The organism is Herbiconiux sp. VKM Ac-2851 (genome assembly GCF_013205105.1).
GTDB classification, from domain to species: domain Bacteria; phylum Actinomycetota; class Actinomycetes; order Actinomycetales; family Microbacteriaceae; genus Herbiconiux; species Herbiconiux flava.
Map to the genome: position 1 here is coordinate 958095 of NZ_JABMLJ010000002.1, position 54410 is coordinate 1012504.

57 protein-coding genes, 4 tRNA genes and 1 pseudogene (2 of these 62 cut by a window edge) are annotated in these 54410 nt (G+C 72.1%); 39 read left to right on the top strand and 23 right to left on the bottom strand.

All coding sequences use genetic code 11. From position 1 onward, the window contains the following. On the bottom strand, positions 1-143 hold the 5' end (the start) of the coding sequence (locus HQQ85_RS11125; RefSeq protein ID WP_173182546.1) for an ABC transporter ATP-binding protein. 1630 nt of this gene lie to the left of the window's left edge; only the first 143 of its 1773 coding nucleotides appear in the window; its start codon is at positions 141-143; its stop codon lies beyond the left edge, outside the window. Between the two features lie 199 nt (positions 144-342). On the opposite strand from HQQ85_RS11125, the gene HQQ85_RS11130 reads away from it, so the two are divergent. After that, positions 343-1902 carry a hypothetical protein gene (locus HQQ85_RS11130; protein WP_173182547.1) on the top strand — a complete coding sequence of 520 codons (1560 nt, stop codon included), beginning with the start codon at positions 343-345 and terminating at the stop codon, positions 1900-1902. Between the two features lie 9 nt (positions 1903-1911). Here HQQ85_RS11130 and HQQ85_RS11135 read toward each other — a convergent pair whose 3' ends face one another. Next, positions 1912-2457, bottom strand: a complete 546-nt coding sequence (locus tag HQQ85_RS11135) for an ECF transporter S component (RefSeq protein ID WP_173182548.1) — start codon at positions 2455-2457, stop codon at positions 1912-1914. 136 nt (positions 2458-2593) lie between these two features. Between HQQ85_RS11135 and HQQ85_RS11140 the strand changes: the two genes are divergently transcribed. The 5 genes and pseudogenes from HQQ85_RS11140 to HQQ85_RS11160 form a co-directional block, all read left to right on the top strand. Then, positions 2594-3148, top strand: coding sequence for an RNA polymerase sigma factor (locus tag HQQ85_RS11140; protein WP_371741852.1), 555 nt, complete (start codon positions 2594-2596; stop codon positions 3146-3148). After that, entirely contained in the window at positions 3145-3825 is a 681-nt protein-coding gene (locus tag HQQ85_RS11145) for an Asp23/Gls24 family envelope stress response protein (RefSeq protein WP_173182549.1), read from the top strand. Before HQQ85_RS11140 ends, HQQ85_RS11145 begins: the two co-directional genes overlap by 4 nt. After that, a complete protein-coding gene (locus HQQ85_RS11150; protein ID WP_173182550.1) occupies positions 3822-4238 on the top strand; it encodes a hypothetical protein in 417 nt (138 codons plus the stop codon). Before HQQ85_RS11145 ends, HQQ85_RS11150 begins: the two co-directional genes overlap by 4 nt. An 82-nt stretch (positions 4239-4320) precedes the next feature. Further along, the gene (locus HQQ85_RS11155; protein WP_173182551.1) at positions 4321-5388 is read left to right on the top strand and encodes an agmatine/peptidylarginine deiminase; all 1068 of its coding nucleotides are present in this window, start codon (positions 4321-4323) and stop codon (positions 5386-5388) included. A gap of 92 nt (positions 5389-5480) precedes the next feature. Continuing rightward, a pseudogene (locus HQQ85_RS11160) lies at positions 5481-7196 on the top strand (amidase); the annotation flags it as partial. 678 nt (positions 7197-7874) lie between these two features. Here HQQ85_RS11160 and HQQ85_RS11165 read toward each other — a convergent pair. From HQQ85_RS11165 to HQQ85_RS11185, 5 genes are all read right to left on the bottom strand, one after another. Further along, entirely contained in the window at positions 7875-8492 is a 618-nt protein-coding gene (locus tag HQQ85_RS11165) for a TetR/AcrR family transcriptional regulator (protein ID WP_173182553.1), read from the bottom strand. Positions 8493-8513: 21 nt separating this feature from the next. Next, entirely contained in the window at positions 8514-8816 is a 303-nt protein-coding gene (locus tag HQQ85_RS11170; protein WP_173182554.1) for a DUF202 domain-containing protein, read from the bottom strand. Further along, positions 8816-9238 carry a YidH family protein gene (locus HQQ85_RS11175; protein WP_371741853.1) on the bottom strand — a complete coding sequence of 141 codons (423 nt, stop codon included), beginning with the start codon at positions 9236-9238 and terminating at the stop codon, positions 8816-8818. The genes HQQ85_RS11170 and HQQ85_RS11175 overlap by 1 nt, the downstream gene beginning before the upstream one ends. Positions 9239-9324: 86 nt before the next feature. Continuing rightward, the gene (locus tag HQQ85_RS11180) at positions 9325-10242 is read right to left on the bottom strand and encodes a DMT family transporter (RefSeq protein ID WP_173182555.1); all 918 of its coding nucleotides are present in this window, start codon (positions 10240-10242) and stop codon (positions 9325-9327) included. 169 nt (positions 10243-10411) lie between these two features. Further along, positions 10412-11086: a fasciclin domain-containing protein gene (locus HQQ85_RS11185; RefSeq protein WP_173182556.1), complete on the bottom strand. Its 675-nt coding sequence runs from the start codon at positions 11084-11086 to the stop codon at positions 10412-10414. A 204-nt stretch (positions 11087-11290) separates the two neighbouring features. Between HQQ85_RS11185 and HQQ85_RS11190 the strand changes: the two genes are divergently transcribed. Continuing rightward, positions 11291-11983 carry a hypothetical protein gene (locus HQQ85_RS11190; protein WP_173182557.1) on the top strand — a complete coding sequence of 231 codons (693 nt, stop codon included), beginning with the start codon at positions 11291-11293 and terminating at the stop codon, positions 11981-11983. 13 nt (positions 11984-11996) lie between these two features. Here the strand turns inward: HQQ85_RS11190 and HQQ85_RS11195 are convergent, their stop codons facing one another. After that, a complete protein-coding gene (locus HQQ85_RS11195) occupies positions 11997-13247 on the bottom strand; it encodes an isochorismate synthase MenF (RefSeq protein WP_371741855.1) in 1251 nt (416 codons plus the stop codon). A gap of 141 nt (positions 13248-13388) precedes the next feature. On the opposite strand from HQQ85_RS11195, the gene HQQ85_RS11200 reads away from it, so the two are divergent. The 3 genes from HQQ85_RS11200 to HQQ85_RS11210 all read left to right on the top strand — a co-directional run bounded on the left by HQQ85_RS11200 (position 13389) and on the right by HQQ85_RS11210 (position 16618). Further along, the gene (locus tag HQQ85_RS11200; protein WP_371741856.1) at positions 13389-14102 is read left to right on the top strand and encodes a class I SAM-dependent methyltransferase; all 714 of its coding nucleotides are present in this window, start codon (positions 13389-13391) and stop codon (positions 14100-14102) included. A gap of 9 nt (positions 14103-14111) precedes the next feature. Further along, complete coding sequence (locus tag HQQ85_RS11205; RefSeq protein ID WP_371741857.1) at positions 14112-15167, top strand: polyprenyl synthetase family protein; 1056 nt, start codon at positions 14112-14114, stop codon at positions 15165-15167. A gap of 92 nt (positions 15168-15259) precedes the next feature. Continuing rightward, the gene (locus HQQ85_RS11210) at positions 15260-16618 is read left to right on the top strand and encodes an FAD-dependent oxidoreductase (RefSeq protein ID WP_173182559.1); all 1359 of its coding nucleotides are present in this window, start codon (positions 15260-15262) and stop codon (positions 16616-16618) included. Between the two features lie 77 nt (positions 16619-16695). Here the strand turns inward: HQQ85_RS11210 and HQQ85_RS11215 are convergent, their stop codons facing one another. After that, complete coding sequence (locus HQQ85_RS11215; RefSeq protein WP_173182560.1) at positions 16696-17802, bottom strand: DMT family transporter; 1107 nt, start codon at positions 17800-17802, stop codon at positions 16696-16698. Between HQQ85_RS11215 and HQQ85_RS11220 the strand changes: the two genes are divergently transcribed. Next, entirely contained in the window at positions 17801-19204 is a 1404-nt protein-coding gene (locus HQQ85_RS11220) for a PLP-dependent aminotransferase family protein (protein WP_173182561.1), read from the top strand. The genes HQQ85_RS11215 and HQQ85_RS11220 overlap by 2 nt on opposite strands. A 106-nt stretch (positions 19205-19310) precedes the next feature. Here HQQ85_RS11220 and HQQ85_RS11225 read toward each other — a convergent pair whose 3' ends face one another. Then, entirely contained in the window at positions 19311-20087 is a 777-nt protein-coding gene (locus tag HQQ85_RS11225; protein WP_371741858.1) for an NUDIX domain-containing protein, read from the bottom strand. Continuing rightward, complete coding sequence (locus tag HQQ85_RS11230) at positions 20084-20572, bottom strand: YajQ family cyclic di-GMP-binding protein (RefSeq protein ID WP_371741859.1); 489 nt, start codon at positions 20570-20572, stop codon at positions 20084-20086. The genes HQQ85_RS11225 and HQQ85_RS11230 overlap by 4 nt, the downstream gene beginning before the upstream one ends. Before the next feature lie 85 nt (positions 20573-20657). Here HQQ85_RS11230 and HQQ85_RS11235 point away from each other — a divergent pair, with 85 nt between their 5' ends. The 6 genes from HQQ85_RS11235 (at position 20658) to HQQ85_RS11260 (ending at position 25448) form a co-directional block, all read left to right on the top strand. Next, positions 20658-20906: a type II toxin-antitoxin system Phd/YefM family antitoxin gene (locus tag HQQ85_RS11235; RefSeq protein WP_216851625.1), complete on the top strand. Its 249-nt coding sequence runs from the start codon at positions 20658-20660 to the stop codon at positions 20904-20906. Further along, entirely contained in the window at positions 20897-21289 is a 393-nt protein-coding gene (locus tag HQQ85_RS11240; protein ID WP_173182564.1) for a type II toxin-antitoxin system VapC family toxin, read from the top strand. Before HQQ85_RS11235 ends, HQQ85_RS11240 begins: the two co-directional genes overlap by 10 nt. 37 nt (positions 21290-21326) lie before the next feature. Next, a complete protein-coding gene (locus HQQ85_RS11245) occupies positions 21327-22184 on the top strand; it encodes a lytic transglycosylase domain-containing protein (RefSeq protein WP_173182565.1) in 858 nt (285 codons plus the stop codon). Between the two features lie 94 nt (positions 22185-22278). Continuing rightward, positions 22279-22363 (top strand) — tRNA-Tyr (locus HQQ85_RS11250). Between the two features lie 17 nt (positions 22364-22380). After that, complete coding sequence (locus tag HQQ85_RS11255) at positions 22381-23271, top strand: inositol monophosphatase family protein (protein WP_173182566.1); 891 nt, start codon at positions 22381-22383, stop codon at positions 23269-23271. Between the two features lie 134 nt (positions 23272-23405). Next, positions 23406-25448 carry a M23 family metallopeptidase gene (locus tag HQQ85_RS11260; RefSeq protein ID WP_173182567.1) on the top strand — a complete coding sequence of 681 codons (2043 nt, stop codon included), beginning with the start codon at positions 23406-23408 and terminating at the stop codon, positions 25446-25448. Between the two features lie 333 nt (positions 25449-25781). On the opposite strand, the gene HQQ85_RS11265 is transcribed toward HQQ85_RS11260, so the two are convergent. Further along, the gene (locus HQQ85_RS11265; RefSeq protein WP_173182568.1) at positions 25782-27554 is read right to left on the bottom strand and encodes a glycoside hydrolase family 13 protein; all 1773 of its coding nucleotides are present in this window, start codon (positions 27552-27554) and stop codon (positions 25782-25784) included. Positions 27555-27717: 163 nt separating this feature from the next. Here HQQ85_RS11265 and HQQ85_RS11270 point away from each other — a divergent pair. Further along, positions 27718-27789: transfer RNA gene (locus tag HQQ85_RS11270), tRNA-Thr, on the top strand. A 33-nt stretch (positions 27790-27822) separates the two neighbouring features. Further along, positions 27823-27896: transfer RNA gene (locus HQQ85_RS11275), tRNA-Met, on the top strand. Positions 27897-27971: 75 nt separating this feature from the next. Here the strand turns inward: HQQ85_RS11275 and HQQ85_RS11280 are convergent. Further along, on the bottom strand, positions 27972-28457 hold the full coding sequence (locus HQQ85_RS11280) for an SRPBCC family protein (protein ID WP_173182569.1): 486 nt from the start codon (positions 28455-28457) through the stop codon (positions 27972-27974). Between the two features lie 120 nt (positions 28458-28577). Between HQQ85_RS11280 and HQQ85_RS11285 the strand changes: the two genes are divergently transcribed. Both HQQ85_RS11285 and HQQ85_RS11290 read left to right on the top strand, forming a co-directional pair. Continuing rightward, positions 28578-29108, top strand: coding sequence for a VanZ family protein (locus HQQ85_RS11285; RefSeq protein WP_173182570.1), 531 nt, complete (start codon positions 28578-28580; stop codon positions 29106-29108). Between the two features lie 11 nt (positions 29109-29119). Beyond that, positions 29120-29941, top strand: a complete 822-nt coding sequence (locus HQQ85_RS11290; RefSeq protein WP_173182571.1) for an RNA methyltransferase — start codon at positions 29120-29122, stop codon at positions 29939-29941. 97 nt (positions 29942-30038) lie between these two features. On the opposite strand, the gene HQQ85_RS11295 is transcribed toward HQQ85_RS11290, so the two are convergent. Beyond that, positions 30039-30965 (bottom strand): Ppx/GppA phosphatase family protein, encoded by a 927-nt coding sequence (locus HQQ85_RS11295; RefSeq protein WP_173182572.1) that lies wholly within the window; start codon positions 30963-30965, stop codon positions 30039-30041. 144 nt (positions 30966-31109) lie between these two features. Between HQQ85_RS11295 and HQQ85_RS11300 the strand changes: the two genes are divergently transcribed. The 6 genes from HQQ85_RS11300 to HQQ85_RS11325 all read left to right on the top strand — a co-directional run bounded on the left by HQQ85_RS11300 (position 31110) and on the right by HQQ85_RS11325 (position 35513). Continuing rightward, the gene (locus HQQ85_RS11300; RefSeq protein ID WP_371741860.1) at positions 31110-31556 is read left to right on the top strand and encodes a MaoC family dehydratase N-terminal domain-containing protein; all 447 of its coding nucleotides are present in this window, start codon (positions 31110-31112) and stop codon (positions 31554-31556) included. Then, the gene (locus tag HQQ85_RS11305; protein ID WP_173182573.1) at positions 31553-31978 is read left to right on the top strand and encodes a MaoC family dehydratase; all 426 of its coding nucleotides are present in this window, start codon (positions 31553-31555) and stop codon (positions 31976-31978) included. The genes HQQ85_RS11300 and HQQ85_RS11305 overlap by 4 nt, the downstream gene beginning before the upstream one ends. After that, a complete protein-coding gene (locus tag HQQ85_RS11310) occupies positions 31975-33150 on the top strand; it encodes a UDP-N-acetylmuramate dehydrogenase (protein WP_173182574.1) in 1176 nt (391 codons plus the stop codon). The genes HQQ85_RS11305 and HQQ85_RS11310 overlap by 4 nt, the downstream gene beginning before the upstream one ends. A gap of 66 nt (positions 33151-33216) precedes the next feature. Beyond that, a complete protein-coding gene (locus tag HQQ85_RS11315; RefSeq protein ID WP_173182575.1) occupies positions 33217-33612 on the top strand; it encodes an SRPBCC family protein in 396 nt (131 codons plus the stop codon). Between the two features lie 109 nt (positions 33613-33721). Next, positions 33722-34687, top strand: a complete 966-nt coding sequence (locus HQQ85_RS11320; protein ID WP_173182576.1) for an ATP-binding cassette domain-containing protein — start codon at positions 33722-33724, stop codon at positions 34685-34687. 73 nt (positions 34688-34760) lie between these two features. Next, a complete protein-coding gene (locus tag HQQ85_RS11325) occupies positions 34761-35513 on the top strand; it encodes an ABC transporter permease (protein WP_216851626.1) in 753 nt (250 codons plus the stop codon). 99 nt (positions 35514-35612) lie between these two features. On the opposite strand, the gene HQQ85_RS11330 is transcribed toward HQQ85_RS11325, so the two are convergent. After that, positions 35613-36518 carry an ABC transporter permease gene (locus tag HQQ85_RS11330; protein ID WP_173182577.1) on the bottom strand — a complete coding sequence of 302 codons (906 nt, stop codon included), beginning with the start codon at positions 36516-36518 and terminating at the stop codon, positions 35613-35615. After that, complete coding sequence (locus HQQ85_RS11335; protein WP_173182578.1) at positions 36515-37453, bottom strand: ABC transporter ATP-binding protein; 939 nt, start codon at positions 37451-37453, stop codon at positions 36515-36517. Before HQQ85_RS11335 ends, HQQ85_RS11330 begins: the two co-directional genes overlap by 4 nt. A gap of 115 nt (positions 37454-37568) precedes the next feature. On the opposite strand from HQQ85_RS11335, the gene HQQ85_RS11340 reads away from it, so the two are divergent. Then, positions 37569-38354, top strand: a complete 786-nt coding sequence (locus HQQ85_RS11340; protein ID WP_173182579.1) for an alpha/beta fold hydrolase — start codon at positions 37569-37571, stop codon at positions 38352-38354. Positions 38355-38489: 135 nt separating this feature from the next. On the opposite strand, the gene HQQ85_RS11345 is transcribed toward HQQ85_RS11340, so the two are convergent. The 4 genes from HQQ85_RS11345 to HQQ85_RS11360 all read right to left on the bottom strand — a co-directional run bounded on the left by HQQ85_RS11345 (position 38490) and on the right by HQQ85_RS11360 (position 43821). Then, positions 38490-40793 (bottom strand): hypothetical protein, encoded by a 2304-nt coding sequence (locus tag HQQ85_RS11345; protein WP_173182580.1) that lies wholly within the window; start codon positions 40791-40793, stop codon positions 38490-38492. A 118-nt stretch (positions 40794-40911) separates the two neighbouring features. Next, positions 40912-42111 (bottom strand): pyridoxal phosphate-dependent aminotransferase, encoded by a 1200-nt coding sequence (locus HQQ85_RS11350; protein ID WP_173182941.1) that lies wholly within the window; start codon positions 42109-42111, stop codon positions 40912-40914. 91 nt (positions 42112-42202) lie between these two features. After that, positions 42203-42820 carry a MarC family protein gene (locus HQQ85_RS11355; RefSeq protein WP_173182581.1) on the bottom strand — a complete coding sequence of 206 codons (618 nt, stop codon included), beginning with the start codon at positions 42818-42820 and terminating at the stop codon, positions 42203-42205. Next, complete coding sequence (locus tag HQQ85_RS11360; RefSeq protein ID WP_173182582.1) at positions 42817-43821, bottom strand: AI-2E family transporter; 1005 nt, start codon at positions 43819-43821, stop codon at positions 42817-42819. Before HQQ85_RS11360 ends, HQQ85_RS11355 begins: the two co-directional genes overlap by 4 nt. 184 nt (positions 43822-44005) lie before the next feature. Between HQQ85_RS11360 and HQQ85_RS11365 the strand changes: the two genes are divergently transcribed. The 8 genes from HQQ85_RS11365 (at position 44006) to HQQ85_RS11400 (ending at position 49922) form a co-directional block, all read left to right on the top strand. Further along, positions 44006-44078 (top strand) — tRNA-Trp (locus HQQ85_RS11365). A 55-nt stretch (positions 44079-44133) separates the two neighbouring features. Further along, positions 44134-44406 (top strand): preprotein translocase subunit SecE, encoded by a 273-nt coding sequence (gene secE / locus HQQ85_RS11370; protein ID WP_173182583.1) that lies wholly within the window; start codon positions 44134-44136, stop codon positions 44404-44406. Between the two features lie 73 nt (positions 44407-44479). Beyond that, entirely contained in the window at positions 44480-45412 is a 933-nt protein-coding gene (nusG, locus tag HQQ85_RS11375) for a transcription termination/antitermination protein NusG (RefSeq protein ID WP_371741861.1), read from the top strand. A 175-nt stretch (positions 45413-45587) separates the two neighbouring features. Beyond that, positions 45588-46019 carry a 50S ribosomal protein L11 gene (gene rplK / locus HQQ85_RS11380; protein WP_173182584.1) on the top strand — a complete coding sequence of 144 codons (432 nt, stop codon included), beginning with the start codon at positions 45588-45590 and terminating at the stop codon, positions 46017-46019. Between the two features lie 13 nt (positions 46020-46032). Continuing rightward, positions 46033-46722, top strand: a complete 690-nt coding sequence (gene rplA / locus HQQ85_RS11385; RefSeq protein ID WP_173182585.1) for a 50S ribosomal protein L1 — start codon at positions 46033-46035, stop codon at positions 46720-46722. A gap of 146 nt (positions 46723-46868) precedes the next feature. Then, positions 46869-48176, top strand: coding sequence for a cell wall-binding repeat-containing protein (locus tag HQQ85_RS11390; RefSeq protein WP_173182586.1), 1308 nt, complete (start codon positions 46869-46871; stop codon positions 48174-48176). Positions 48177-48267: 91 nt separating this feature from the next. Further along, a complete protein-coding gene (locus HQQ85_RS11395) occupies positions 48268-48804 on the top strand; it encodes a GNAT family N-acetyltransferase (RefSeq protein ID WP_173182587.1) in 537 nt (178 codons plus the stop codon). Between the two features lie 101 nt (positions 48805-48905). Then, positions 48906-49922: a cell wall-binding repeat-containing protein gene (locus tag HQQ85_RS11400; RefSeq protein WP_173182588.1), complete on the top strand. Its 1017-nt coding sequence runs from the start codon at positions 48906-48908 to the stop codon at positions 49920-49922. A 79-nt stretch (positions 49923-50001) separates the two neighbouring features. Here the strand turns inward: HQQ85_RS11400 and HQQ85_RS11405 are convergent, their stop codons facing one another. Further along, on the bottom strand, positions 50002-51027 hold the full coding sequence (locus HQQ85_RS11405) for an NADP-dependent oxidoreductase (protein ID WP_254069313.1): 1026 nt from the start codon (positions 51025-51027) through the stop codon (positions 50002-50004). A gap of 240 nt (positions 51028-51267) precedes the next feature. Between HQQ85_RS11405 and HQQ85_RS11410 the strand changes: the two genes are divergently transcribed. Further along, positions 51268-51990, top strand: a complete 723-nt coding sequence (locus tag HQQ85_RS11410; protein ID WP_173182589.1) for a DUF998 domain-containing protein — start codon at positions 51268-51270, stop codon at positions 51988-51990. On the opposite strand, the gene HQQ85_RS11415 is transcribed toward HQQ85_RS11410, so the two are convergent. Both HQQ85_RS11415 and HQQ85_RS11420 read right to left on the bottom strand, forming a co-directional pair. Further along, positions 51984-52763, bottom strand: coding sequence for an alpha/beta hydrolase (locus HQQ85_RS11415; RefSeq protein ID WP_173182590.1), 780 nt, complete (start codon positions 52761-52763; stop codon positions 51984-51986). The two genes, HQQ85_RS11410 and HQQ85_RS11415, sit on opposite strands and share 7 nt — an antisense overlap. Beyond that, positions 52760-53407 (bottom strand): YqaJ viral recombinase family protein, encoded by a 648-nt coding sequence (locus HQQ85_RS11420; RefSeq protein WP_371741862.1) that lies wholly within the window; start codon positions 53405-53407, stop codon positions 52760-52762. Before HQQ85_RS11420 ends, HQQ85_RS11415 begins: the two co-directional genes overlap by 4 nt. Before the next feature lie 171 nt (positions 53408-53578). Here HQQ85_RS11420 and HQQ85_RS11425 point away from each other — a divergent pair, with 171 nt between their 5' ends. Continuing rightward, positions 53579-54343 (top strand): response regulator transcription factor, encoded by a 765-nt coding sequence (locus tag HQQ85_RS11425; protein ID WP_371741889.1) that lies wholly within the window; start codon positions 53579-53581, stop codon positions 54341-54343. Continuing rightward, positions 54340-54410, top strand: partial view of an ATP-binding protein gene (locus tag HQQ85_RS11430; protein WP_371741863.1) — the beginning only. It continues 1408 nt past the right edge of the window; 71 of the gene's 1479 nt are visible here — the first part of the coding sequence; its start codon is at positions 54340-54342; its stop codon lies off the right edge, out of view. The genes HQQ85_RS11425 and HQQ85_RS11430 overlap by 4 nt, the downstream gene beginning before the upstream one ends.

The following is a 54410-nucleotide window of genomic DNA, read 5'->3' on the forward strand; positions in this document are numbered from 1 at the left end:
GTGGACTTGCCGCTGCCCGAGGGGCCGAGCACGAGCACCGCCTCGCCCGGATGCACGATCAGATCGATCCCGTCGGGCGTGAAGCGCTCGGCGCCCTCGTGGCGGATGCGCACACCGCGGAGCTCGAGGGCGGGGTCGGTCACGGGACCAGCCTAGGTTAGGGTCGGCTAAGTGCGCGTGAGAGCGCGTTCCGGGCGCCATTGCGGGCGGCCGCCTCCGTGGGCGCTCGGCTGTTTCACACCCGTCCTGGGTTTTTTCAGCCGCGGCCGCTATCGTGGAGGGGCCCTGGTCGTGACGGCCCCGAAGCCGCATCGCCTCCCGCTCCATCCGAAAGACCCACGTTTGCCGAATCCCGACTCGCGTCCACGCGCTTCTGCGCCGACCACTGCGACCTCCGGAACCGAGCACACCCCTCCTCTCACCCGACGACAGCTGCGCGAGCTCGAGCAGCGGGCCGCCGCCGAGCAGCGCGGGGTCGACTCGGACTCCGCCGGCGCGATCGTCCCCGTCGTTCCCGCCCGTCCTGCCATCGTCGAGCCGCCGCTGTCGCGGCGTAGCCGCCGTGCGCTGGAGTCCGACGCCGAGGCGCGAGACGCCGCGGTGCGTGACGCCGAGCGTCGTGAGACCGAGCTGCGCGACGCCGAGATCGCCGACATCGAGGTCGCTCCGCTCGGATCGGGCGTTCTCGAGCCCGACGTCGAGCTGGCGCTCGAGCCGGTGCGTCCCGCCGACTCCGCCGACGACTCCCTCGCGACCGAGGTGCCGCTGCACGCTCCCGCCTCCCGCCGCGCCCGGCGTGCCGCTGAGGCCCCGCGCACCGAGATCGTCTCGACCGGCACCATCGCCGTCGTGGTCCCCGCCGGCATGGCCCCCCGCGCCGCCGAGGTCGACCGCGCCGGGCTCGACGAGCTCGAGGCCGCTGCCGCGCTCGTCACCACCGGGCCCATCGCCGTCGTCTCCCGCCGCGCCGCCCGTGAGGCCGCCGTTCCCGCCAAGGGTGCTGCCAGCCGCCGCATCGGCCGCGGCACCGCCGGCACCGGGCGCCGCATCGCCGAGCCGCGCCTCGGCAGCACACGCCAGGGCGGCACCCGTGCGGTCGGCGCCCGCAGCGCATCCGCTCGTCGTCGTGGCTGGGCGAAGGCCGGTCTCTCGGCCATCGCGATGGCCTTCGTCGTCGGCATGACCGCGGTCACCGCCATCCCCACCACCGTCTCGGCCAGCCCCGTCGACTCGAACCTGGTGAACCTCAGCCTGAACGCGAAGTCGACCGCCGAGACGCAGCAGCTCATCACCGCGAACGGATCGACCGCCGAGGTCGTCGACCGCGACGGCTACTCGGTGTCCGACGCCGGCGAGCTGCAGGCGGCCGGCTACTCCAGCGCGCAGATGCTCGTGGGCCGCTCGCTCGCCCAGGAGCTCGTCGACGCCATGGACTCGGGCAAGCTCGTGGGGTCGGTGCCCGACCACATGAAGGAGATCCGCTGGATCGCCCAGGGCGTCACGGTGCCCGACTGCGGTGTCGACTACCGCATCCTCGAGATCATCGCGATCGCGGTGCGCAACTTCGACCAGGTCGGCGTCAGCGACATCAACCGCAAGTGCACCGGCCAGATCGAGGGCGCGGGCACCAGCTCGTCGCACTACATCGACGGCGGCGGCCACGCGGTCGACTTCTATCTCCTCGACAACAAGAGCCTGAACGGGGCGGATGCGGGCACGCTCAAGCTCATCAGCATCCTCGACCCGGTCATGCCGGTCGGTGCCCGCGTCGGCCAGGCCGGCTGCCGCGCCTCGGCCGGTGTCACGGTGAACCTCACCAATTGGACCGAGTTCGACGACTCCTGCACGCACATGCACGTCGACGTGCCGGTCACCGACGCGCCGCTCCTCCTGGCGCAGTAGCGCCCGCGGTCAGCGGCGCGGGGCCAGGCCCCGGGTGACGCCCGTGGCCGCCAGGGGGCGGGCCAGGGCGAGCGCGAGCAGGGTGAAGACGACGGGGGAGAGCAGCGAGCCCGCGACCAGTACGAGGGCGCCGGCCGGGTCGAGGTCGCGGGCGCCGACGAGGCGGTACATGCCCGCCGCGAGCACCACGCCCGAGACGAGCGCGCTCACGAGGAACAGCCCTACGTCCCAGCGCCGGTAGCGCGTGACGAGGAACGGCAGCTCCTGCAGCGCACCGATGCCGACCGAGATCAGGGCCGCGAGGAACCCGAGCGGGTTGAACGCCGCGGCCACCAGCCCCGAGAGCACGGCCACGAGCAGCGCCACCCCGCCGCGCCGGAAGAGCCGCTGAGCGAGGGCGCCGGGAACGAAGTACACCCCGAGCGTGAGGCCGTACAGCATCGGCGCCACGGCGTTCAGCGTGCCGCCGAGGTACGAGTTGACGATGAAGACGATCCCACCCACCACGCCGATCGCGGCGCAGCTCAGCAGCAGTCGCGTGCTCGTGTTGCGCATGGTTCCTCCCCCTCCAGCTTAGGGTGCACTAACCCCGGTGACGGGCGGGTGGAGGCACGCGCATCCGCTCGCCGCCCACCGATGTGGGATAGTCGCTAGTGGGCGCTGAGCCCCCTGCCACGACCACGGAGGACGGATGATGCCCGAGCCCCTCGACGAGGCGTCCGACCGCATCGTCGCCGGTCGCGCCGCCGACGGGGACCTGCGGGCCTTCGAGGTGCTCGTGCGGCGGCACGGTCCGCTGATGCGCGCCTACGCGACGCGGGTGCTGGGGTCGAACTCCGAGGTCGACGACGTGGTGCAGGAGACGTTCATCACGGCCTGGACCAAGCTGCCCACCCTCGACGATCTCTCGGTGGTCAAGTCGTGGCTGATGCGGATCGTGAACCGCAAGGCGATCGACCGCATCCGTGCCAGGCACGACGACCGGCCGTTGCTCGACTGGGACGACGAGACCCCGCCCGAGCAGGGGCCGGAGAAGCAGGCCGAGGCGCGGTCGCAGCGCGAGCAGCTGAAGGGCGCGCTCGACCGGCTGCCCGAGGCGCAACGGCAGTGCTGGGTGATGAAAGAGGTAGGAGGCTTCTCGTACGAGGAGATCTCCGAGGAGCTGGGCGTGCCGCCGTCGACCGTGCGGGGACTCCTGGCGCGGGCACGCAAGACACTGATCAGAGAGATGGAGGAGTGGCGATGACCGACATCACGGGCGACGACCGCCACGACGACATCCCGCTCGGGGTTCCGGATGCGCGCGACGCCGCCGGGGCCTCGGAGACGCTCGATGCCGAGCCCGACATCCTCGACGTGTACAGCGACTACCTCGATCGCGGCGAGCAGCCGCCGGCCGAGCTGATCGACGCCAGCCCCGAGAACCAGCTCGCCTGGGCGGCCCTGCTGCGCGTGCGCGACGCCGCCGGTTCGCTGGTCGACCTCGAGGCCGAGGCGGCCGAGAACCCGTTCGCCACGGGGTGGGTGGAGAGCATCCTGGCGAACGTGCAGCGGGAGGTGCGGTCGGGGCGGTCGATCCCGCTCACGCATCCGTCGCCGCGGGCGAAGCTCTCGGTCACCGAGGCCGCCGTGCTGGGGCTCGTGCGGGCCGCGGGCGATTCGGTCGACGGCGTGCTGATCGGCCGCTGCGTGCTCGACGGCGACGTCGAGCAGCCCGGTGCTCCGGTGCGGGTGCGGGTCGAGGCGAGCGTCTTCTGGGGCGAGAGCATCCCCGAGCGTGCGGAGGTGCTGCGCGCCGCGATCGCGCACACGCTGCTCGAGCACACCGAGCTCGCGGTCGAGTCGATCGACGTCACGGTCACCGACGTGCACCTGCGGCGCCAGGCGCCCGAGGTCGCCGACGACGACGGGAGTGAGCGATGAGCGACGACGACCGCACGGCCGGCCCCGTCGGCGCCGACGGCGCGGCGGCGAGCGACGACGAGCTCGCGCGGCTGCTCGGTGTCGCCGTGCTCGGTGTCCCCGGCGTGCTGCAGACCTACGACGCGCGCCCCGTGGTCGCGGCCGTCGTGGCGGATGCCGCCACCGCCCTCCGCGCCGGCATCGGCGCCGGGCTCCCGGTCATCGCGCCCGCGCCCCTCACCGCGTCGTCACCGATCGCCGTCTCGCGCGGTGCGACCGGCCTCAGCGTCACCGTGAAGATCGCGGTCAGCGAGCAGCGCCCCGCCGCCGCGACCTGTCGCGACGTCTACGCCGTGGTCGCCGACGCGGTCGCCGCGTTGCCCGACGGCGGCGACCTCGACACCATCTCGGTGCAGATCTCCCGCATCGGCTGACGGAAACCCCGCGGAAAGGCTGACAGCGGCGCGGAGACGCGCTACCGTTCCCTTATTGATCACCAAATCAACAAGGAGCGCCATGACCTGGCTGATGCCCGCCGAGACCCACGAGCACGCCCGCACGTGGATGGCGTTCCCGCGCCCGAACGCCTCCCTCGGCGGCACGGCGCCCGAGCGCGAGGCCGCGTACGCCGCCTGGACGGCGGTCGCCCACGCGGTGGCCGAGTTCGAGCCGGTGACGATGATCGTCGACCCCGAGGAGTCGGCGCGGGCCGCCAGGATGCTCGGCGGCGGGATCGAGCGCATCGAGCATCCGCTCGACGACTACTGGGTGCGGGACACCGGCCCCAGCTTCGTGCTGGGCGACGACGGCCGGCTCGGCGCCGTGGACTGGGTGTTCAACGGCTGGGGCGGGCAGAGCGACTGGGCGCGCTGGGAGAACGACGAGTCGCTCGCGCGCTTCGTCGCCGAGGCGGCCGGGGCCCAGCTCGTGTCGTCGGAGCTGGTGAACGAGGGCGGGGCCATCCACGTCGACGGGGCGGGCACGGTGCTCGTGACCGAGACCGTGCAGCTCGACCCGGGCCGCAACCCCGGGCTCGACCGTGCCGCCGTCGAGGCCGAGCTGGCTCGCACCCTCGGCGCCACGGCGGTCGTCTGGCTGCCGCGCGGCCTCACCCGCGACTACGAGCCGTTCGGCACCCGCGGCCACGTCGACATGATCGCGACGATGCCCTCGCCCGGCACGGTGCTGCTGCACTCCCAGCCCGATCCGGCGCATCCCGACCATGCCGTCACGCGGATGCTCCGCGGCGTGCTCGAGGGCGCCACCGACGCGAGCGGCCGCCCGTTCACGGTGGTCGACCTGCCCGGCCCGTCGACCCTCCGCGACGCCGACGGCTTCGTCGACTGGAACTACGTCAACCACCTCGTGGTCAACGGCGGCGTCATCGCCTGCGGCTACGGTGACGAGCGAGCGGATGCGCGGGCCCGCGACATCCTCACCGAGGCGTACCCCGGCCGCCGTGTGGTCACGGTCGAGGCGCGTGAGATCCTGGCGCGCGGCGGCGGCGTCCACTGCATCACGCAGCAGCAGCCCGCGGCCCCCGCCCCGGCCCCTGCGCCCACCGACATCGGAGGCCGCGCATGACCGCCCCCGACGCCACTCCCACCGCTCCCGCTCCGACGACCACCGCCGGCGCGGCCGCCACCGCTGCGACCGCGGCGACCAGCGCCGCCCCGGTGACCACCGCCGCCGACACAGCCCCCGCCACTCCCGACCTCCTCACGGCGGGCATCGCCGAGCTGCGCGACGCCCTCGAGCGCGGCGCCACGACCAGCGTCGAGCTCGTCGCCCGCAGCCTCGAGCGCATCGCCCACTTCGACCGCCACGGCATCGCCCTGAACGCCGTCCCCGTCCTGAACCCGGAGGCGTTCGCCGACGCCCGCGCCTCGGACGCCCGCCGCGCCCGCGGCGAGACGCTCGGACCCCTCGACGGCATCCCCTACACCGCGAAGGACAGCTACTGCGTCGAAGGCCTCACCGTCGCCGCCGGATCCCCGGCCTTCGAGCACCTCGTCGCCGCCTCCGACGCCTTCGCGATCGAGCGCCTCCGCGCCGCCGGCGCCGTGCTGATCGGCCTCACCACCATGCCTCCCATGGCCAACGGCGGCATGCAGCGCGGCGTCTACGGCCGGGCCGAGAGCCCCTACGACGCCCGGTACCTCCCCGCTGCCTACGCCTCCGGGTCGTCCAACGGCTCGGGCGTCGCCACCGCCGCCGGCTTCGCCGCGTTCGGCCTCGCCGAGGAGACCTGGTCCTCGGGCCGCTCGCCCGCCTCGAACAACGCGCTCGTCGCCTACACCCCCTCGCGCGGCGTCATCTCGGTGCGCGGCAACTGGCCCCTCGTGCCGACCATGGACGTCGTCGTGCCGCACACCCGCTTCGTCGCCGACCTGCTCGAGGTGCTCGACGTGCTCGTCGCCGACGACCCCGAGACCCGGGGCGACTTCTGGCGCGTGCAGCCCTGGGTGAGCCTGCCGGCGGCGTCGAGCATCCGCCCCTCGTCGTACCCCGCGCTCGCCGAAGGGGTGACGGATGCGCGGACGCAGCCGCTCGCCGGCCGCCGCCTCGGGGTGCCCCGCCGCTACATCGGCCGTGACACCGAGGCCGTGACGCCGATCGAGACCCGCGCGTCGGTGCTCGCGCTGTGGGAGGCGGCCCGCCAGGACCTCGAGGCGCTCGGCGCGGAGGTGGTCGAGGTCGACTTCCCGGCCGTGGAGAACTACGAGGCCGACCGGCCGGGACGGCACTCGATGTCGTCACGCGGGCTCGTGCCCGCCGACTTCGCGGAGCGCGAGCTCTGGGAGCTGTCGATCTGGGCGTGGAACGACTTCCTCGACGCGCAGTCGGCCGCGAACGACGACCCGGCGCTGCGCTCGCTCGCCGGCGTCGACGGGGCGCTGATCTTCCCGCGGCCGACCGGACAGCTGCCCGACCGCTGGGGCGACCTCGACTACGACCTGGCCGAGTACGCTGAGCGCGCGCGCCGACACGGGGTGCCGTCGCTGACGGAGATCCCGTCGATCGCCGAGGGCGTGCGCGGCCTCGAGGAGACCCGCCGCCTCGACCTCGAGCAGTGGATGGACGAGCTCGGCCTCGACGCCCTCGTCTTCCCGGCGGCCGCCGACGTCGGGCCGGCCGATGCCGACACGAACGAGGCCTCGGCGACGCTGGCGTGGCGCGACGGAGTGTGGGTCTCGAACGGCAACCTGGTGCCGCGGCACCTCGGCATCCCGACGGTGACGGTGCCGATGGGCCTCATGAGCGACACGCGGATGCCCGTCGGTCTCACCCTCGCCGGGCGCGCCTACTCCGACAGCACGCTGCTCCGCCTCGCGGCGGCGTTCGAGGCGCAGCGGCCCCGCCGGGTGCCCCCGCCGCGCACGCCCCCGCTCCCCGCCGCGACGCCTGCGCTCGCCGCGCATCCGCTGCTCGCCGCGCCGTCTGCGCTCGCCGCGACGTCTGCGCTCGCCGCGGATCAGGAGGTGGCGGCTGCGCTGCCCGCCCACGCACCCGAACCCGCACCCGCGCCGGTGACGGAGGCCACGCCGGTGGGTGCGCCGGCGTCGGCGTCCGCAGCCGGAGGCCCGGAGCCGCGGCTCGTGCTGACGGCGGAGTGCCGGGTGGGGGCCGGGGTCGGCGGATCCGACGTGGTGGTCGTGGAGGGCGAGTGCGACGAGGGCGCCGCGGTGAGCGTGTCGCTGAACGGGGTGCCGCTCGAGGTGGAGCGGGCGGGCATCCGCTTCTCGGCCCGTGGTGAGGTGCCGGCCGCCGAGCACGCGCGGCGGGTGAGCGAGTGGCGGGAGCCGTTCGGCTCGCTCGTCGTCGCGACCGCGCGCACCGCGGCCGGCACAGTCGGCGCCCTCGCGGTGGCCGGCGGCATCGCTTGAGCTGGATCACCTGAGCGGCTTCGCGCACGTATCGGTGACACCGAGCGCGTGACGGGGGCGGTAGTCGCCGGGCGTGCGTGAGGACCGAGCGCGGGACGGGGCGGGTCAGGGGGGGCGGTAGCCGCCGGGCGTGCGTGTGGCCATGCGCGGGGCGGGACGGAGCGCGAGGCGGGACAGAGCGGGTCAGGCCAGGGCGGCGGGCGGGAGACCGAGCTCGCGGGCGACCGCGCGCTGCACGAGGCGGGCCTTCGCCGCGTCGTGGCGGTCGTGCACGGCCGACTGCGCGTTCAGGCCGTCGACGATCGCCACCACGAGCCACGCGAGCCCGTCGCGGTCGGCGACGGTGAACTCGCCGGCCGCGGCGCCCCGCTCCAGGATGCCCGCCACCACCGACTCCCAGCGCCCCCCGAGCTCGTGCACCGCAGCGGCGAGCGGCTCGTTGCGGCGGCCGAGGCTCCAGGCGTCGACCCAGACCGCGGTGACGGGGTCGCGCGCCGGATCGAGCGTCGTGGCGAGCAGCGCCCGCAACCGCCCGACCGCCGAGCCCTCGCGCTGCGTCACGGCGATCACCTCGTCTAGCTCGGCCGACGCGATGGCGCGGAAGGTCTCGGCCACCAGCACCTCGGTGCTCGGCTCGTAGTGCGCCACGAGCGCCGGCACCACACCGACGCGCGCGCCGACCGAGCGCAGGGTGACGCCCACGAGACCATCGGCGCGGGCGATCGCGCACGCCGCGTCGCGGATCTCGGCCGACCGCTCGGCAGCCGACTTGCGCACCGTGCGCGGCGGGGAAGAAGCCATGGTCCCTAATGTAACGAGCCGTCAGAACAGGATGAGCAGCGCCAGCACCCCGCCGAGCACCGCCGTGGCGCCGATCAGCAGGGAGATGCGGGTGAGCGGCGTCCACGGGGAGACGCCCTCGCGGCGGGCCGCCCGACCGCGGGCGCCGAACAGCACGACGACGGCGCCGACCGCGACGAGGGCGGCGATCCCGGTGCCGATCGGGAAGTTGCCCTTGAGGCACGCGAACGCGAGCAGCAGTGCGACGAGGGCCGTCGACAGCGCGGTGCGCTGCCAGGACAGCGCCGTGCGCTCGGGCTGGAGACCCGGGTCGCGGCGGGCCATCAGAGGTCGCCCGCCAGCTCGAACACGGCGTAGCCGGCGAGCACGAGCGCCAGCACGACGACCCCGATCACGAGCCACGGCAGCGCGGCCGGCGCGGGCAGCGGCAGGTCGAGCCGCAGCGCGCGCTCGGCCCGGCGCCAGGAGAACAGGGCCGAGAGCGCGAGCGCGCCGCCGGCGAGGCAGGCGACCAGGGCGATGACGTCGATCACCCAGGGCAGATCGGCGAACGACGCCAGCGTGGTCAGCGCGACCCCGCCGGCGACCAGCGACAGCCCGGTGCGCACCCAGGCGAGCGCCGTGCGCTCGTTGGCGAGGCTGAACCGCACGTCGGGGTCGCTGCCGACGCCGTACACGGCCCGCGGCCGGCGCTCGTCGTCTCCGGGTTCCCCGCTCGACCCGGGTCCCGCGCTCGCCTCGCTCACCCTCGAACTCTAACGCCCGTCGCGCGCCGCCTGCCGCCCGCCCCGGGCCGCGCGCCGCCGATCGCGCGCCGCTCGCGTCGAGGGCGTCACGCCAGCGCGAGCATCCCCGCCGCCACGAACGCGAGCACCAGCCCCACCACCTGCACCGGCGCCACCCGCTCGCGCAGCAGCACCGCGGCCAGGATGACCGTGCCGGCCGGGTACAGCGCCGTCAGCACCGACACCACGGTCAGCTCCCCGGCCCGCAGCGCGAGCAGCAGCAGCACGTTCGCGATCGCGTCGACCACCCCGCACGCGATCGCCAGCAGCACCGCACGCTCGGCCCAGGCCGGCAGCACGGCCGGCCCGTGCCCGCCGTCCCCGGCAGCTCCGGCAGCCGCCGTCTCCGTCGATCGCGCGCCCCGGAGCCGCGTGACGACCACCAGCACCACCACCGCCGACACCATGATCACCGCGCTCGTCGCCCGGTTCAGCAGCAGCGGCACCAGCCCCGAGTCGTCGGGCGTGCGGTCGATGATCACGAGGAACAGCCCGATCATCGCCCCGGCCCCCACCGCCATCGCCAGCCCGAGCAGCCGCGGTCGCGCGGCCCCCTTCTCGGGCACGAAGCCGACCAGCACCACCGCGATCAGCGCGATCCCGATCGCGATCCAGCCCACGAGCGACAGGCGCTCGCCGCCGACGAGCCCCACGGTCAACGGCACCAGCGCCGACACCACCGCGGTCAACGGCGACAGGATGCTCATCGGCCCGATCGCGAGACAGCCGTACAAGAGCGACAGAGCGATCGCCCCGGTCACCCCCGACAGGATGCCCAGCTGCACCGCCTCGGCCGAGAACGTCCCGCCGATCAGCGGCAGCGCCACCGCGATCAGGGTGAGCCCCGAGACGGCCGACAGCGCGGTCACCCGCACGGCGCCCAGCCGGCGCGACGCGAGGCCGCCGAGGAAGTCGGCACCGCCGTAGACGATGGCACCGATCAGGCCGAGCGTGGCGGAGAGCATGGTGGGTTCAGCCTACGAGGCAGGGCGAGCATCCGTGAGCCTGGATCGGTCTCGCGGGAGGGCCCTCAGGACGGTCGCGTCGGTGACCGGCCATTCGGCGACAGGCACATTAAACGCCGAATGACCGGCCGCCGAGGCGACCGGTCATTCGGCGTATCCGAAGAGGGGATTACATGGGGGGCATCAGCACCGAGTCGATGAGGTACACGGTCGCGTTGGCGGTCTGGACGCCACCGCAGATGACGTTGGTCGAACCGTTGACGGTCAGCGCGTCTCCGCTGCCTTCGACGGTGACCTCGCCACCCTGGACGGTCTTGTGGGTTCCGACGATCTCGTCAGGGGTGAGCTGGCCGGGGATCACGTGGTAGGTGAGGATCGAGGTCAGCGTCGCGGCGCCTTCCGGGGTCTTCAGCGTGTCGAGGGTCGCGGCGTCGATCTTGGCGAACGCGTCGTCGACGGGGGCGAAGACGGTGAACTCACCGGAGTTCAGGGTGTCGACCAGGTTGACGTCGGGGTTCACTCCACCGGAGACCGCAGCGGTGAGGGTCTTCAGGAGCGGGTTGTTCGACGCGGCGGTGGCCACGGGGTCGAGCGACATGCCCTCGACCGAGCCGGCGCCGTCCGGGACGGCCTCGGCGTAGGCGGCGCAGCCGGAGCCGACGAGGTTCGCCATCGGGTCCATCGACTCCATGGAGGGCGAGGGGGTGGAGGCGGCCGACGACGGGGCGCTGGACTCCTCGGTGGTGGCGGTGGTGCTCGAGCCGCCCGAACAGCCGGCGAGGCCGAAGGTGGCGACGGCAGCGATGGCGAGGGCGGTGAGGGTGGAGCGCTTGGTGATACGCATGACTGTTCTCCTTTGAGGAATGGGAAAAAACGGGCGCTGACCTTGGTTTTCAGCGGTCCGTGCCTTCAGAAGGTCTTCGGAAGCCCCCCGGAGGCGGATTGGAAAAGATCCGAAATTCTTTTGCGGCCTGCCCCTGACGAGGGGCACCACAAGGGGGTGGAGGGCCCGGCATCCGCGGGATCACGCGGCGGGCTACCGTCAGGTATGACCTTCGAGCTCAGTCGCCGCACCGTCGTGGGGATGGCCGCCTGGTCCGTTCCCGTCATCGCATCCGCCGTCGCCGCCCCCGCTCTCGCGGCCTCCGGCGACCGGGTCGCGTTCGCCCCGTCGGTGGTCATCGCCCCCTCCGGTGCGCAGTCGCTCACCATCGCCGGCACCGCGCCGGGCGCCTCGCGGGTCGCCCTCGTCTACCCGGCAGGATTCGGCGGGCCGTCCGAAGTCGACGTCACGGACGGCGCCTTCGCTCTGAGGCTCCGCTGCCCCGTCGGCTCGGCGAGCGGCGTCGTCACCGCCACCGCGGCCGGCCTCGGCGCCGGCACCCTCGTCGTCACCGTCCAACCGGGCGGCCAGGACACCGGCAGCATCACCTGGACGAACGACGGCGTGACGGGGGAGAGCCGTACGCTCCCCGCGCTGACCGGATCGATCAGCACCCGCGGCTCCCTGCTCCCGGATGTGCAGCTGTCCTACTCAGCCGGTGTCACGGGCCCGGAGACGGCAGCCGTCTCCTGGACGGCGGGCTCCGGGACGGCGGCGTCCATCGGCACCTTCGCGGTGCAGGGGGTCGCGATCGACGAGGGGTCGACCACCGGTTCGGTCGTCGTGAGCCCGGCCGACTTCCAGGGCCGGGTGGTCTACACCCCCGCCTCGGCGGCGCTCACCGTGACCCTCGCCTAGCCGAAGGCCTGGTCTAGCCGAAGGCCTCGACGATCGGGCGGAACTTCATCTTCGTCTCGAGGTACTCCCGCTCCGCATCCGAGTCGGCGACGATGCCGCAGCCCGCATAGGCGGTGATGTCGCCCGCCTCGTCGACCTGCGCCGAGCGCAGCGCCACGGCCCACTCGCCGTCGCCGTCGGCGCCCACCCAGCCCACGGGCCCGGCGTAACGGCCGCGGTCGAAGGGCTCGAGCTCGCGGATGACCTGCAGCGCGGTCGCGGTCGGCGTGCCCGCCACGGCGGCGGTGGGGTGCAGCGCCGCGATCAGGTCGAGCGAGGTCGACCCGTCGGAGAGCACGCCCTCCACGTCGCTCGCCAGGTGCCACAGGTTCGGCAGCTTCAGCGTGAACGGCACCTCGCTCGTGGTGAGGCTGCGGCTGTGCGGGCGGAGGGCCGCGAGCACGCTGGTGACCGCGAAGCCGTGCTCGTCGAGGTCTTTGGGGGAGGTCGCGAGCGCGACCGCCTGGTCGTGGTCGGCCTGCGCATCCGCCCCTCTCGCGGTGGTGCCCGCGAGCACCCGCGCGCTGACGGTGCCGTGCGAGACCCGCACGAGGGTCTCGGGGCTGGAGCCGACGAAGCCGTCGACCGCGTAGGTCCAGCAGTCCGGGTAGCCGAGGGCGAGGTCGGTGAGGGGGCGGCGCAGGTCGGCGCCGGCCGGCAGGTGGCCGACGAGGTCGCGGGCGAGCACGACCTTGTCGAGTTCCTGGGCGCTGATCCGTTCGACGGCGGCGTCGACCGAGGCGCGGAAGCCGTCGGCCGAGACCTCTCCCGGCAGCAGCGTGAGCCGGTACTCGGGGCCGAGCGGCCGGGTCATCGCGGTGGGGAGGGGCTCGTCCGAGCCCTCGACGCGCACCTTCGTGACCCAGAAGCGGCCGTCGCGCTTGCCGATCACCACGCGCGGCACGATCAGGGTGCTGGTGGCGGCGGAGTCGTCGGCGAAGGCGAAGGTGCCGAAGGCGATCAGGCCCGAGCCGGGCAGCTTCACGGGGTCGGTGACGCGGGCGGCCGCCACGACGTCCTTCCACGCGGCGCAGGCGTCGAGCATCCGGCCCGCCCCGCCGAACTCGAGCCGCAGGGCCTCGCCGATGCCGGCCATGCCCTGGCCCTTGCGCAGCCAGACCAGCGGATGACGCGGGTCGATCAGCGGGATGAGCAGCTTCACGTCGTCGACCGGGTGGGTCTCGACGATCAGGCGCGGAACGGTCGGGACTGCGGAATCGCTCACGTTGCCACCCTACGCGCGCTGGAGCTGTGGGCGGCGGTCCTGCGGACCGACGCTGCGACGCCAGCGCCGGGCGAGCTGTGCTCGACCGGTGAATGTAACCACCGGCCGCCGCTCCGAGCCAACTGAATCTAGACTGGGAACGTGACTAAGGCAGACCTCACCAAACGACCCGAGCAGGTTTCCGCCATGTTCGACCAGGTGGCGGCCGGCTACGACCGCAGCAACAACGTGCTCTCCGTCGGCAACGCGGCGCTCTGGCGGGTGGCGACCACCCGTGCCGTGAACCCGCGACCCGGGGAGCGCATCCTCGACCTGGCCGCCGGCACCGGCACCTCGAGCGCCTCGCTCGCCGCGAGCGGTGCCCACGTGACCGCCGCCGACTTCTCGCCCGGCATGATCGAGGTCGGGAAGCGCCGGCAGGCCCGCGTGCCCAACATCGACTTCGTCGTGGCCGACGGCATGGACCTGCCGTTCGAGGACGACTCCTTCGACGCCGTCACCATCTCGTTCGGCCTGCGCAACATCGTCGACCCGAAGGTGGCGCTCGCCGAGCTGTACCGGGTCACCGCCCCCGGCGGCCGCATCGTGGTCTGCGAGTTCTCGCGCCCGGTGAAGCCACTCCGCGGCGCCTACTACTGGTACCTGAAGAACGTCATGCCCGCCGTCGCCAAGGCCGTCTCGTCGAACGACGCCGCCTACGACTACCTCTTCGAGTCGATCGCCAACTGGCCCGACCAGAAGACGCTCGCGGGCTGGCTGCGCGAGACCGGCTTCGTCGACGTCGGCTACCGCGACTTGAGCGCCGGCATCGTCGCGCTGCACCGCGGCACCAAGCCGCTACCCGGAAATAAGTAGGCTGTGTCCGTGACCTCCAGTCTTCGCCGCGCCACCGGCCGGTCGACCCCGCTCTCGCTCGCCGACCGCCTGTTCTCCACCGGCGAGGATCGGCGCACCGCGCGGCTGATCGAGGAGGGCATCGAGACCCTCGAGGCGCGCCTGGGTGCCGAAACGCACTTCTCAGGCGGCCTCGTCGACGTCGTCGCCCGCTACCTGCTCGAGGCGGGCGGCAAGCGCGTGCGCCCCATCCTCGCCTTCCTCACCGCCCAGCTCGGCGACGGAATCACCGACGAGGTCATCACCGCGGCCGCCTCGATCGAGCTCACCCACCTCGCCTCGCTCTACCACGACGACGTGATGGACGACGCCGACCAGCGCCGCGGGGTGCCGAGCGCCCAGTACGTCTGGGGCAACTCGATCGCGATCCTCACCGGCGACCTGCTGTTCGCGCGGGCCAGTGCGCTGCTCGCGCTGCTCGGCGAGCGGGCCATCCGTCTGCAGGCCGACACCTTCGAGCGGCTCTGCCTCGGTCAGCTCAAGGAGACCCTCGGCCCGGCCGAGGGCGAGAACCAGGTCGACCACTACATCGCCGTGCTCGCCGACAAGACCGGGTCGCTGATCGCGGCCTCGGCCCAGCTCGGCATCATCTTCTCCAACGCCCCCGCCGCCTACGAGGAGCCGGTGCGGGTGTTCGGCGAGAAGGTCGGCATCGCCTTCCAGCTCGTCGACGACGTGCTCGACATCGCGCCGTCGGCCGACGACACGGGCAAGACGCCGGGCACCGACATCCGCGCCGGTGTCGCCACGCTGCCCGTGCTCTACCTGCGTCAGCTCGCGGCGACCGATCCGGCCGCCGCCGCCCTGCTCGCGCGCATCCAGCCCGACGAGCTGGCGAGCGCCGCGCCCGACGACTCCGACGAGGCGATCCGGCTGCTGCGCGAGCATCCGGTCACCCGTCGCACCGTCGAGGAGGCGCACCGCTACGCCCGCGAGGCCATCGCCGCGCTCGACCCGCTGCCCTCGGGCACGGTGAAGAAGACCCTCGTGCGGTTCGCCGAGACCGTGGTGGAGCGCACGAGCTGAGGCTCGCGCATCCGTCGCCCCCTGTTTCACCCGCACAGTTTCACCTGCACACCCGGCCGGCCCCGCCGCCCGACCACCGATAGGAACTCACCGTGACCAAGCTCCGTTTGGCCATCGTCGGAGCCGGCCCCGCCGGCATCTACGCCGCCGACCTCCTCGTGAAGGCCGAGCGTCACTTCGACGTCTCGATCGACCTGTTCGAGCAGCTGCCCGCCCCCTACGGCCTCGTTCGCTACGGTGTCGCCCCCGACCACCCGCGCATCAAGGGCATCATCAACGCGCTGCGCGAGGTGCTCGACTCGGGCGTCATCCGCTTCTTCGGCAACGTGCGCTACGGTGTCGACATCACGCTCGACGACCTGAAGAAGCACTACAACGCCGTGATCTTCTCGACCGGCGCCATCCGCGACGCCTCGCTCGACATCCCCGGCATCGACCTGTCCGGTTCTTACGGGGCTGCCGACTTCGTGAGCTGGTTCGACGGGCACCCCGACGTGCCGCGCACCTGGCCGCTCGAGGCGCAGTCGGTCGCCGTGATCGGCAATGGCAACGTGGCGCTCGACGTCTCGCGCATCCTGGCCAAGCACGCCGACGACCTGCTCGTCACCGAGATCCCCACCAACGTCTACGAGGGGCTCAAGGCCTCGCCCGTCACCGACGTGCACGTGTTCGGCCGTCGCGGCCCGGCGCAGGTGAAGTTCACCCCGCTCGAGCTGCGCGAGCTCGGCGAGATGAACGACGTCGACATGATCGTGCACGACGAGGACTTCGAGCTCGACGAGGCGTCGAAGGCCGCGATCGAGACGAACAAGCAGGTCTTCGTGATCAACAAGGTGCTGAACCAGTGGCGCACGCGCCCCGTGGGGCAGGCCTCGCGGCGGCTGCACCTGCACTTCTGGGCGAAGCCGCTGTCGGTCGAGTCCGACGGCGCCGGCCGGGTCGCCGCCCTCCGCTACGAGCGCACGCGGCCCGACGGCGCGGGCGGCGTGGTCGGCACGGGCGAGATCCGTGAGGTGCCGATCCAGGCGCTGTATCGCGCGGTCGGCTACTTCGGCTCGCCGCTGGATGAGATCCCGTTCGACGAGCAGCACGGCGTCATCCCGAACCACGAGGGCCAGGTGCTCGACGAGCACAACGAGATCGTGCCCGGCGTCTACGCCACGGGATGGATCAAGCGCGGCCCGGTCGGCCTGATCGGCCACACCAAGTCCGACGCCATGGAGACGCTCTCGCACCTCGTGCGTGACCAGGCCAACTGGTGGGCGCCGGCCGAGCCCGCCGAAGAGGCGATCCCGGAGCTGCTCGCGTCGCGCGGGATCGAGTACACCGACCTCGACGGCTGGCACAAGCTCGATGAGCACGAGCTGGCCCTCGGGGCGGCGGATGCGCACCAGCGCCTGCGCGTCAAGGTCGTCCCCCGCGACGAAATGGTCGCGATCTCGCGCGCCTAAAGGCGCCCTTCGCTGAGTCGCGCCGAACTGCTACCGTTCGCCGCGACTCAGCGCTTTTTGCGACGTTCCGCCGCGACTCAGCCGCCGGCGCCTCGGGGGCGGGATGCTCGGGTCACGCGGGAGCGGACCGCGAGCGCCGCGCACGCCACCACGACGGCCGCGCCTCCGAGCGTCACGGCGGTGAGGGGCTCGCCGAGCAGCAGCGCCGCCCAGACGATCGTCAGCACGGGCTGCACCAGCTGCATCTGGCTGACCGTGGCGATCGGGCCGATGCCGAGGCCGCGGTACCAGGCGAAGAACCCCAGGAACATGCTGATCGCGCTGACGTAGGCGAAAGCGAGCCAGCCATCGACCCCCACACCGGTCAGAGCGAGCGGATGCGCGACCAGCGACACCCCCGTCAGCACCGCCATCAGCGGCGCCGCGATCACCAGCGCCCAGCAGATCACCTGCCACGACCCGATCTCGCGAGCCAGCAGCCCGCCCTCGGCGTACCCCACGGACGCGGCCACCACCGCCCCGAGCAGCAGCAAATCGCTGAGGTGGAGCCCCCCGAATCCGCCCGGCGACACGACGGTGAACCCCACGACGGCCACCGCCCCCGCGATCGACGCCACCCAGAACAGCCGGCTCGGCCGCTCCCGGCCGCGCAGCACGGCGACGGCGGCGGTCGCGGCCGGCAGCAGCCCGATCACCACCGCGCCGTGCGCCGCCGGAGACGTCTGCAGCGCGAACGACGTCAGGAACGGGAACCCCACCACGACACCGGCCGCGACCACGGCGATCCTCGGCCACAGCCGTCGCGCCGGAGGCCGCGAGCGGGTGGACAGCAGCACGACCGCGGCGAGCAGCGCGGCCACGACCGCGCGCCCGGCGCCCACGAACAGCGGATCGAGCGTCGCCACCGCCACCCTCGTGAACGGCAGCGTGAACGAGAAGGCGAGCACGCCGAGGAATCCCCAGACGAGACCGGGCGCGAGTGACGGGCGACCAGGGCCGTGTGTCGGTGCGGGGTCGGTGGCCGGTGTGGTCGTGGCGGGACGGGCGGCGGGGTCGGCGGCCGGTGTCACCGTGGTGGGATGGGCGGCGGGGTCGGTGCCGGGTGTGGTCGTTGCGGGACGGGCGGCACGCGCATCCGGTAGCAGCGTCAGCGGCGGGGGAGTAGCGCTATCATCAGCCTTCATGACTGACAGTAGCAGTTCGGCGCTGATCGCCGCCGCCCTCCGCACCGAGGTCGGCGGCCTGCGGGCGGGTGCGCGGCTGCCGTCGACGCGGGCGCTCACGGCGCGTTTCGCCGCGAGCCCCGTCACCGTGCAGCAGGCGGTGCGGATGCTCGTGCGGGAGGGCCTCGTCGAGTCCCGCCCGGGCGACGGCACCTTCGTGCGCCCCGCCCGCCCGGCCCCGCGTGCCGACCACTCATGGCAGACCGCCGCGCTCGGTCCGGCGCGCGCCGACGGCGGCTTCGTCGGCTCGACGATGCAGACGCCGGGGGATGACGTGATCGCGCTGCACAGCGGCTACCCCGTCGACGACCTGCTGCCCGTGCGCGCAGTGCAGACCGCGCTCGCCCGGGCGGCCCGCTCCCGCTCGGCGCTCGACCGGCCACCCGCCGCGGGCCTGCCCGAGCTGCGCTCGTGGTTCGCGGCCGACCTCGCGGCTGCGGCCCCGGCCGGAGGCTCCGCGCCCACCGCGGCCGACGTGCTCGTGATGCCCGGAGGCCAGAGCGCCCTGTCGTCGGTGTTCCGGGCGCTGGCCCGCCCCGGCGACCCGATCGTGATGGAGTCGCCCGGCTACTGGGGCGCGATCGCCGCCGCCCGCCAGGCCGGGCTCGTCATCGTGCCGGTGCCGCGCGACGGTGACGCGGTCGATCCGGTCGTGCTGGCCGAGGCCTTCGAGCGCACCCGGGCGCGGTTGTTCTACGCGATGCCGCACTTCGCCAACCCGACGGGATCGACGTGGTCGGCGGCGTCGTCGCGGGCGATCCTCGACGTGGTGCGGTCGAACGGCGCGTTCCTCGTCGAGGACGACTGGGCCCACGACTTCGCCCTCGATGCGCCGGTGCGACCGCTGGCCGCGTCCGACCCCGACGGGCACGTTGTCGCGGTGCGGTCGCTGACGAAGAGCGTGTCGCCGAGCATCCGCGTCGCCGCGGTGGTCGCGCGCGGGCCGGCGCGGTCGCGCATCCACACCGACCGCGTGGTCGACGGGCTCTACGTCAGCGGCGTGCTGCAGACGGCGGCGCTCGAGGTCGTCACGGCCCCCGGCTGGCAGCCGCATCTGCACCGGATGCGCGACCAGCTCCGCGCCCGCCGCGACGCCCTGGCCGCCCTCGTCACCGAGCTGCTCCCGGCCGGCACGCTCACCGCGCTGCCGCGCGGCGGGCTCAACCTGTGGCTGCAGCTGCCGCCCGGGGTCGAGTCGCCGGCCTTCGTCGCGGCCTGCGCGGCGGCCGGCGTGCTGATCTCGCCGGGGGAGGAGTGGTTCCCGGCCGAGCCGACGGGCGCCTTCGTGCGGCTGAACTACTCGGGGCCCGATCCGTCGCGCTTCGAGGAGGCCGTGCGCACGATGGCGCGACTGCTGCCCTGACGGGCTAGGCGCACTCCTGCCGCCCGCCGAGTCCGTCACGGCCTCGGCGTCGGCCTGGGGTGCGCGAGGGGCGCGCGCCCACACCTGCTGCGTCGGGCCGACCGCCTCAGCGCGCGAACGGCCCGCGCAGCGCCGCCCACTGCAGCAGCATGATCGTCTTCGCGTCGACGATGTCGTCGCCGATGCGGGCGAGCGCCGCGTCGATGCCCAGCTCGACCAGCTCGATGTCCTCGCCCTCGTCGGCGAGGCCGCCGCCCGCATCCGCTCTGTCGCCGGCGTCGTAGGGCGCGGCGAAGAAGAAGAGCTTCTCGGTGATCGAGCCGGGGCTCATGTAGGCGTCGAAGACCCGGGTGACCTCGCCGATGGCGTAGCCGGTCTCCTCGCGGGCCTCGCGGCGGATGGCGGTCTCGGGGTCGTCCTCGTCGAGCAGCCCGGCCGGGGTCTCGAGCAGCATGCCGTCGGGGTGTCCGTTCACGTACGCCGGATACCGGAACTGCCTGATCAACAGCACCGTGCGCCGCGCCGCGTCGTAGAGCAGGATCGTGGCGCCGTTGCCCCGGTCGTACGTCTCCCGCTCCTCGACCGACCAGTGCCCGTCGCGGTGCTGGTACTCGATCTCGGTCGTGCGCGTGATGTACCAGTTCGAGGTGAGCAGCCGCACGTCCCGCACCCGCACGCGCAGGTTGCCGGTGAGGTCACGGCCGGTCAGGTGCAGGTTGGTGCGCCCACGGCGGTCGGGCACGTCGACGCCCGGCACCCTCGTCGTCGCGGTCGGGGCGACGGATGCTCGCGCATCCGCTCGCCCGTCGGAGCCGACGTCGCCCCCGCCGACGCCACCCTCGACTAGATCGCCCGAGCCGCCCATGCGCCCCGCGTCGCTCACCGGAAGTTGATGAACTGCAGCGCCACGTCGAGGTCGGCGCCCTTGAGCAGCGCCATGGTCGACTGCAGGTCGTCGCGGCTCTTGGACGAGACGCGCAGCTCGTCGCCCTGGATCTGCGACTTGACGCTCTTCGGGGCCTCGTCGCGGATGAGCTTGTTGATCTTCTTCGCGTCGTCCTGCGCGATGCCCTCCTTCATGGTGGCCTCGAGGCGGTACTCCTTGCCGGAGGCGTAGGGCTCGCCGGCGTCGAGCGACCGCAGCGAGATGCCGCGCTTGATGAGCTTCGACTCGAACACCTCGAGGATCGCCTTCACGCGCTCCTCGGAGTTGGCCTTCATCAGCACCTTCTCGCCGCTCCACTCGATGGAGGCGCCGATGTTCTTGAAGTCGTAGCGCTGGGCGACCTCTTTCTGAGCCTGGTTGAGGGCGTTGTCCGCCTCCATCTTGTCGACCTTGCTGACCACGTCAAACGATGAATCTGCCATGCCGCTCATTTTACGCCGCCCGGGCATTGTGACGATGCCTCGACATGGCTAGGCTTGCTAGCCAGAGGTCGGGGAGACTATGGAGATGTTCAATGTGCTCGACGCACGCAACAACCTGTCGAAGCTCGTCGCCCGTGCCCAGGCCGGGGAGGAGATCGTGATCTCGCGCCGTGGTCAGCCCGCGGCACGGCTCGTGCCGATGGAGCCCGAGCGCGGTGAGATGACCGGGCGGGAGTTCGCAGCCTGGCTCGAGCAGAACGCCATCCTCAGGGGCTCACGCACCACCGAGGAGATCGACGAAGCCGTGCGTGAGGAGCGGGCCACGTGGGGTTGACCTACATCGACACCTGCATCTGGATCTACCTCAACGAAGACGAGGGCCGGGCCGGTGACGAGGCGCGCGTGAAGCTCGCCGCACTCGACGACCCCATCGCGTGGAGTCACCTGGTGCGCATGGAGTGCGTGGTCAAGCACTACCGCAACGACGACTTCCGGGCGATCGACGCGTACGACCGGGGCTTCCGGATGCATCGCCAGCTGCCCATCGGGGAGGCGCAGTTCGAGCGCGCCACGGTGCTCCGGGCGAAATACGGCATCGCGACGCCCGACGCGCTCCACCTCGCGACGGCGCAGACGCACGGGTGCACGTCGTTCTGGACGAACGACGACTCGCTCGCGGCGGCGGCAGGAGGGTTGGACATCGAAGTCCTCCGCTGAGAGGGCGAGTGTCAGGGGCGTCTGGTTGAGTGGGGGCATGCGCCTTCGAGTCCGGTCCGTCGTCCGCGTGGTGGTGGCGGTGGCCGCGGTGGTGGCGCTGGGCGGGGCGATGAGCGGATGCTCGGCCGGCAGTGAGGGCGCCACCGTCGACCCCGGGCCGACGTATGCGACGCAGGCGGAGGTGCGGGCATCCGGAGCCGGCAGCTACCGCGACGGAACGCCGACCGCCGAGCTGCCCGACCCCGCGTGGCTCGACACCGTGGCCTCGGCGACCGGCATCCCCCGGCGGGCGCTGCAGGGCTACGCCGGCGCCGCGATCGCGAGCAACGAGGTGCGGCCCGAGTGCCACGTCGGCTGGAACACGCTGGCCGGCATCGGCTGGGTGGAGTCGCACCACGGCACGATCTTCGGCGGGAGCATCCTGGATTCGGGGGTGACGAGTGCGCCGATCGTCGGGGTGCCGCTGGATGGGAACGGGTTCCAGGAGATCCCCGACACGGATGCGGGGGCTGTCGACGGCGACACCGAGTGGGATCGGGCCGTGGGGCCGATGCAGTTCGTGCCCGCGACATGGGCGGCGTGGGCGAGCGAGGCGAACGGGGACGGGGTGCCCGACATCAACAACATCGACGACTCGTCGCTGTCGGCCGCCGAGTACCTGTGCTTCTCGGCGGGGCGGGTGACTGCGGGTGACGGCGACGGCGACGGCGGCAGCAGCGGTGACGCGGCCACCGGCGACGACAGCAGCCCGGCCCCCGGCGACCTCGGCACCGAGGCCGGCTGGCGGGCCGCGATCGCGGGCTACAACGAGTCCCCGGCCTACCTCGACGAGGTGCTCGACTACGCGAACCGGTACGCAGCAGAAGCCGCGAAAGCGCTCGACGCCGAGGGCTGAGTCCGCGCATCCGCCCCGATTTCGCCGAACGGGGCTTGCTGGGTATCCTTGATCAGCGCCTTCGGTTGTGTGATGAACGTGGTCGGGTGCGCCTGGCGAGTTACCCAAGCGGCCAAAGGGATCTGACTGTAAATCAGACTGCTCAGCATTCGGGGGTTCGAATCCCTCACTCGCCACCAGAACACGGAGCACAGCGATGACCGCCACCCCTCCCGCCTCCTTCGCCGCCGATCCGGCCGAGCTCCTCGCGATCGCCCGCGACATCGCCCTCGAGGCCGGTGAGCTCGTGCGCCGCCGCCGCTCCGAGGGCGTCGAGGTCGCCGCCACCAAGTCGTCGATCGCCGACGTCGTGACCTTCGCCGACCGCGAGTCCGAAGACCTCATCCGCGCCCGGCTCGCCGCGGCCCGCCCCGACGACGGCTTCCTCGGCGAGGAGTCGGCCGGCGAGCCCACCCCCGGCACCTCGGGCGTCGTCTGGGTCGTCGACCCCATCGACGGCACCGTCAACTACCTCTACGACATCCCCGCCTACGCCGTCAGCATCGCCGCCGTGCAGGTCACGGACGGCGTCGCCGACCCCGCCCGCTGGACCGCGCTCGCCGGCGTGGTCGTCAACCCCGTCCTCGGCGAGGTCTTCACGGCGACGAACGGCGGCGGCGCGTTCCTCACCTCGATGCAAGCTCCGGATGCCCAGCCCCGACGCCTCGCCGTCAACACCGACGTCGACCTGGCCCGCGCCCTGGTCGGCACGGGCTTCTCCTACAGCGCCGACACCCGCGTGAAGCAGGGCCGCTTCATCACGGGCCTGGTGGAGAAGGTGCGCGACATCCGCCGCGCCGGATCCGCGGCACTCGACCTCTGCTCGGTCGCCGCCGGCCGCCTCGACGCCTACGCCGAGCGCGGGCTGAACCCCTGGGACCACGCCGCCGCCGCCCTCATCGCCCGCGAGGCCGGCGCCCGCGTCGGCGGCTTCGGCGAGGCCGCCGAGTCCGACGTCATGACGCTCGCGGGCTCGCCGGCGCTGCTCGCCGAGCTCGAGCCGCTGCTCTTCGCGCTGCACCGCGACGCGGGCCTGCCGCTCGAGTAGCGCGCGCGTCGCCGCGTGCGCCGAGCGGGTCGACGGGGGCAGCTCAATGGAGTTTCACATGACTCCTCGTTACCCTTGACGGATCTTCTCGACCCGACGAGACCTCCCCCGCCCCACCCGGAGACACCCGAACTTTGCCACGCACGACCCCCCGCCCGGATGACGACGCATCCGCCGGAGACGCCCGCACCCTCCCCGGCTCCGCGGCTTACAACACCGCCCACCCCGCGGCCTCCGGTGCCGACGCCTCCGCGGCTTACAACACCGCCCACCCCGCGGCCTCCGGTGCCGACGCCTCCGCGGCCGGCGGTGCCGTCCCCGCCTCTGTCAGCGGCGTCCCCGCCACCGGGCGAGCGTTCCCCTCCCGCCGCTCGCTCCGCGTTCCCCTGTCCGGCTCTGAGCTGACCGCACCGACGGCGTCGTCTCCCGATGCACCTGCGGTCTCGGCGCCCCGGGCTGCGAACGTCCCGCCGCGCACCCGCCGGGAAGCGCGTCGTGCGAGCTCCGAGGTGGTCACCGCCCCGGCCGGCGAGCCGGCCGTGATCGAGATCACGGTGGAGACCACCTCCCTCCCGATCGTCGCGCCCCCGCATGTCGCGGCGGAGGCGGCGCAGACCTCGGGTGAGGTCGCTGCCCGTCGCGGGCGCCGGGCTTCGTCCGCGCCGGCCGACGAGGCGACGCGGTCTCCGCGAGCCGCGGGTGCCGGGCCTCGGCGGGCGCGGCGGGCATCCGGCCCGGCTACGGGCGACGGCGCTCCTGCGACCGAGGCCATCGCGATCGTCGACGCCTCGACCACCGCGCCAGGCGACGGCGAGAGCGGCCTCGCCGTCGATGCCGACACCGATGCCGACGTCGATGCGCCGACGGCTGCAGCGACCTCGGGCGGGGCCGCCACGATCCCCCGTGCTGCGAGCACCGGGCGCCGGGCCGGAACGTCGTTCTCCGACAGCATCGAGCGCCCCGCGTCGGGTCGCCGGGCGCGGGTGACCGTGCCGACGACGGTGGAGATCCCGACGACGCCCGCCGAAGCAGCATCACCGACCCAGGCTTCGGGCCCGATCGTGGCCGGCGCGGATGCGGTTCCGGTGGTCGAGGTCGAGGTCGACGTCGAGACCCACGAGGGCGGATCCGGTCCCGAGACCGCCGTCGTACCGGTCAGCGCACCCGTCACGAAGGCGGTCTCCCGGCGCACGCTCCGCGCCGCGACGGTCGGGGGTGCCGAGGCGGCCGGCACCGGCGGGGGAGCCCACGGCGCCACCCGCTCGACCGGTTCGACCGGCGGATCGCGCCGCGCTCGCGCTGCGGAGCGCCTCCCGGGCGAGGGCACCCCGAGCATCCGCCCGCCCCGGCCCGACGGCAGCGACCAGAACCCCACCCCCACCCCCGACCCCCGCACCGCCGCCGGCGCCTCCGCCGACCGCCGACGCCGGCGCCGCCCTCGCGGCGGAAGCGGCGGCGACATCGCGAAGGGCACCTTCAGCGTCATCGCGATGCTCTTCGCCACGGGCATCGCCGTCGCCACCACGATGCCCGCCTCGGCCCTGCACGCCGCGAGCGGCGGACCCGCCCAGCAGCTCTATGCCGATGTCGCCCCGCTCGACCTCGATCCCGAGCTCGCCGCCCAGCAGCTGACGACGAGCCCGGATGTCGCCGGGCTGGGCGTCGCCCGCGACGGCTACGGCGTCCGCGACGTCGCCGCCCTGCGCGCCGCGGGCATGCGCATCGCCGACACCTTCATGAACAACCCGGGCCGCCCGGTGCAGTGGCCGTTCCCGGTGGGCGTGCCGATCAGCGACGGCTTCGGCCCCCGCGAGTCGCCCGGCGGCATCGGCAGCACCGACCACAAGGGCGTGGACTTCACGCCCGGCCAGGGCACGAGCATCCAGTCGGTGGCCGACGGCGTGGTGCGCACGGTCGTCCCGAGCGACGGCGGTGGCCTCGGCGTCTACGTCGTCATCGACCACGTGGTCGACGGCCAGCCGGTCTCGAGCACCTACGGCCACATGCTCCCCGGCTCGACGGCGGTGGCCGAAGGCCAACTCGTCAAGGTCGGCGAGCCCATCGGCCGCGTCGGCAACACGGGCACCTCGACGGGCGCGCACCTCCACCTCGAGATCCGCCTGGACGGCGTCACCCCGGTAGACCCCTTCGCCTGGCTCACCCAACACAACGCCTGACCCCCACCCCCACGATGGCGACGGATGCCCGCCGGCACAACCCGTGAGCAGACCCACCCGCCCGAACCCCACGCGGACGTACCGCGCTGGGTGATGCCGAAGGCATCCACCCTTTCGCGGATGTGTTGCGCCGGGATGATGCCGAAGGCATCCATCCCCCCGGCCGCGCGAAGCGCAGCCGCCGCGGCGAAGCACGGTCGCACCTCCGGTGCGCCCGCGCCTCGCCGCCCCGACGGGAATCGGCCCGCGCGCGAAGCGCACGAGCCGATTCCCGTCGGCAGCTAACACAGCCGCGTCATCCCAAAAAGAGCAGCGCCCCTGCCCTCGCGAGATTCACGCGAGCAACCACACCGCCGCATCCGGCGCCAACGCCGCCTCCCCCAGATCCTCACTCGCGACGAGCACCTGCCCAGGCAGCTCGGCCGGCAGTTCGACCGGAGTGGTCCCCGCGTTCGCGATCACCACGACCCCGTTGTTCCGGAACGCGATCACGTCCTCCCCGTACCCCGGCAGCCACTCGAGCGTGCCGGTGCCGAGGGCGTACTGCGACCGCAGGGCGAGCAGCGCGGTGTAGAGCGACAGCGTCGACCCGGGCACGCCCTCCTGCGAGTCGCGGGCGTACGCATCCCAGTCGCCGGGCTGCGGCAGCCAGCTCGCGGTCGAGCCCGCGGGCCCGAAGCCGTAGGTGGTGGCGCCGGCCTGCCACGGGATGGGCACCCGGCAGCCGTCGCGGCCGTAGCGGGCGCCGTGGGTGCGGAACCACGTCGGGTCCTGGCGGGCGTCGTCGGGCAGGTCGACGACCTCGGGCAGCCCGAGCTCCTCGCCCTGGTAGATGTAGGCGCTGCCGGGCAGCGCGAGCATCACGGCAGTCGCGGCGCGCGCGCGGCGCAGGCCCGCGGCCCGGTCGGGCAGCCCGGGGGAGTCGGGCCCGAGCCCGTCGCCCTGCGGGTTCTCGGCCGTCAGCGCGAGCCGTGTGGCGTGCCGCACGACGTCGTGGTTCGACAGCACCCAGGTCGACGGCGCCCCCACGGTGGCGAACGCCGAGATCGAGGTGTCGATGACGCCGCGCAGCTGCGCGGCCGACCAGCCCGCCTCGAGGTAGGTGAAGTTGAAGGCCTGCTGCATCTCGTCGGGCCGCACCCAGCGGGCGAGCTTCGTCAGCGGCTCCACCCAGGCCTCGGCGCAGAGCACGCGGTCGCCCTCGTACTCCTGGAGCACCGCGTGCCAGCTGCGGTAGATCTCGTGCACGCCGTCCTGCGCCCAGTAGGGCGGGGTCGGCGGGTCGAGGGTCGCGTCGGCGAGGATCTCGGGCTCGAGCCCCACGACCCCGCCGCCCATGCTGCCGCCGCCCTCGGGCGGGGTGTAGTCGGGGAGCCCGGCCTCCTTGATCAGGCCGTGCGCGACGTCGACGCGGAACCCGTCGACGCCACGGTCGAGCCAGAACCGCAGGATGTCGAGGAACTGCTGCCGCACCCACGGGTTCTCCCAGTCGAGGTCGGGCTGGCTGCGGTCGAACAGGTGCAGGTACCACTGGCCGGGCGTGCCATCGGGGTTCGTGACGCGCTCCCAGGCGGGCCCGCCGAACACCGACTCCCAGTTGTTGGGCGCCTCGTCGCCGTTCGGGCCTTTGCCGTCGCGGAACATGTACCGCGCGCGCTCGGGGCTTCCCTCCGGGGCGGCGAGGGCCTCCTTGAACCACACGTGGTCCCACGAGGTGTGGTTGGGCACCAGGTCGACGATGACACGGATGCCCAGGGCATGCGCTCGCCCGAGCATCCGGTCGAAGTCGTCGAGGGTGCCGAAGAGCGGGTCGACGTCGCAGTAGTCGGCCACGTCGTAGCCCGCGTCGTGCTGCGGGGAGGTCATGAAGGGGGAGAGCCAGACGGCGTCGACACCGAGGGCCGCCAGCGAGTCGAGGCGTGCGGTGATGCCCGGCAGGTCGCCCACGCCGTCGCCGTCGGAGTCGGAGAACGAGCGCGGGTAGATCTGGTAGATCACGGCGGAGCGCCACCATTCGCCCCCCGTTCCGACGAGGGCGGTCGTGGTCTCGGATTCCGGCTCGTCGGCAGCGGTGGCGCCGGGCTCGGGCGAGGTCTCGATAGTCATGGGGAGAACCCTAACCGCATCTGGAATCGTTTGCACACGACGGGTTCCGGATGCTCGTCCCGCCCCGGAACGCCCCCGCGACGCCGCGCGACGAAACCTGCCCCGCGGGGATGCTATTCTCTACTGGTGCCAAAAGCGCCCGGGGTTCCGGGCTGCATTGCGCGCCCCCTTAGCTCATTGGTAGAGCACTTCCTTGGTAAGGAAGAGGTAGTGGGTCCGATTCCCACAGGGGGCTCCGCTTCCCGGAGGCTGGTCCTCCGGAAGCCGCGGCGGGGTAGCTCAGTTGGTTAGAGCACACGGCTCATAATCGTGGGGTCGCGGGTTCAAGTCCCGCTCCCGCTACGAAAACCCCCAAGATCTCGCCATCTTGGGGGTTTTTCCGTTCCCGGGAGCCGGCGCGGGCGATGCCCGCGATCGTCAGGGCTGGTCGGCGATGTGGGCCAGGACGGCCGGGTCGGTGCAGCCGCGCGCGAAGCCGCGGAGGCGGCGGTCGATGTCGCGCTGGAGGAGCGCCGCGCCGATGCGCTCCGCGAGGGGCGCGAGCCAGCGGGGGCGGCAGGTGAAGTTGTAGCGCCAGATGGCGAGGGTGCTGCCCGGGTCGCCGTCGACGGGCGAGAAGCGCCAGCCGCCCGCGAGGCGTTCGAAGAACCACGAGCCCTTCGTCATGCGCATCCCCACGTTCGAGGGCGGGTTGTACGAGACGTACTCGCTGATCATCCGGAGGCCGAAGCGCTGCACGGTGAAGGTGCGCACGCCCTTGGCGGGCACGGTCGCGCCGTCGAGGAGCTGCTGCCGGCGGATGAAGGTGTCCCAGCGCATCCGCGTCTCACCGGTCGTCTGCGACACGGCGAACGCGACCTCGGGGCTGACGGGCACGACGCAGCGCGATTCGATGACGGGCATGTGCCCACCCTGGCACGCCCGACTCGGCCCTGGGCCTGGCGCAGGAGCACGGTGCTCCCCCCCGGCGTTCGGTCAGGGCATGTTCAGGATGCTCGGCGGCGCCTCTGCGAAGGTGGAGCCATGTTCGGCCTCGCCCTCAACCTGCTCTTCGCCGTGGTGCTCGCGACGCTGACGCTGGTGGCGCTGGTACGGGCCTTCGTCCCGGCGCCGGTCCGACCGCTGCCCGTGGTGCTGCTGACCCTGATCTGGGCGGCGGCGGTCGGATTCATGACCCTCCGTCCCGGCACGGGCCTCGGCGTGCGACTCAACCTCCTGCCCCTGCAGTTCGACGGGCCGGGCAGCACGGTGGACGCGGTGCTGAACACCTTCGTCTTCCTGCCGCTGGGGCTCCTGATGGTGCTCGCGGGGGCGCGGCTCCGCACGGTGCTCGTCGTGGCGCTGGCGAGCACGCTGACCATCGAGGTGACGCAGTACGTCACCGATCTCGGTCGAACGGCCGACATCAACGACGTCATCACGAACACCGTGGGCGCACTCCTCGGCGCAGCCGTCCTGCTCGGCCTCCGACGTCTGGGGCGGGCGCTGAACGCGCCGCCCCGGCCGGCCGCCACGGGGCTGACGCCCGCCGCGACCGGCCCCGTGCGCCTCTAGACTCTCCTTCCATGCCCGTCGTCCCCATAGCCGACCTGGCCGACCCCCGCCTCACCGACTACGCCCACGCCACCGACGTCGCCCTGAAGAACTCCCGCCGCGACGAGCGCGGCCGCGAGCACGGCCTCTACCTCGCCGAGTCGCTGCTGGTGCTCGAGCGGGCGCTGGCCGCCGGGCACGTGCCGCGCTCGGTGCTCGCGCTCGGCACGAGCGCCGACGAGGCGGTCGCCGCGCTGGCCGCCGCCGGGCATCCGGAGACCCCCGTCTTCGTCGGCCCCGGCGAGCTGCTCGCCGAGCTCACGGGCTACCTGCTGCACCGCGGCCTGGTCGCCTCGATGGCGAGGCCCGCGCTGCCCGACCCGGCGACCCTGCTGACGGATGCGCGCCGCGTCGTCGTGATCGAGAACGTCGTCGATCCGACGAACGTGGGCGCCATCTTCCGCTCGGCGGGGGCGATCGGGGCCGATGCGGTGCTGGTGTCGCCGCGCTGCTCGGACCCGTTCTACCGGCGCGCGATCCGCGTGAGCATGGGCACCGTGCTGCAGGTGCCGTGGACGCGGGCGGGCGAGTGGTCCGAGCTGGCGCCGGAGCTGCACACTCTGGGCTTCCACATCGCGGCGCTCGCGCTGACGCCCGACGCGGTGAGCCTCCGCGACTTCGAGCGGGCGGTGCCCGATCGCGTCGCGCTGGTGCTCGGCGCGGAGGGCGCCGGGCTGACGCCCGAGGCGATCGCGGCGGCGGACACGGTGGTGCGCATCCCGATGCTGCACGGCATCGACTCGCTCAACGTCGCGGCGGCCAGCGCGGTCGCGCTCTGGGCGGTCGCCCGCTGACCCCGGCCCCCACCCGCCCCGCTCCCCGATCGAGTTGCCACTTTCCGCCCTAAAACGGCGCTTTTAGGGCGGATTTCGGCAACTCGATCGCGGAGGGTCAGCCCAAGCCGTCGAGGTAGCGCAGCAGGATGCCCTCGCGGAGCGCCCAGGGCGACACCTCGAGCTCCTCGACGTCGTAGAGCTTCATCACCGAGTGCAGCACGATGGCACCGGCCACGATCTGGAAGGTGCGGTCGGGCGTGATCCCGGGCAGCGCCTGCCGCGCCTCCGCGGGCAGCTGGCCGAGGCGCGGGATCCAGTCCTTCAGCTCTAAGCGCCGCAGCGTGACGATGTCGCCGGTGGCGCCCGGGCGGGTCGAGCCCGCGAGGCGTGCGAGCGAGCGGATCGTCTTCGACGAGCCGACGACGTGGTCGAACGGGGGCTGCCCGGCGAAGAGCGGCAGAGCATCCGCCCGCATGACCTGCCGCGAGTGCGCCCGCAGCTCGAGCATCTGGGCAGGCGTCGGCGGATCGCTCGGGAAGAACTGCACGGTCGTGCGCCCGGCCCCGAGCGGAAGCGACACCGCGACCTCGGGGTACTCGTCGCTGCCGGCCGCGATCTCGAGCGAGCCGCCGCCGATGTCGAAGAGCAGGATGTTGCCCGAGGACCAGCCGTACCAGCGCCGGATCGCGAGGAACGTCAGCCGCCCCTCGTCCTCCCCGCTCAGCACACGCAGCGCGACCCCGGTGGAGGCCTCGATGCGCGCCAGCACCTCCTCGCCGTTCCGCGCCTCGCGGAGGGCCGAGGTCGCCATCGGCAGCAGCTCCTCGATGCCCTCGCGGCGGGCGACCTCCATGGCCGAGGCGATGGCGGCGACGATCGCCTCGACACCCTCGGCGCTGATCGCCCCGTCGGGCTCGAGGTAGCGCATCAGCCGCAGCACCGACTTGTGCGAGGCCTGCGGCACGGGGCGGGCACCAGGATGCGCGTCCACGACGATCAGGTGGACGGTGTTCGATCCCACATCCAGCACTCCGAGTCGCACACCCCGACCCTAGCGGAGCGGGCGACGTGGCCCGGCCAGCAGGTCGCGCGGCCCGGCCTGGGCTCGGAGCGACGGGGGCCGCTCGGCCGGCGCCCGGCAGGAGCATCCGGATGCCCGCCCCCGCCCCGCCCGTAGACTGAACCTGTGCCAGTGAACCCAGCCCTGACCGAGCGCGCGTTCCCGCCGACCGGGTCGTACCTGGTGGGACGCGAGAAGGTGCGCGAGTTCGCCCGCGCCGTCTTCTCGACGAACCCCCTCAACTTCAGCGTCGAGGCCGCGCAGGCCGCCGGCTACGCCGACGTCGTCGCGCCGCCCACCTTCGCGATCGTGGTGCAGGAGCTGACCCTCGCCCAGCTGCTCGCCGAGGAGGACGCCGGCATCGAGCTGACCCACGTCGTGCACGGCGAGCAGCGTTTCGACTACGTGCGGCCGATCGTGGCGGGCGACGAACTGAGCGCCCAGCTCGCGGTGACGAGCGTCAAGACCCTGGGCGGCAACGCCATGGTGGTGGCCGAGACGAGCATCCGGGATGCGGCGGGGGAGCACGTGGTCACCGCGGTCTCCACCCTCGTGGTGAGGGGGGACGCATGAGCGCCGAGATCGTGCACCGCTACGAGAAGGGCGACGAGGTCGCCCGCGCCACCTACCCGATCACCCGCGAGTCGCTCGTGCGCTACGCGGGGGCGTCGGGGGACTTCAACGCCATCCACTACCGCGACGACGTGGCCGAGAGCGTGGGGCTGCCCGGCGTGCTCGCGCACGGCATGCTCACCATGGGCCTCGCGGTGCAGCCCGTCGTCGACTGGGTCGGCGACCCGGCCCGCATCGGCGCCTACCAGGTGCGGTTCACCCGCCCGGTGGTCGTCGACCCGGCCTCCGGCGCGACGATCGAGGTCGTCGCGAAGATCGGCACGCTCGACGAGGAGGCCGGCACCGCCCGTATCGACCTGACCGTCACGGTCGACGGGCAGACGGTGCTCGGCAAGGCGCAGGTGAGCGTCACGCTGCCATGAGCGCCGGTTCATCGCTGGCGCGTTTCACCACCCTGCAGGTCGGCGGCCCGGCCGCGACTCTCGAGACCGCGACCACCGAGGCCGAGCTGCTGGCGCTCGCCGAGGGGCTCGACCCCGACGAGGAGTGGCTGGTGCTCGGGGGCGGCTCCAACGTCCTGGTTTCGGACGAGGGGTTCGACGGCACGGTCGTGCGGGTCGCCACCCGCGGGATCGTGCAGCTTCCCGCGCCCTCGGGGTCGGTGCGGCTTCGGGTGCAGGCCGGGCATCCGTGGGACGAGCTCGTCGCCCACACCGTCGTCGAGGGATTCAGCGGTATCGAGGCGCTCTCGGGCATCCCCGGGTCGACCGGGGCGGCGCCCATCCAGAACATCGGCGCCTACGGCCAGGAGGTCGGCGCGTCGATCGAGTCGCTTGACTTCTACGACGTCGAGGCGGGGCGGGTGATGCGGATGCCCGTGGCCGAGCTCGGGCTGGGGTACCGCACCTCGGTGTTCAAGCGGGGGCTGCGGGGGGTGGTGCTGTCGGTGACGTTCGTGCTGGCTGCTTCTGCTTCTGCTTCTGCGTCTTCGCCTTCGTCTGCTTCTTCTTCTGGGCTCAGCGCGCCCGTGGCTTACGGGCAGCTGGCGACGGCGCTCGGGGTGGCCGTGGGCGAGCGGATGCCGCTGCAGCAGGTGCGCGACACGGTGCTGCGGCTGCGGGCCTCGAAGGGCATGGTCCTCGACCCCGCCGACCCCGACTCGGTGAGCGCCGGGTCGTTCTTCACCAACCCGATCGTCACCGAGCGGGCCGCCCGGGCGCTGCCGTCGTCGGCACCGCGCTGGCAGGTCGAGCCGGATGCGCCCGATCTCGTGATCCCGCTCGACCCCGCTGCGCTCGCGCAGGAGGGCGCCGACGCGGGCACCGGCGTGTACTCGCGGGGTCCGGCTCCGGCCGAGTACCACGTGAAGCTCAGTGCGGCATGGCTGATCGAGCAGGCGGGCATCCGCCGCGGGTTCTCGCTGCCCGGATCGACCGCCGCGATCTCGTCGAAGCACACGCTCGCGATCGTGAACCGGGCGGGGGCGTCAGGGCGGGCATCCGACGTCGCCGAGCTGGCGCGGTTCGTGCAGGGGCGGGTGCTGGCGGAGTTCGGGGTGCAGCTGCACCCGGAGCCGGTGTACGTGGGGATCTGAGGCGCCTTCGTCTCTGTCGTTCGTGCTGCGGTTCCCGTTGTCGGGGGTCGGCTCTAGGGTCTGAGCATGACCTGGCCCGCCACGCACCTCTCCGTCTCGATCGACCGTTCGCCCGCCGATGTGGCTGCGTTCGCCGGCGATCCCGCGAACCTGCCGCTCTGGGCGGCCGGGCTCGGCTCGGGGCTGCGCTCGGAGGGGGAGCGCTGGTTCGCCGATCTCGACGGGGGAACGATCGAGATCCGGTTCACCGGGCCTGTCGAGGCCGGTGTGCTCGATCACGACGTCGTGCCTGAGACGGGCGACACCGTGCACAATCCGCTGCGGGTGCTGGCGAACGACCGGGGGAGCGAGGTGGTTTTCACACTGTTCCGCCGCGACGGGGTGAGCGACGCCGACCTCGCGGCCGATTCTGGCGCGATCGCGGCCGACCTCGTGACGCTCAAACGTCTGCTGGAGGGGTGAGGGTGATGCGCGCATCCGCTCTTTCCTGCACGGGTTCTCGTGCGGGTCTTGCGCACCGGCCCGTACTCGGGCAATGTGTACGCCGTTCACATAGATGCAGGGAGAGCCGATGATCCACGCGCGAGGTCTCGCGCGCACCTTCGCGGGGCGCGGAAAAGGGGCCGAGAAGGTCGAGGTGAAGGCCGTCGCGGGCGTCGACATCGACGTCGACGAGGGCGAGATCGTCGGCTTCCTGGGGCCGAACGGCGCCGGCAAGACGACGACGCTGCGCATGCTCACGACGCTGCTCACGCCGACCGCGGGCACCGCGACCGTGGCCGGCTACGACGTCGTGACCGATTCGCAGAAGGTCAGGCGCAGCATCGGCTACGTCTCGCAGAGCGGTTCGACCTCGCCCGAGGCGCGCGCCGGCGAAGAGATCGTCGACCACGGCATGCTCTACGGCATCAGCAAGGCGCAGGCGACCGCGCGTGGCAAGGAGCTGTTCGAGCAGCTCGACCTCGAGGGGCTGTGGACGCGCGAGCCGAAGGCCATGTCCGGCGGCCAGCGACGGCGCCTCGACATCGCGATGGGGTTGGTGCACGACCCGACGCTGGTGTTCCTCGACGAGCCCACCACGGGCCTCGATCCGCAGGCCCGCGCCAACCTCTGGACGCACATCAGCGACCTGCGCACCCGCCGCGCCGCCACGATCTTCCTCACCACGCACTACCTCGACGAGGCCGACGCGCTGTGCGACCGCATCCTCGTGATCGACCACGGCACCATCGTGGCGAGCGACACCCCCGACGCGCTGAAGCGGCAGGTCTCGGGCGACCTCGTCGAGTTGGTGCTCACCGACGCGGGGCGTTCGGCCGAGGCGGCGTCCGTGCTCTCGCGGGTCGCCGATGCCGATCTGACGGTCTCGGGCGCCACCGTCAGTGCGCGCGTGCGCGGCGCCGGCCACGAGGTGGCCGGGCTCATCCGCTCGCTCGACGCGGCAGGCATCGCGCTGGAGTCGCTCGAGGTGCGGCGGCCGACCCTCGACGACGTGTTCCTCACGCTGACGGGCCGCTCGCTGAGGGAGGACGCGTGATGCGCGCTCTGACCTCGGCTGCTGCCACCCTTCCGGCTCTTCCCACCCTTGTCACCCGTCGAGAGGCGTTCTGATGTTCTGGCGCGAGACGTTCATCGTGTTCCGGCGGCAGCTTCGGCTGGCGCTGCGCAATCCCGCCTGGGTGATCATCGGGCTGATCCAGCCGATCCTCTACCTGGTGCTCTTCGGCCCGTTGCTCGAGCCGATCGCCGGCCAGCTCGGTGCCGAGAACGCCTACACGCTGTTCGTGCCGGGCCTGCTGGTGCAGCTCGGACTCTTCGGCGCCCTGTTCGCGGGCTTCGGCCTCATCGCCGAGTGGCGGGCCGGCGTGATCGAGGCGGAGCGCGTGACGCCGGCGAGCCGCACCGCGCTGCTGCTCGGGCGCATCCTGCGCGACGTTCTGCAGCTCGTGGTGCAGGGCGCCGTGCTGATCGGTCTGGCGTTCTTCTTCGGTCTCACCGGATCGATCCCGGGCATGTTCCTCGGTCTGCTGCTCACCGTGCTGCTCGGAGCCGCCTGCGCCGCCGCGTCGAACGCGCTGGCGCTCACCACGAAGAGCGAGGACGTGATGGCGCCGCTGATCAACAGTGTGGCGCTGCCGGTGCTGCTGCTGTCGGGCATCCTGCTGCCGATGACCATCGGGCCGCAGTGGCTGCAGGTCGTCAGCGACTTCATCCCGACGAAGTACATCGTGAACGCGATCCGCGAGCTGTTCGTCGGCGAGTTCTTCACCATCACGGTGTTCTGGGGCGTGCTGTGGACGCTCGTGCTCTTCGCGGCCGGGCTCTGGGTGGGAACGCGCACCTTCCGGAAGGAGAACGCCTAGTAATCGCGTGCTTTCGGCGCGGCCTGGCACGTCCTCCTGGAACTGCCCGGGCGGCGCGAGCGGCTGCCGCGGCATGCCCGGCCGTGCCCGGACGGCGAGTCAGCTGTCCTTGCGGATCCAACGGAAGGTGAGTCGGCAGACCACGAGCCCCACGACGAGCCAGATGCCGAGCACGATCGCCACGCCCGGGAGGTCCCAGGTGCCGCCGGCCTCGGCCGAGGCGAACGACTCGGGCAGCAGGGCCGCGCGCATGCCCTGGGCGATCCACTTCAGCGGGAAGACGCTCGCGACGTTCTGCAGCCACTCGGGCAGCAGGCTGAACGACAGGTAGACGCCCGAGATGAACTGCAGGATCAGCAGCGGCGGGATGATCACCGCCGCCGCGCTCTTCCCGCTCCGCGGCAGGCGCGAGATCGCGATGCCGAGCACGGCCGCGGTGACGATCCCGAGCAGATAGACCCACAGGAACGTCAGCCACTGCCCCGGCTCGCTCGGCAGCTCGACCCCGAAGGCGAGCTTCGCCAGCAGCATCAGGATGATCACCTGCGCCACCGACGTCACCAGAACCTGCCCCATCTTGCCGATGAAGTACGACATGACGGGCAGCGGCGTTCCGGCGAGGCGCTTCAGCGTGCCGTCGCCGCGCTCCATGGCGATGTCGACGCCGAGGTTCTGCATGCCGCTGAGCAGGATGCCCGCCGCGATCATCCCGGGCAGGTAGTACGACGCCTGGCTGACGCCGCCGCTCCCGTCGGGGTTCGTGCCGACGTTGCCCATGCCCTGGAACGCCACGGAGAAGATCCCGAGCAGCACGACCGGGAACAGGAACGTGAAGAACACCGTGTCCCCGGCACGGAAGTACACCCGCGTCTCGTACCCGATCCGCGCGGCCCCGAGCCGCAGCGTGCGCCCGAGCCCGAACCGCGCCGGCAGGGTGGTCGTGCTTGTGCCGGAGCCGGAGCCGGAGCCGGTAGCGGTTCCGGTGGGGGTCGGGGTGGCGGTCATGGCCGCGCTCCGTTCGTCGTGGCGGCCGTCTCGGCTGAGGCTCGGGTGCCGGCGGTCAGGTCGGACGAGGCGACGGTGGCGACCTCGGCGGCGTCGGCGGCCTCGACCAGGCCGAGGTAGATGTCCTCGAGGGACGGGCGGATGACCTCGAGCTCGGCCACCTCCCCCTCCCGGGCCACGAGGTCGGCGACGAAGCGGCCGGGCTCGGTGGTGCGCTGCCGGCGCACGCCGCCGGAGTCGCGCCAGGTGACGATGGGCACGCGCGCATCCGCTGTGCCGAGCTCGCCGACGGGGCCGATGTCGATTAGCCGGCCGCCCGCGATGACCGCAGCGCGGTCGCTCAGCTGCGCGGCCTCGTCGAGGTAGTGGGTGGTGAGCACGATGGTCGTGCCCTCGCGCGACAGCGAGCGGATCAGCTCCCAGAACTGCCGCCGCGCCTCGGGATCGAAGCCGGTCGTCGGCTCGTCGAGGAAGAGCAGCTCGGGCCGACCGATCACCCCGAGGGCCACGTCGACCCGCCGCCGCTGACCGCCCGAGAGGGACTTGATGCGCGTCTTCGCCTTCTCCTCGAGACCGACCGCCGCGAGCACCTCGTCGACCGGCCGGGGGTTCGGGTAGAGCGCGGCGAAGTGGGTCAGCTGCTCGCGCACGGTCACGTTGCCGCTCTCGCCGGTCTGCTGCAGCACGATGCCGATGCGGGCCTTCCACTCGAGGCTCGCGTGCCGCGGGTCGGTGCCGAGCACCGCGACCTCGCCGCCGCTGCGCTCCCGGTAGCCCTCGAGGATCTCGACCGTCGTGCTCTTGCCCGCCCCGTTCGGACCGAGCAACGCGAAGGTCTCGCCCCGCTCGATCTCGAAGCTGATGCCGTCGACGGCGGTGAAGTGTCCGTAGCTCTTGCGCAGCTCGGCGACGCGCACCGCGGGGGAGGAGGTCATGGCTCCATCGTGGAGGCCGCGCGAGGCAGGCGCCAGAGGCCGCGCCCGTCGTTCAGGAACTCTTCCGCCGACATCGTCACTGATGTATTCTCAACTATGGATACCGGGGGCGCGGATGAGCATGCTCGAGCGGGTGCGGCGCACGCATGAGCCGCCGCTCCTGAACGTGGCGGTCGATGTCGGCGAGGGTCCGGTCGTCGTGCTGCTGCACGGCATCGCCTCGTCCTCGGCGAGCTGGCGTCAGCTCGTGCCGCTGCTCTCGCCGCTCTACCGTGTGATCGCGATCGACGTGCTCGGCTTCGGCGGCTCGCACGCCCCGGTGGGCAGCGCGTTCACCCTCGACGAGCATGTCGAGGCGCTGCACCGCACCCTCCGTTCACTGCGCCTGCGCCGTCGCTACACGCTGATCGGCCACAGCCTCGGCGCGCTGATCAGCAGCCGCTACGCCGCCGTGCACCGCCGCGAGGTCTCGCACCTCGTGCTGGTGGCGCCGCCCATCTACGGCCACCGGCGTTACATCGACGCGCTCGGGCACCGGATGCGTGTCGGCGGCTACCTCTGGTTCTACCGTTTCGTGCGCGACAACCGCCGCACGATCGTGGGCAACGCCGGCCGCCTCTCGCGCTGGATGCCCGGTGTCGCCACCGCCGTCGACGACCGCGCGTGGGAGGCCTTCTCCAAGACCATGCAGAACTGCATCGAGTCGCAGACCACCACGACCGACATCGCGCAGGTGCCGGTGCCGATCGACGTCGTCTGGGGCAGCCGCGACCAGGTCATCGTGCCGGCGGCCCTCGAGGCGCTCGGCACCATGCACCACGTCACCCTGCACGAGGTCCCTCGCAGCGACCACTTCCTCCGCCCACCACTGGCCCGCGAGGTGGCCCGCCTCCTCCGCTGACCCCGATCAGCCGGCGGCCGATCGGTCTGGTCCGTCGGGCGACCGTGGGTGCGAGTGCGAGTGCGGGTGCCGGTGCGAGTGCGAGTGCGGGTGCGGGTACGGGTGCGAGTGCGAGTGCGACGGCTAGGGCGACGGCTAGGGCGAGGGCGCGGGAGAGGGCGAGGGCGCGGGCGCTGCCGCGGCGGCAGGGTCGCCGCTCGGGGTGATGCCGGCGAAGGGCGCGGGGTCGAGGCGACGGTCCGTGCGACCGTCGGCCAGGGAGTCCACTCCGCGACCGCGCGACGCGGGGCGGCGGGGTTCGGGGACGTGGCGGAAGTAGAGCCAGACCGCGGCCGTGAGGGCCGAGACCGCCACGAGGCAGGCGAGCCACCACGCGAGGTCGGTGGCGACGGGCGACCAGGCGTCGGCGAGCGGGACGAGCACCGCGCCGAAGGTCGCGAGGGCCACCGCGTAGAGCGCGGCCCAGGCGAGCCGCGAGACGCGGAAGAGGGTGTGACCCTCGAGGAAGCGCAGCGGCAGCAGCGCCACGACCGGCCCGCTCAGGGTGCAGACCGTGATCGCCGTGAGGGTGTCGAGCAGCAGGGCGTCGCCGGCACCGCTGCCGGGGGAGGCGCGGAGGGCGCTCGCCGCCGTCCAGCTGCCGACGCCGAGGAGCAGGGCCGCGAGGGTGCCGACCACGACGGTGCGGGCCCCGGATGCGCGTTCCAGCGCGATCCCGAACACCAGCCCGATCGAGGCGCCGAACACGAACCCCGGCTCGAGCCCGGCGACCCTCGACAGCAGCACGGTCGCGGCGGTCAGCAGCAGCGTGGACGGCCGCACCAGCAGCCGCGCCCGCCGACGCAGCCGCGCCCACGCGTACCCGCTGGTCGCGCCGAGCGGCACCGCGTTCGCCACCACGAGTGCGACCCCGAACGGCACGATCAGCGCCACGAGCTCCGGCCAGGCCGCCGGCGAGGAGCTCGGCGAGAAGGTCGGCGCGACGAACACCGACGCGATGGCACCGACCGCGATCGTCGCGGCAGCCCAGATCCACGACGAGGCCGGGCTGGGACGACGTCGCTCGCGCACCGCCGAGAACCAGGTGAAGGGCCAGGCCCGGCTGATGCGCGTCCAGTTCTCGCTGACCGTCGACTCGAGGATGCCGCCCGGCACCATCACGAGCAGCAGCATCCCGGCGACGAGCAGTCCGAGCCGCACCACTCCCGGCGCCCCGATCGCGAGCGCCTCGCCGACGGTGCGGAGGCTCCCGCTGAACTCCGAGACGGGAGCTGAGACCGAGGCGGCCCCGGCCGCCGTCGCCCCGGCCTCCGCAACGTCATCGCGGCGGCCTTCCGCCGCGTCGACCGGTGGAGTCTTCGGCGAGACCGGATCAGCGGAGGCCGGCGCCGGCACCGATGGGCGGAGAGGCGTGGCCGGTCGATCCGCCATCGCATCCGCGACGACGACCGCGACCGTGGTGTCGTCGGCACCTCCGACCGGGTCCGGCGACGTCGGCGCCCCGGCGTCACCGGACACGTCGACCGGCGTGGGCACGGCAGGTGGCTCGATCGGTGAGGTGGGCGTCGGAACCCCCGCTCCGGGAGTGGGGCTGTCGGGACCGGTGGGACCACCGGCACCGGGCGACCCGCCGCCCCCGCCGGTCCCGTCCGGCGACCCGTCGCCGTCGCCACCCGACCCCGGCTCGCCGGGCCCGCCACCGCCACCCGGCCCCGGGTCGCCGGACCCGTCGCCACCACCCGACCCCACGCCCGGCCCGACGACGCCAGGCCCCTCGAACGCGTACTCCGCTCGGTCGCCCTCGACCACGACCGTCGGCGCCCAGGGATACGCCTGGGACACCGTCACTGAATACGGCCCCGCGCCCGGAGGCGGTGCGGGCACGGTGCACGACCAGGTGCCGCCTGCGGTGACGAGGGCCGAGCATCCGCTGCCCGCCCCGTCGATGTCGAGGAGAGACACCGTCACCGACGCGCCGGGTGCCCCCGTGCCTGCGACCGGCTGCGTCAGGTCGTCGGCAGTGACCGTCGAGGCGAGCGTGCCCGGCGGATCGGTGGCGAGCTCGGGCGGGCCGAGCACCGAGAAGTCGAGGAGCACGACCTCGCCGCCGCTCGAGACCGCAACGGGCCCGACCAGGTCGGGGGCCGAGACGATCGGGCACGACCAGCTTCCGTCGGCGAGCGCGACCGTCGCGCACAGAGCGACCGCGGACGCACCGGCCGAGAGGGTCACGGCCGCGTCATGGGTCGCGGTGCCCGACAGCATCGCCGGCCCGCCCTGCAGAGCGCGCGACGCGTCGGCGACGAGCACGCTGCCGGCCGGCGGAGCCGAGACGACCGTGAGATCGAGCGGTGCCGCCAGCGCGACGGTGGCGTGAAACGGGCTGAGAAGTGCGAGCGCGCCGACAATCGCGGGGATGAGGATCGCTCGGGACTTCATGAGCGAAACTCTACAACCGACCTCGGACGCCGGGCTAGAGCACCGGCCCGATCACGCCACGATCAGACGATCAGACGATCAGACGATCAGACGATCAGACGATCAGACGATCAGACGTTCAGCCGAACAGCTTCTGCAGCCGCGTCACGCCCTCCACGAGCGCCTCGTCGCCGAGCGCGTACGACAGCCGCAGGAACCCACTCGGCCCGAAAGCCTCGCCTGGAACCGTCGCGACCTCCACCTGCTCGAGGATGAGGTCGGCCAGCTCGAGCGAGGTCGTCGGCGTCACGCCGCCCCACTCCCGGCCGAGGAGGCCCGAGACGTCGGGGTAGACGTAGAACGCGCCTTGCGGCATCGGGGTGACGACGCCGGGGATCTCGTTCAGCGCGTCGACGATGGTGCGGCGGCGGCGCTCGTAGGTGGAGCGCATCACCTCGACGGCGTCCTGCGGGCCGTTCAGGGCCGCGATCGCGGCGCGCTGCGAGATGTTCGCGACGTTCGACGAGAGGTGGGACTGCAGGTTGCCGGCGGCCTTGATGGCATCGGCGGGGCCGACCATCCAGCCGACCCGCCATCCGGTCATGGCGTAGGTCTTGGCGACGCCGTTGACCAGCAGCGTGCGGTCGGCGAGCGCGGGCACCTCGTTCACGATCGACGAGGCGGTGAGGCCGTCGTAGACGAGGTTCTGGTAGATCTCGTCGCTGATCACCCAGAGGCCGTTGGCCTCGGCCCACTCGCCGATCTCCTTCGTCTGGGCGGCCGAGTAGACGGCGCCCGTGGGGTTGGAGGGCGAGACGAACAGCAGCACCTTGCTGCGCGGGGTGCGCGCGGCCTCGAGCTGCTCGACCGTGACGAGGTAGTTCTGGGCGCTCCCCGCGAAGACCTCGACGGGCACGCCGCCGGCGAGGGCGATGGCCTCGGGGTAAGTGGTCCAGAACGGGGTCGGCACGAGCACCTCGTCGCCCGGGTCGAGCAGCGTCGCGAAGGCCTCGTAGACGGCCTGCTTGCCGCCGTTCGTGACGATCACCTGCGACGGCGAGACCTCGAGGCCGCTGTCACGGAGCGTCTTCGCGGCGATCGCCTCGCGCAGCTCAGGAAGTCCGGCGGCGGGGGTGTAGCGGTGGTTCTTCGGATCGCGCACGGCCACCTCGGCCGCCTCGACGATGTGCGCGGGCGTCGGGAAGTCGGGCTCGCCGGCGGCGTAGCTGATGACGGGCCGGCCCGCGGCCTGGAGGCTCTTCGCCTTGGCGTCGACCTTGAGGGTCGCCGACTCGGCGATGGATGCGATGCGGTTCGAGATGCGTGTCACGGGGTTCAGCCTATCCGCCGACACATCCTCAGAACAGGATGCACGCCCGGCGCCCTGGGCGGATGCACCTCCTACGACGAAGGCGCGGCGCGAGCTGCCCCTACTTCACCAGCACCGGGAACGCGTCCCCCAGTGCCCCGAGGATCGACTGCACCGCGATCGCCAGCAGCAGCAGTCCGAAGATGCGCGTCACGATGCTCATCCCGGTCGGCTTCACGAGCCGCGCCACCTGCGGCGCGAAGAACAGCGCGACGGCGATCACGATCGACACCGCCAGGATCATCAGTGCTCCGGCGAGGTAGTCGAACAGGCTCGAGTACGTCTCCTGGAACGTGATGATCAGGCTGATGGCCCCCGGCCCGGCGATCACGGGGATGGCCAGCGGCACCACGACGGGGGACTGCGCATCCGTCACCGTGACGATGTTCGCCTTGGCCGTCAGCATCGCCCAGCCGATGCTCGCCACGAGCAGGTTGCCCGCGATGCGGAACGACGTGAGGTCGATGCCGAACGCCTGCAGCACCCAGCTCCCGGCCACGAGCGACACGGTCAGCACGGCGAACACGGCGACGCCGACGAGCAGCCCCAGCCGCTTCTGGCGGGCGACGTCGAAGCCCTTCGTGAGGTTCAGGAAGATGGGCAGGCTGCCGATCGGGTTCGTGATCGTGAGCAGTCCGATGGCGCTCGTGACGAGCGTCGGCGTGGTGATGTCGGTCACTTCAGCGCCTGCCGGGGCACCACGACCTGCTTCACCACGATGAGCACGGAGGCGACGACCGGAACCGCGATCAGCGCGCCGAGCACCCCGAGCAGCGTTCCCCCCACCAGGGCGCCGATGACCACGAGGATGCCCGGAACATCCACCGCCTTGTTCATCACCCTCGGGCTCAGCACGTAGGCCTCGACCTGCATGTAGACGAGGAAGTACACGCCGATGATCACGGCGGTCAGCGGCGAGACCGTCAGGGCGACGAAGGTGACGAGCACGGCGCTGATGACGGTGCCGACCAGCGGGATCAGCGCGAGCAGGAAGGCCACGACCGCGAGGGCGCCCGCGTACGGCACGCCCACCAGCACCATCGCGATGAAGCCGAAGACGCCGTTGGTCGCCGCGAGCAGCACCTGGCCGCTGACGTACTTGCCGATCGAGCCGACGATCTGATCGGTGATGTCGACGACCGCCGCGCGCCTCGACATGGGCACGAGAACGTAGAAGCTGTTCTTCACCGCGTCGAGCGAGCCGAGGAAGAACAGGGTGAGCACGACGACGAGGATGCCCCCCGAGACGCCGTTCGCGACGGCCGTGCCGATCTTCAGCACCCCGCCGCCGAGCGAGACGAGGTTCACGGGGTCGCTGAGGAAGCTCGCGAGGTCCTTCTCGAGCTGCTCGCTGCCGGAGGTGTCGCCGAACACGCGGGTGAACCAGGGCTCCTTCGTCACGGCGGCGATCGCGCCCGGGAGGTTCTGCACGAGCTCGGCGACCTGGTCGACGACCGCGGGGATGACCAGCAGGAAGACCGCGGCAGCGAACGCGATCACCAGCACGAAGACGATCAGGATCGAGAAGCCGCGCGGGATGCGCCGTCTTGTCAGCCAGCGCACCAGCGGATCGAGCCCGAGCGCGAGGAAGAGCGCCCCGATGATGCAGATGACCACGGTCGAGAGCTGCGTGAACGCGAAGCCCAGCGCGATCGCCATCAGCCCGCCCAGGGTCGCCACGAACCCGATCCTGAATGCGTTGCCGTGCACGCGTGCCCCCGTCTGCTCGCCTTTGCATGGCCGCTCGATCTGACCTACACTTACTGTCGGTAGTCGAAATCTGCCAAGCTTTTCTATGCCTTTTTTCCCTGGCCCGCATGCGGTCCAGGGCCCAGCGTAGCGAAGCAGATCCAGTTCGACGCTTAGGGCGGTGGCTCAATTGGTAGAGCAGCGGTCTCCAAAACCGCAGGTTGCAGGTTCGAGTCCTGTCCGCCCTGCACCGGCTTGCCGAGGGTGCGCCTTCGTCAAGAAATAGGAAACAAAGGTGAAACGGTGGCACGAAAAGTAATCGACGAACCCTCCGAGGACGTCGTCGAGAACGCCAAGAAGGAGCGGGCTGCTCGACGCAACCCCTTCGCCCGCATCATCCTGTTCATCAAGCAGGTGTTCACCGAACTGAAGAAGGTCGTCACGCCGACCCGGCGCGAGCTGCTGAACTACACGCTCGTCGTGCTGATCTTCGTGGTCATCATGATGGCGATCGTGGTCGGTCTCGACCAGCTGTTCGGCTGGCTGGCGATCATCGTCTTCGGAGACCCGGCCTAAGAATTCCGGATGCCCGTGCCGGCTGTGCGCTCGTCGCCGTCGGCCTCATCGACAAGAAGTGGAACCGTCACCAGTGACAGACTCAAAGCCCGAAGAAGCCGGAGTCCCGGCCGACCTCGATGCCCTCCTCGAGGCGATCGACGCGCCGGCCGACCCTGAAGCCGATGCGGTGGTCGACGACGCACTGAACATCGACTCCTTCGACGAGGCCGCCGCGGTGCTCGACGTGCTGGAGGACTCCGAGGCCGACACGGCCGGGGAGCCCATCGAGGGCGAGGACGTGGAGGGTGAGGTGGCTCTGGCCGCTGTGGCTTCCGCGCCTGTCACCGACGCGGCTTCCTCAGAGGGTTCTTCCTCAGAGGAGTCGGTCGAGGACGAGACCGAGGTCGACCCCTACGAGGCCTTCCGTGCCGAGCTGCGCTCGCTGCCGGGCAAGTGGTACGTCATCCACTCCTACGCCGGCTTCGAGAAGCGCGTGAAGTCGAACATCGAGAGCCGAAAGACCTCGATGGGCATGGAGGACTTCGTCTTCCAGGTCGAGGTCCCGATGGAGGACGTCGTCGAGATCAAGAACGGCCAGCGCAAGCTGGTCACCCGCGTGCGCATCCCCGGCTACGTGCTGGTGCGAATGTTCCTCAACGAGGACAGCTGGTCGGTCGTGCGTCACACGCCCGGCGTCACCGGCTTCGTCGGCAACTCGCACAACCCGACCCCCCTCCGCTTCGAGGAGGCCTTCAACATGCTGAAGAGCCTCGTCGAGATCAAGGAGGTGCCGACCGCGAAGAACGCCGGCGGCAAGGGCGGCAAGGCCGTCAGCCGCTCGATCCCGGCCGAGGTCGACTTCGAGATCGGCGAGACCATCACCATCAAGGAGGGCTCGTTCGCGGGTCTTCCCGGTTCGATCAGCGAGATCAAGCCCGAGAGCGGCAAGCTCACCGTGCTCGTCTCCCTGTTCGAGCGCGAGACCCCGGTCGAGCTCAGCTTCGACCAGGTCACCAAGCTCTAGAACGCGCCGCCGCCTCTGCGGCGCGTGTCGTCCGCCCGACGGCACGATGCGATCGCGCCGTCGATCGGCTAAGATTACGAGGTTGCTCTAGCGAGCATCCGAAGATCACCACTGTGGGGAGAAGCCTCATGGTGGGAGCGCCGCCTGCCAGGCGGCTCGACAGAGAAGAGAAGAAATGGCACCGAAGAAGAAGGTCACAGGTCTGATCAAGCTTCAGATCAACGCCGGCGCCGCCAACCCCGCACCGCCCATCGGGCCGGCGCTGGGTCAGCACGGCGTGAACATCATGGAGTTCTGCAAGGCGTACAACGCGGCGACCGAGTCGCAGCGCGGCAACGTCATCCCCGTCGAGATCACGGTCTACGAAGACCGCTCGTTCACCTTCATCCTGAAGACCCCGCCGGCGGCGGAGCTCATCAAGAAGGCGGCCGGAGTCGCCAAGGGCTCGGCCACCCCGCACACCGTCAAGGTCGCCAAGCTCACCCGTGAGCAGGTGCGTCAGATCGCCGAGCAGAAGCAGGCCGACCTGAACGCGAACGACGTCGAAGCGGCAGAGAAGATCATCGCCGGCACTGCCCGTTCCATGGGCATCACGGTCGAAGCGTAAGGGCGGCAGGAACATGGCACAGAAGTCAAAGGCCTACCGGGCCGCGGCCGAGAAGATCGAGGCCGGCAAGTACTACACCCCCAGCGAGGCCGTCAACCTGGCCCGCGAGACGGGTTCGTCGAAGTTCGACAGCACCGTCGAGGTCGCGCTCAAGCTCGGCGTCGACCCCCGCAAGGCGGACCAGATGGTGCGCGGCACCGTCATCCTCCCGCACGGCACCGGCAAGACCGCCCGCGTCATCGTGTTCGCGACGGGTCCGGCCGCTGAGGCCGCGATCGCCGCAGGCGCCGACGAGGTCGGTGGCGACGAGCTGATCGAGAAGGTGGCCGGCGGCTACACCTCGTTCGACTCCGCCGTCGCGACCCCGGAGCTCATGGGCAAGGTCGGCCGTCTCGGAAAGGTGCTCGGCCCCCGCGGCCTCATGCCCAACCCGAAGACCGGCACCGTGACGCCCGACGTCGCGAAGGCCGTCAACGAGATCAAGGGCGGAAAGATCGAGTTCCGCGTCGACAAGCACTCCAACGTGCACTTCGTCGTCGGCAAGGCCGCGTTCACCCCCGAGCAGCTCGACGAGAACATCGCCGCGGCGCTCGAAGAGGTCGTCCGCCTCAAGCCGAGCTCCTCGAAGGGCCGCTACATCCAGAAGGGCGCCGTCTCGACGACCTTCGGCCCGGGCATCCCGCTCGACGTCAACGCGATCTAGCTCGCGTCTGCAGCACCCCGGAAAGGGCCCGCCTCACGGCGGGCCCTTTCTGCGTCTTGAGCAGGAACTACTCATACCTGTCGGGACGCTTGTGGGGCGACCATCGGAGGGCGCGGACGTCGCGTGATCCCTACGGAGGTACTGCCATGGACGGCTCATCACTGACCCAGACCGCTCGGTCTCGCGCGAGGAAGCTCGGCCTGGCGTCGTTGATCGTGGGCGTGGTCCTCGGCACGGTCGGTGCTGTGGGCCTGGCGAGCCCTGCGACGGCGTCGGTCACGCTGGTGGGGGCCGGGTGTCCGCAGGGCGTCGCCGCCAAGGGCTTCCCGATCGAGCCACTCGAGGTGAAGGCCCCCAGTGTCCTCAGACTGACCGGCGGGGCGTTGCCGCCGGGCGTTCAGCTCAACGCGCCGGGGCAGGTGCTCTTCGGAGAGCCGAGCCAGTTCGGCGACTACCAGTTCCGGCTCCAGCTCGATGCGACTCTGCCCGACGGCACGGTGCAGAGCTCGGTGGCGAACTGCACCATGACCGTGCAGGCCGCGCCGACGGTCAGCCGCATCGCGGGCACCGACCGGTACGCGCAGGCGATCGCCGTGTCGTCGGGCGCGTTCGCCTCGTCGCAGATCGCCTACGTCGCCACCGGCGAGAAGTTCGCCGATGCTCTCAGCGCCAGTGCCGTAGCGGCCTGGCGGCGCGGGCCGCTGCTCCTCACCCCGAAAGACTCGGTTCCGAGAGGGCTCGTCGCCGAGCTCAAGCGACTGGGCGTCAAGGACGTGGTCGTGGTGGGAGGCAAGGAGGCGGTCTCCGAGACCGTCGCCCAGGCACTTGCGACCGGGTCGGGCGCAGCCGTCACGCGCATCGGCGGGGCCGACCGGTTCGAGGTGTCCCGCGCACTGATCGGCGACAGCCGGTTCGGCATGTCGAAGTCGACGTCGATGTTCGTAGCGACGGGCGTGAATTTCCCCGATGCTCTGACTGCGGCGCCGGCAGCCGTGCAGGACGGGTCGCCCGTGCTGCTGGTGAACGGGGGAGCCACCGCGCTGACCCCCGCCGAGTCGACCTTCCTCCTCGACTTCGGGGTGCGCGAGGTGACGGTGACCGGTGGCCCCCTGTCGGTCAGTGACGCCCTGCTGAAAGACCTCACCGTGCGGTTCGCGGCCGAGCGGCTGTCGGGCAGCGACCGCTACGAGACGGGTGCGGTCGTCAACCATGACGTGTTCAAGAGCGCGTCCTCGGTGTTCATCGCCAGCGGCGCGACCTTCCCCGACGCTCTGAGCGGCGGAGTCTCCGCGGGAGCGAGCCATAATCCGCTCTACATCACCACTCCCGAATGCCTCAGCCCGGCGGTCTGGTTCGAGATCGGGCGACTGGCTCCGACCAAGGTCTTCGTGCTGGGAGGCACGTCGGCCCTCAGCTCCGCGATCGACACCCTCGAGCCCTGCGGCCTCGACTGACCACTCCGACCCGACGCGACCAGGCAGGCCGGGTTGCGGGTCGGGTCGTGTTGCGAGGGGCAGGAGGGAGCGGCCCGGGTAGGTTGGGGGCATGGCGACCAGGGTACGACGGGCGCGTCCGGAGGACGTGGGGATCGTCGCTGCCGTCGCCGCCGAGACCTTCGAGCTGGCGTGCCCGCCGACGACCTCCGCGGAGGCCATCGCCGCTTTCGTCGGCGAGAACCTGTCGGAGGCGCGCTTCGCCGAGTATCTGGCCAGTGGCAGCCACACGATCCTGCTGGGCGACATCGACAACCAGATCGCCGGCTACACGATGCTCGTGGCGGGGGAGCCAACCGACCCGGACGTCGCGGCCGCGGTCGTTCGCCGGCCGACGGTCGAGATCAGCAAGTGCTACGTGCGGGCGAAGTTCCACGGTCAGGGCGCCTCGCGGGCGCTGATGGAGGCCTCGATCGAGGAGGCCCGGGCAGCGGGCGCGGCCGGGGTGTGGCTGGGAGTGAACCAGCAGAACTCCCGTGCCATCCACTTCTACGAGAAGAGCGGCTTCACGAAGGTGGGAGTGAAGCACTTCCTCGTGGGCGACGAGCTGCACGACGACTTCGTGCTCGAGCACCCCCTCGACTCCTGACCCGGTAACGTCTGACCGGGTAGCCCTGAGTAGCAACTGCTCATAACGCATCGGCACTCGCGGGGGCCAGCCTGGGCTCACCTGATCCGAAACGAGCCCTCATGCGCTGCGTCACCTTCGTCCTCGTGCTGCTGCTGGCCGCGCTCGGGCAGATGGCGCTTCCGGAGTCGGTCGGCGCATCCAGGGGCGAGGAGCGGGTCGGCGGGCTGCCGCGGCCCGAGCGGTTGGGCGGGTTGGATCGGTACGCCGGGGCCGTCGCCGCATCGGTGGCCATGGGGTTGCGGCACGTCGAGACCGTCTACGTGGCGAGCGGCGAGAACTTTCCTGATGCGCTGAGCGCGGCGTCGGTCGCCGGCATCAACGGGGCCCCGCTGCTTCTCACAGCGCGCGAGACGCTGCCCGACGTCGTTCGGCGGGAGATCGCTCGGCTGACTCCCGCGACGGTGGTCGTGGTGGGCGGCGAGCTGGCGGTGTCCGAGGTGGTGGCGCTGGAGCTGTCGCGCGCGGCGACGGGTGCGACGGTGACACGCATCACGGGAACCGATCGGTACGAGGTGTCGCGGCGGCTGGTCTCCGACCCGAGCGTCGGGGCGGCGGGCTCGCCGCGGATGATCGCCGCGACCGGGCGGCAGTTCCCCGACGCGCTGAGCTCGGCGCCGGTGGCGGCGAAGCTCTCGTCGCCGGTGGTGCTCGTCGACGGGCTCGAGGCCGAGCCGACCGCAGCCGAGACGGCGCTGCTCGCGGAGATGGCGACGACGAGCGTGCTCCTGGCGGGCGGCACCGCGTCGATCTCCGCTCCGCTCGAGACGGCAATGAAGCGCACCGTGCTGACGCAGCGCTTCAGCGGCGGGGACCGCTTCGCCACGTCGGTGGCGCTGAACGCCACCTTCACCGAGGCGAAGATCGCGTATCTGGCGAGCGGGCAGTCGTTCCCCGACGCGCTGAGCGGCGGGCCCCTCGCCGCGCGGTTCGAAGCCCCGCTCTACCTCGTTCGGCAGGACTGCGTTCCCCAGGTGGTGCTCGATGACCTCGCACGCCTGGCACCCGAGAAGATCGTGCTGCTCGGCGGCTCGCTCGTTCTCACCGCCGGTGTCGAGTCGCTGACGCCCTGCCCGTAGAGCGTCAGCGCGGGCCCAGAACGGCGCGGGCTCAGAACGGCGCGGGCCCAGAACGGCGCGGGCCCAGAACGGCGCGAGTTCAGAAGGGAAGCGCCGCGATCTGCAGCACGAGCTTGCCCCGGGTGTGGCCGCCCTCGAGCGCGCGGTGGGCCGCGGCGGCCTCCGCGAGCGGGAAGACGCGGTCCACGTGCACGTGCACGTCGCCCGAGTCGATCAGGCGGGCGATGACGGCGAGCGTCGCGGCGTCGGGGGCGACCTTGAAGGTCGTCGCGCGCATCCCGGCGGCTGCGGCCTCGGCCTCGAAGGTCGGCCAGCTCCCCGTCGGCGCGTTGACGATCAGCCCACCGGGGCGGAGGGTCGAGAGCGAGCGGGTGCCGGTCGAGTCGTGCACGTTGCCGACCAGGTCGATCACGACGTCCTGGTTCGACACCTGCTCCTCGAACGGGCCGGCGGCGTAGTCGAGCACCGTCGACGCCCCGAGCTCGCGCAGGAAGCCCTGGTTCGCCGCCGATCCGGTGGCGGTCACCCGGGCGCCGAAGTACGAGGCGAACTGCACCGCGAAATGACCGACGCCGCCGGCACCGGCGTGGATGAGCATCCGCTGACCCTCGTGCGCCTTCGCCAGCTCGACCACGAGGCCCCAGGCGGTGAGCGCCGCGAGCGGCACGGCGGCCGCCTCGACCAGCGAGAGCGACTTGGGCTTGCGGGCCACCTGCAGCGTCGGGGCGGCGACGTACTCGGCGTACGAACCGGCCCCGCGCGGCACCGACATCATGCCGTAGACCTCGTCGCCGACGTTCAGCGGATGCCCGGCGAACGGCGTCTCCACGACGACGCCCGCGAAGTCGTAGCCCAGGATGCACGGCAGCGAGGGGATGGCGTAGGCCACTCCGTTCCCGGCCCGGGTCTTCGCATCCAGCGGGTTGATGCCGGCGGCGGCGACCTTCACGAGCACCTCGGAGTTCACCCGCACGGGGGAGTCCACGGTGCCGGCGTGCAGCTCCGACGCGTCGCCGAAGGAGTCGAGCAGCACGGCCCGCATCGTCTTCGGGTGGGTGAGGGTGGGACTCGAGGTGCCCGGCGATCCACTCCACTGCTCGATCATCCACTGCCCTTCCGTCGTGTTCCGTGGTGCATGGGGAGAGCTCGGGCCACCCGCCTCGCTGCGTCGCCGATTCGGCTGCTCCCACGCTAGGGTCCGAATGATTCGCCGGTGTTTCCGGAACGTCACCGAGGTGCAAACTCGGCGGCTCCGGGTTAACATTCGGTGAAGCCGGCCGGCGCTGCCCACGGGGTCGACCGGTCGCCGCAGACGACGATGCCGCCGCAGAGAAGAGACCGCCCGATGACCCGAGCCCGAGCGGCGGCCCTCACCCTTGCCGCGGCGCTGGCGGCGGTGGGCCTCGTCCTGATCTGGGTCGCCCGCCTCTCGGCCGACCGCTATCTCTACGTCAGCGAGCTCGGCGCGATCGGCGAGCCGACGGCCGACGTCTTCCGCTGGGCGATGACGGCGGTGGCGGTCGGGGCGGCGATCGCCGCGCTCGCGATGCCCGCGGGGGCGCTGACACCGCGCGGCCGCGTACTCAGGGCGGTTCCGCCCGCCGTGGTGCTGCTCGCGGCGGCGGCCGCCTTCGGCCTCGCCTCCCAGGTCACCTGCACACGCTACTGCCCGCTCCCGGTGGGCCCCGGCTTCACCTGGCAGGACCTCGTGCACACCACGGCCGCGGTCATCGGCTTCGCCGGCGCGTCCTGGGTGATGCTGCAGGTGGCGTCGGATGCGCGGCTGAAGCGCCTCGCCCGGTTCTCCCTCGTGGCGGCGCTCGCCGTCGCGCTCATCGCCGCCACCGGGGGCATCCTGTCGCTTCTCCGCTTCGGCACCGAGGTGGGTGGCCTGCTCGAGCTCGTGGCGACGACGGTGGCGCTGACCTGGCTCGTCGGACTGTCCCTGTTCCTCGCGATCGAGACGTCGTCAGCGAGCCCCGGCGAAGAGTCGAGGACGAGTGAGGCCGTCGACGCGGTTCAGCGCCGAGCCCCCGAGCGCGTCGACCTGCCTCCCGCGGTCTACTGAGCGCCCCACCCCAGCCACGAACCGACCCCCACTCGGGTCGCCCGCACGTACGCCCCGTACCCGTCGTCCCGCGCCGGCAACGGGATGCTCGCCGCCCCGTCGAGCTCGTCCATCCACTGCTCGGCCACCGACACCGGATGCACCAGATCACGCGGTGCCCACGCGATCGCCGTCGGCACCCCGATCGACGCCAGGCTCTCCGAAGCGGAGAATGCCACCGACCGCGGGATCTCGATCAACCGCCGAGCCCGCGAAGCAGCACCAGGCGACCGGAACTGCTCCAACAGCCCTTCGGCCCCGAGCGGTGACTCCTCGAGGGCCTGCCGGTAGAGGGCGGTGCCCCGGAACGAGCGCTCCCCCTCGACCGCCCCGAGCCGCGAGAGCAGCGACCCGATCACGGGGAACGGCAGCAGGTTCCGCGGCAGCGGCACGTCGGTGAAAGCCGGCCGCACGAAGACCACCCGGCCGATGGCGAGCGCATCCGGCGCCGAGGCCGCAGCGGCCAGCGCGAGCCGCAGCGCGATCCCCGCGCCCATCGAGATGCCGATCACCGTGAGCGGGGCATCGCCCACCGACGACCGCACCCGCGACGCCACATCCGACGCGAGCGCCTCGAGCGAGAACGCCGATGCCGGCCCCGTCACCCGCTGATCGTCACCATGGGCGCGCACGTCGGGCGCCAGCACGGTCTCGGTCGGCGGGATGATCGGAGAGAACAGCGACAGCGGCTGCGCGGGCGACCCGCCGAGGCCGTGCAGGAGCAGCGTGGTCACACGCGGCCCCGTTCCCCGCGCATCCACGCCAGCAGCTCGTCGGCCCGCCGCACGAGCAGCTCGATCTGCGACTCGTCGCGGTCGACCCACTGGCAGCGCGGGTCGGACGCCAGCGGCACGAAGTCGACGTGCTGCTCCCACACCACCAGCGTGCGCTCGGCGCCCAGCACGTACTGCTGCCACCACACCTGCCGCAGGTACGAGCGTGGGATGCGCGTCCACGGCTTCGACGTCGTCTTGATCTCGGCCAGCTCGAGCGACCCCTCGGGCGTCACCCGGATGCCGTCGGGTGTGGCGAGGTGCCTCCGCTCCCGGGCGGCGTGGAAGAGGGCGACGCTCGGCTCGATCAGGTGCTCCTGCAGCACCCACGCGGCGATCTCGGGCTCGCGGGCCCGGCCGTGGTCGGTGAAGGCGTTGCCCCCGAAGCCCGAGCCGTTGAACTTCTCCCAGGCGACCGCGCGCACGGCCGCGTCGCTGGCGAGCCGTGCGGCATCCGTCGCCGTGACCCCGCGGCTGCGGGCGCGCAGCCACGCCACCCGGTCGGTCGAGGCCGCCACCAGCCGCGCGAGGTGCGGCGGCGGGGCCGGCGCGGGCACCGCGACCTCGTGCTCCTCCCAGGGGAAGGAGAGCAGGGTGTCGGTCACCCCTCCATTCTCACCCGAGCCACCGTCATCGAGGTCAGCCGGGCGGCACGGCGAGCGGATGCCCGCCCGCACGACCACGAGCGAAGGCCCCGACCGGCCCGACTCTCTCAGACGACGTAATGCCGACTCATAGACTCCTCATAGCCCACTGCCAATACTGGAGATGTGACTATCGACGGCTCCCTCCTCAGCGGTGACTCCCGCAGCAACCCGGCCAAGCAGCCCCGCCTGCGACGGGCTGACGGCTCGCCCGTGCGCGCACTCGTCGTCGACGACGAGAACACCCTCACCGACCTGCTCTCGATGGCGCTGCGCTACGAGGGCTGGGAGGTCAAGACCGCGAGCGAGGGCCGCCAGGCGATCACGATCGCCCGCGAGTTCCGCCCCGACGTGATCGTGCTCGACGTGATGCTGCCCGACATCGACGGGCTGCAGGTGCTGAACCGCATCCGCGGCGACGGTCACGAGACCCCGGTGCTCTTCCTCACGGCGAAGGATGCGCTCGACGACCGCATCGCCGGGCTCACCGCCGGCGGCGACGACTACGTGACGAAGCCCTTCAGCCTCGAGGAGCTGGTGGCGCGCCTGCGCGGGCTCATCCGCCGCTCGACCCTCGTCGTGGCCGACGCCGACGACCCGATCGTCACCGTCGGCGACCTGGAGCTGAACGAGGACAGCCACGAGGTCTTCCGCGACGGCGACCCGATCGAGCTCACCGCGACCGAGTTCGAACTGCTGCGCTACCTCATGCGCAACCCGCGGCGCGTGCTGAGCAAGGCGCAGATCCTCGACCGGGTCTGGAGCTACGACTTCGGCGGCAAGTCGAGCGTGGTCGAGATCTACATCTCCTACCTGCGCAAGAAGGTCGACGCCGGCCGCACCCCGATGATCCACACGGTGCGCGGCGCCGGCTACCTGCTGAAGCCCGCGCTGTGACCCTGCGGCGCACGCTGATCGCCAGTGTGCTGGGCCTGATCGCCCTCGCCGGCGTGATCATCGGCGT

Excerpts from the sequence above, each read along its gene's own strand:
- HQQ85_RS11135 (WP_173182548.1), bottom strand. The coding sequence starts at position 2,457 with ATGCGCAACACGAGCACGCGACTGCTGCTGAGCTGCGCCGCGATCGGC.
- HQQ85_RS11140 (WP_371741852.1), top strand. The coding sequence starts at position 2,594 with ATGATGCCCGAGCCCCTCGACGAGGCGTCCGACCGCATCGTCGCCGGT.
- HQQ85_RS11145 (WP_173182549.1), top strand. The coding sequence starts at position 3,145 with ATGACCGACATCACGGGCGACGACCGCCACGACGACATCCCGCTCGGG.
- HQQ85_RS11150 (WP_173182550.1), top strand. The coding sequence starts at position 3,822 with ATGAGCGACGACGACCGCACGGCCGGCCCCGTCGGCGCCGACGGCGCG.
- HQQ85_RS11155 (WP_173182551.1), top strand. The coding sequence starts at position 4,321 with ATGACCTGGCTGATGCCCGCCGAGACCCACGAGCACGCCCGCACGTGG.
- HQQ85_RS11165 (WP_173182553.1), bottom strand. The coding sequence starts at position 8,492 with ATGGCTTCTTCCCCGCCGCGCACGGTGCGCAAGTCGGCTGCCGAGCGG.
- HQQ85_RS11170 (WP_173182554.1), bottom strand. The coding sequence starts at position 8,816 with ATGGCCCGCCGCGACCCGGGTCTCCAGCCCGAGCGCACGGCGCTGTCC.
- HQQ85_RS11180 (WP_173182555.1), bottom strand. The coding sequence starts at position 10,242 with ATGCTCTCCGCCACGCTCGGCCTGATCGGTGCCATCGTCTACGGCGGT.
- HQQ85_RS11185 (WP_173182556.1), bottom strand. The coding sequence starts at position 11,086 with ATGCGTATCACCAAGCGCTCCACCCTCACCGCCCTCGCCATCGCTGCC.
- HQQ85_RS11190 (WP_173182557.1), top strand. The coding sequence starts at position 11,291 with ATGACCTTCGAGCTCAGTCGCCGCACCGTCGTGGGGATGGCCGCCTGG.
- HQQ85_RS11220 (WP_173182561.1), top strand. The coding sequence starts at position 17,801 with ATGACTGACAGTAGCAGTTCGGCGCTGATCGCCGCCGCCCTCCGCACC.
- HQQ85_RS11215 (WP_173182560.1), bottom strand. The coding sequence starts at position 17,802 with ATGAAGGCTGATGATAGCGCTACTCCCCCGCCGCTGACGCTGCTACCG.
- HQQ85_RS11230 (WP_371741859.1), bottom strand. The coding sequence starts at position 20,572 with ATGGCAGATTCATCGTTTGACGTGGTCAGCAAGGTCGACAAGATGGAG.
- HQQ85_RS11235 (WP_216851625.1), top strand. The coding sequence starts at position 20,658 with ATGTTCAATGTGCTCGACGCACGCAACAACCTGTCGAAGCTCGTCGCC.
- HQQ85_RS11245 (WP_173182565.1), top strand. The coding sequence starts at position 21,327 with ATGCGCCTTCGAGTCCGGTCCGTCGTCCGCGTGGTGGTGGCGGTGGCC.
- HQQ85_RS11255 (WP_173182566.1), top strand. The coding sequence starts at position 22,381 with ATGACCGCCACCCCTCCCGCCTCCTTCGCCGCCGATCCGGCCGAGCTC.
- HQQ85_RS11265 (WP_173182568.1), bottom strand. The coding sequence starts at position 27,554 with ATGACTATCGAGACCTCGCCCGAGCCCGGCGCCACCGCTGCCGACGAG.
- HQQ85_RS11280 (WP_173182569.1), bottom strand. The coding sequence starts at position 28,457 with ATGCCCGTCATCGAATCGCGCTGCGTCGTGCCCGTCAGCCCCGAGGTC.
- HQQ85_RS11285 (WP_173182570.1), top strand. The coding sequence starts at position 28,578 with ATGTTCGGCCTCGCCCTCAACCTGCTCTTCGCCGTGGTGCTCGCGACG.
- HQQ85_RS11290 (WP_173182571.1), top strand. The coding sequence starts at position 29,120 with ATGCCCGTCGTCCCCATAGCCGACCTGGCCGACCCCCGCCTCACCGAC.
- HQQ85_RS11305 (WP_173182573.1), top strand. The coding sequence starts at position 31,553 with ATGAGCGCCGAGATCGTGCACCGCTACGAGAAGGGCGACGAGGTCGCC.
- HQQ85_RS11310 (WP_173182574.1), top strand. The coding sequence starts at position 31,975 with ATGAGCGCCGGTTCATCGCTGGCGCGTTTCACCACCCTGCAGGTCGGC.
- HQQ85_RS11315 (WP_173182575.1), top strand. The coding sequence starts at position 33,217 with ATGACCTGGCCCGCCACGCACCTCTCCGTCTCGATCGACCGTTCGCCC.
- HQQ85_RS11320 (WP_173182576.1), top strand. The coding sequence starts at position 33,722 with ATGATCCACGCGCGAGGTCTCGCGCGCACCTTCGCGGGGCGCGGAAAA.
- HQQ85_RS11325 (WP_216851626.1), top strand. The coding sequence starts at position 34,761 with ATGTTCTGGCGCGAGACGTTCATCGTGTTCCGGCGGCAGCTTCGGCTG.
- HQQ85_RS11330 (WP_173182577.1), bottom strand. The coding sequence starts at position 36,518 with ATGACCGCCACCCCGACCCCCACCGGAACCGCTACCGGCTCCGGCTCC.
- HQQ85_RS11335 (WP_173182578.1), bottom strand. The coding sequence starts at position 37,453 with ATGACCTCCTCCCCCGCGGTGCGCGTCGCCGAGCTGCGCAAGAGCTAC.
- HQQ85_RS11340 (WP_173182579.1), top strand. The coding sequence starts at position 37,569 with ATGAGCATGCTCGAGCGGGTGCGGCGCACGCATGAGCCGCCGCTCCTG.
- HQQ85_RS11345 (WP_173182580.1), bottom strand. The coding sequence starts at position 40,793 with ATGAAGTCCCGAGCGATCCTCATCCCCGCGATTGTCGGCGCGCTCGCA.
- rplK (WP_173182584.1), top strand. The coding sequence starts at position 45,588 with ATGGCACCGAAGAAGAAGGTCACAGGTCTGATCAAGCTTCAGATCAAC.
- rplA (WP_173182585.1), top strand. The coding sequence starts at position 46,033 with ATGGCACAGAAGTCAAAGGCCTACCGGGCCGCGGCCGAGAAGATCGAG.
- HQQ85_RS11390 (WP_173182586.1), top strand. The coding sequence starts at position 46,869 with ATGGACGGCTCATCACTGACCCAGACCGCTCGGTCTCGCGCGAGGAAG.
- HQQ85_RS11395 (WP_173182587.1), top strand. The coding sequence starts at position 48,268 with ATGGCGACCAGGGTACGACGGGCGCGTCCGGAGGACGTGGGGATCGTC.
- HQQ85_RS11400 (WP_173182588.1), top strand. The coding sequence starts at position 48,906 with ATGCGCTGCGTCACCTTCGTCCTCGTGCTGCTGCTGGCCGCGCTCGGG.
- HQQ85_RS11405 (WP_254069313.1), bottom strand. The coding sequence starts at position 51,027 with ATGATCGAGCAGTGGAGTGGATCGCCGGGCACCTCGAGTCCCACCCTC.
- HQQ85_RS11410 (WP_173182589.1), top strand. The coding sequence starts at position 51,268 with ATGACCCGAGCCCGAGCGGCGGCCCTCACCCTTGCCGCGGCGCTGGCG.